Raw genomic sequence first — 56,342 nt, 5'->3', positions numbered from 1 at the left:
GTGTCGGCTTCCTCTGGTGGAACACCTCCCCGGCGCGGATCTTCATGGGTGACACCGGCGCGCTCGGCCTGGGCGGGTTGATCGGCGGCATGGCGATGTCCACCCGTACGGTGCTGCTCCTGCCGATCATCGGTGGCCTCTTCGTGATCATCACGATGTCGGTGGTGATCCAGATCATCTCGTTCCGGACCACGGGCAAACGCGTGTTCCGGATGTCCCCGCTGCAACACCACTTCGAACTGGCGGGGTGGAGCGAGGTCAATATCGTGGTCCGGTTCTGGATCATCGCCGGGATCGGGGTCGCGATCGCCCTGGGCCTGTTCTACAGCGATTTCCTCGCCTCCGTCACCTGATCGTCACCGGGCTGCCGCCCGGCCCGGGTACGGGTGGGACACCTCCGCCGATCGGGCGGTTCCCACCCGTACTCCGGGGGTCGGCTCCGTCGGGTAGCCGACCCGGATCCGACACGCCGACCGTCCGCCTGCGGTGACGCGGTACGGGATGCGTCGATGATGGGCCGATGACTGCGCTGGGTGGGACCCGGGGGCCGGCGAGATGACGGGCGAGCAGCCGCGGCAGCCGGCCGCCGCCGGACGTACGACAGGATCGCCCGGACCGGGTCCGAAGCGACCGCCCGGTCCCGGCCGGGCGGACCTCGACCTGGCCGGCGGCCTGGCCGCCCTGCGCGGGCTGCTTGACCGCCCGCTGGCCTCCTACTACCTGCTGCTGTCCAGCGCCGGCCTGCTGCTGGTGATCGGGCTGACCATGGTCTTCTCCGCCACCAGCGTCACCGAGTACGCCGAGGGCGGCAACGCCTTCGGCGCGCTGGCCAAGCAGACCGTCTTCGCGGTGATCGGGCTGGTCGCCTTCTGGGCCTGCCAACGCCTGCCGGCGCGGACCTTCCGTGCCCTGGGCCGGCCGGTCCTCGCCCTGGCGGTGGGCCTGCTGCTGGTGCTCAACGGACTGCTGCTGCTGTTTCCGTACGGGGATCCCGACGACAAGGAGGGCAAGCTCGGCCCGTTGATGGCCAGCCTGAACTGGCTGCATCTGGGCCCGGTCCAGGTGCAGCCCTCGGAACTGGCGAAGTTCGCCCTGGTGCTCTGGGGCGCCGACCTGATCGCCCGCAAGGGCGCCGCGCTGGGCTACTGGCGGGAACTGGCGCTGCCACTGTTCCCGGTCGTCGGCCTGCTCTTCCTGCTGGTCGGGTACAACGACCTCGGCACCATGCTCTGCCTGCTCGCCGTGGTGGTCGGCCTGCTCTGGGCGGCCGGGGTACGGATGCGGGTCTTCGCCGTCCTGTCGATGCTCGGGCTGGCCGGGGTCGGCCTGCTGGTCGCCGCCGCCTCCGGCGGTGGCGGTTCGGGCACCGACGGTGCCGACAACTACCGCCTGCTGCGGCTCACCTCGTTCCTGAACCCGCCGGAGAACTGCGCCGAGGACGCCTGTTACCAGGCCCGGGAGGCGCTGCTCGCGATCGACCACGGCGGCTGGTTCGGGGTCGGGCTGGGCCGGGGGACCGGCAAGTGGAACTGGCTGCCGATGGCGCACAACGACTTCATCTTCGCGGTCGTCGCCGAGGAACTGGGCGTGGTCGGGTGCGCGGTGGTGCTCGCCCTGTTCGCCGTGCTGACGTACAGCGGGTTGCGGATCGCCCGGCGGGTCGACGACCCGTTCCGGCGGCTCGCCGCCGCCGCCGCGACCACCTGGCTGGTCACCCAGGCGATCATCAACGTCGGCGGGGTCACCGGGATGCTGCCGATCACCGGCCTTCCGCTCCCGTTCATCTCCGACGGCGGAAGTGCCCTGGTGGTGACCCTCGCCGCGATCGGCATGCTCGCCTCGTTCGCCCGCGCCGAACCGGACGCCGCCCGAGCGCTGAACGCCCGCCCGCCGGCCCGATGGGTACGACTAGTCTGGGCCCCGTTGCCGCCGCTTTCCACGGGCCGGCGCACGGGATCGAGTCCCGGTGCCGCCGCCCGTGATGCCGAGTCCCGATCGGGTAAGCGGCGCGACGGGCAGGCTCGGCCGGACGGTGGTCGGGCGCCGGGTGGTCGGGCGGCACGGGAGCGTGCCGGCTCGGCGAACGAGAGGAGACGCTGATGGGTCCGCTGCGGTCGGTTGTGCTTGCCGGAGGTGGCACCGGGGGGCATATCTACCCGCTGCTGGCCTTTGCCGACTGCCTGCGTCGTCACGACCCCGGTGTACGGATCACCTGCGTCGGTACGCCGCGCGGCCTGGAGAACGAGCTGATCCCCCCGCACGGGTACGACCTGCGTCAGATCCCGGCGTACCAGCTTCCCCGGTCGATGAACCTGAACCTGCTGCGTACCCCGGACCGGATGCTCAAGGCCTCCCGGGCCGCCGGCAAGGTGCTCGACGAGGTCCGCGCGGACGTGGTGGTCGGCTTCGGCGGGTACGTCTCCGTGCCGGCGTACCTGGCCGCCTGGCGGCGGGAGCTGCCGATCGTGATCCACGAGGTGAACGTGCCGCCGGGCGTGGCCAACCGGCTCGGGATGAAGTTCACCAAGCACATCGCGGTGGGCTTCCCGCACCAGCCGCAGCAGGCCGAGTCGCTGCGCGACGCCCGGGTGGTCGGGGTACCGCTGCGCCGGGGCATCACCGGGCTGGACCGGGTGGCCCACCGGGCCGCCGCACGGGCCCACTTCGGGCTCCGGCCCGACCTGCCGACCCTCTTCGTCTCCGGTGGTTCCCAGGGTGCCCGCTCGATCAACCTGGCGGTGTCCGGTGCGGCCAAGGAACTGGCCCGCGCCGGGGTGCAGGTGCTGCACGTGATCGGTGCCCGCAACGAGGGCATCTCCGTCCCCAGTGACCTGCCGGTTCCGTACGTGACGCTGCCGTACCTGTCCGAGATGGAACTCGGGTACGCCGCCGCCGACCTGATGCTCTGCCGGGGCGGTGCGATGACGGTCGCCGAGGTCGCCGCGATCGGGCTCCCGGCGATCTACGTGCCGTACCCGCACAGCAACCAGGAGCAGAAGCGCAACGCGCTGCCGGTGGTCGAGGCGGGCGGCGGGCTGCTCGTCGACGACGCCGAACTCACCCCGGGCTGGGTCGAGCAGAACGTGCTGCCGCTGGCCCGCGACCCGCGCCGGCTGGCCGCGATGAGCACCGCGGTCGCGAGCTACGGCCGGCGCGACGGCGACGAGGCGTTGCTGGACTTCGTCTACGAGGCGGTGACCCGGTGACCGGGCAGACCGCGAAGGAGAAGGTTGGCCCTATGAACACCGCGCAGTCCAGTCCGGCCGGTACGGTCGCCGCCGAGGACCTCGGCACCGTACACCTGATCGGGATCGGTGGGATCGGGATGAGCGGGGTGGCCCGCCTGCTGCTCACCCGGGGCATTCCGGTCTCCGGCAGCGAGTTGCGGGAGTGGCCGGCGCTGGCCTCCCTGCGGGCCCTCGGCGGCACGATCCACATGAGTCACGAGGCGGCCAACCTCGACGGGGTGGACACGGTGGTCTACTCCACCGCCATCCCGCAGGACCACCTGGAGATGGTCGAGGCGCGCCGGCGCGGGCTGCGGGTGCTGCACCGGTCGGAGGCGCTGGCGGCGGCGATGACCGGGCACCGGACGATCGCGGTCGCCGGGACCCACGGCAAGACCACCACCACCTCGATGCTCACGCTGATCCTCCAGCAGGCCGGCGAGGATCCGTCGTTCGTGATCGGTGGCGAGATCTCCGAGGCCGGGTCGAACGGCCACCACGGCAGCGGGCAGTACTTCGTCGCCGAGGCCGACGAGAGCGACCGCTCGTTCCTGCTCTACCGGCCGTACGTGTCGATCATCACGAACATCGACGAGGACCACCTCAACACGTACGGCGACTACGCCGGGCTGGAGGCCGGGTTCGCCGAGTTCGCCCGGCTGACCGACCGGGACGGGTTCGTGGTCACCTGCGCCGATGACCCGGGCACCCACCGGCTGGCCGAGGCGCTGCGCGCGGAGGGTCGGACGGTCTACACGTACGGGCTGGCCGCCGACGCCGACCTGCGACTGTCCGAGGTGGCCTCCTCGGCCGCCGGTGCGCGTTACCTGGCCACCCTGGACGGCGAGTCGTTGGGCGAGATCCAGCTGCCGATCCCCGGCCGGCACCTCGCCCTGAACAGCGCCGCCGCGGTGCTGACCGCGCTGAAGCTGGGCCTGCCGGTGTCGGCGGCGGTGACCGCCCTCGGCACCTTCCCCGGCGTACGCCGGCGGTTCGAGCGCAAGGGTGTGGTCGACGGGGTGCTGGTCTACGACGAGTACGCCTACCACCCGACCTCGATGACCGCCGCGCTGCAGACCCTGCGGGAGGTGGCCGGTGACGGGCGCCTGATCGTGGTCTTCCAGCCGTACCGGGTCTACCGCACCCGCGACCTGCAGGACCAGCTCGCCGCCGCGCTCGGCATCGCCGACGAGGTGGTGATGCTGGAGGTCTTCGGTCCGGGTGAGGTACGCCAGCCGGGGGAGGGCGCGGTGGCGCTGACCGCGGCCGTACCGCTGCCGGCGGAGCGGAAGATCTTCCTCGAATCCTGGGCGGACGTGCCGGCCGAGGTGGTCCGGCGGGCGGGGCGGGGCGACGTGGTGGTGACCATGGGCGCGCCGCCGATCTCGCTGATGGGCGACGAGCTGCTCGCCGCGCTCGCCGGTGAGCCGGCCGAGGCCGTTCGGGACACGGTCGCGGCCCCCGGCCCGGCCGGATCGACTCCAGCCGGCGCGTGACGCCGGGTACGCCTCCCCGAGGCCGTCCCGCCGCACCGGGTTCGGGCGCGTCCGCCGGGCCCGGTGCGACCGGCCGGGGCGGCGCCGAGCGGCGGTGGCGACTGGTCCGGGCGGGTAGTGACGCCGTACCGCCGTCGGCCCGGCGTTTCATGCGCCGGGCCCGGCAGCGCCGGTTGCGTGCCGCCCTGCCCTGGGCCGGCGTCGGCGCGGTGCTGGTGCTCGCTGCCCTGGTCACCTGGGTCGTCTACGGCACCTCGCTGTTCGGGGTCGGCGAGTTGCGGGTGACCGGCACCGCCCTGACCACCCCCGAGCAGGTACGCGGTGCGGCCGGGGTGCCGGCCGGGCTGCCGTTGGCCCGGGTGGACCTGGCCGAGGTCCGGGACCGGGTCGGTGACCTGCCGCCGGTCGAGCGGGTGACGGTTTCCCGGCAGTGGCCGGGCACCCTGCTGGTCGAGGTGGTCGAGCGGACCGCCGTGGCGGTGGTGCCCCAGGGTCGGCAGTTCGCGGTGGTGGACGGTGCGGGTGTGGTGTTCCGGACGCTGCCGCAGCGGCCGGCCGGGTTGCCGTTGGCCCGGGTCGCCTCGCCGGGGCGCGACGACGCCGCCACCCGGTCGGCGTTGCAGGTGCTGGCCGCGCTGACCCCGCAGTTGCGCGAGCAGCTCGTCGAGGTGGCGGTGGAGGGTCCGGCGCGGATCGTGGTGAAACTCCGTGGCGACCGGACCGTGGTCTGGGGCGACTCGACCCGCAGCGACGCCAAGGCGACGGTGGCCACCGCGCTGCTGGGCCGGGACAGCGACACCATCGACGTCAGCTCGCCGGACGTGGTGACCATTCGCTGAACCCGATGGCTGCGCCCCGGTCCGGGGTGCGGGCCGCCGGTTCCGTTGGGCCACCGGGTTCGTGAGCGCGGTTGACCGATTGTGGACGGGCGTGGCGACACGCCGCGCAGGTCCTTGGTTGACGACGCACGGGCGCTTACGTTGCCCGGAGAGGATCAGTGGTTGACATAACTATAACTCTCTAGTAGAGGGTGAGGGTTTCCCTTCGCCCGCTCGTACCGGGGTGGATGTCGACCATGGTCCAGCCGGGCCGCGTGACGGGCCGGCGCCGCCAATCTCGAAGGGAAAGGACCCCGATGACACCTCCGCACAACTACCTGGCGGTCATCAAGGTCGTCGGCATCGGAGGCGGCGGCGTCAACGCCGTCAACCGGATGATCGAGGTTGGGCTCAAGGGCGTCGAGTTCATCGCGATCAACACCGACGCCCAGGCCCTGCTGATGAGTGACGCCGACGTCAAGCTCGACGTCGGCCGGGAGCTGACCCGGGGGCTCGGCGCGGGCGCCAACCCCGACGTCGGCAAGAACGCCGCCGAGGACCACCGCGACGAGATCGAAGAGGTGCTCAAGGGCGCCGACATGGTCTTCGTGACCTGCGGTGAGGGCGGCGGTACGGGCACCGGCGGCGCGCCGGTGGTGGCGAACATCGCCCGCAAGCTCGGCGCCCTGACCATCGGCGTGGTGACCCGTCCGTTCTCGTTCGAGGGCAAGCGCCGGCAGGTGCAGGCCGAGGCGGGAATAGAAGAACTCCGCAACCAGTGCGACACCCTGATCGTGATCCCGAACGACCGGCTGCTCGCCCTGGGTGACCGCGGGATCAGCATGATGGACGCCTTCCGTCAGGCCGACCAGGTGCTGCTCTCCGGTGTGCAGGGCATCACCGACCTGATCACCACCCCCGGTCTGATCAACCTCGACTTCGCCGACGTCAAGAGCGTGATGAGCGGCGCCGGCAGTGCGCTCATGGGCATCGGCAGTGCGCGTGGTGACAACCGGGCCGTGGAAGCGGCCGAGGCGGCCATCTCCAGCCCGCTGCTCGAGCAGAGCATGGACGGGGCGCGGGGCGTACTGCTCTCCATCGCCGGCGGGTCGGACCTCGGTCTGTTCGAGATCAACGACGCGGCCCAGCTCGTCACGGACGCGGCCCACCCGGACGCCAACATCATCTTCGGTGCGGTCATCGACGACGCGCTCGGCGACGAGGTCCGGGTCACCGTGATCGCGGCCGGGTTCGACGGCGGTACGCCCTCGTACAAGGCGGCCGAGCCGCCGCGCAAGGTGAGCCAGTCGCAGCCGCAGGCACAGCCCGCCGTCGCCCACGGTTCGGCGTCGACCGCCCAGAGCACCCCGCCCGCGCCGACCCAGTCGACCCGTCGGGTGCTCTTCGACGACGTGGACGTGCCGGACTTCCTCAAGAACGGTTCCTGAGCCGGCCCGATGAACGCACCAGCCAGCGCGGCGCAGCTCGACCGCCGCGCGCAACTCGCGGCCAGCCTCGCCCGGACCAGGGCCAGGATCGCCGACGCGGCGGAGGCGGCCGGCCGTACGCGGGATGCGGTCACCATGGTCGCCGTGACCAAGACGTACCCGGCCAGTGACGCAGTGTTGCTGGCCGGGCTCGGTGTCCGGGAGATGGGCGAGAACCGGGACCAGGAGGCAGCGCCGAAGGCGGCCGAGGTGGCAGCCGCCGGAGTGGACGTTCGCTGGCACTTCGTCGGCCAGCTGCAGCGCAACAAGGCCCGTTCGGTGGTCACGTACGCCGACCTCGTCCATTCGGTGGACAGCGTCCGTCTGGCGGGCGCGTTGGCCGCCGCCGCGGACCGGCACCGGGACCGTCCCCTGGGCGCGTTGGTGCAGGTCAGCCTCGACGGGGACGCCGACCGGGGCGGGGCCCTGCCGGACAGTGTCGACACCGACCGGGGCCTGGCCCCGGTGGCGGCCGAGATCGCCCGGCACGACGGACTGCGGCTGGCGGGACTGATGGCCGTGGCGCCGCTGGGCTGGGAGCCGGAGCGGGCGTTCGCGCGCCTTGCCGAGGTGGCGGCCGGTTTCCGGGTCGACCACCCGGACGCGGGGGTGCTCTCGGCCGGCATGAGCGGCGACCTGGAGACGGCGATCGCGTACGGCGCGACACATGTGCGCGTCGGTAGCGCGTTGCTCGGAATGCGTTCCACGCTGCGGTAGCCTGGCAACGGACACCAAACTACAACAGTGTTGTTTGAGGCGTACTCACCGCCATCGGGGGGTTGGGGGGACGACCGGGACACCGGTCGTCGGCGAGCGGTCTCGGACCGGTGGGCACTGCAGTGTTCACGCGCGTGACAGTGGCATGGGCACGGGGGGCGTGTCGCACGGCGGACGGAGGGGCGCGGCGATGGGTGCACTGCGCAAGGCGGGGGTCTGGCTCGGGCTGGTCGAAGAGGACGACGAGCGGGCCTACGACGACGGCTACGACAACAAGGCCGGTTACCGCGGCGACTCGCGTTACCGGCAGAGCCGGTACGCCGAGGAGTTCTCCGACGAGGACGACGAGCCGGACGAGCCGCCGGCGGTGCCGCGCTCCCGGTCCACGGACCGTGGTGGTCGGCTGTCGGAGCGTGCGGGCACCCGGTCCGGTGATCCGGACCGGTCCGACAGTGACCGGTCGGAGCGGGCCGACCGTCCGGAACGGACCGAGCGGGCCAGTGTCCGCTCCATCACCCGACCCAACTCCACCGAGCCGTCCTCCGCGCTGACGTACCACACCCGTGACAACCTGGCGCTCGCACCGCAGGTGCAGATGCGCGAGCGGGTGGCGCCGGAGGAGGACCAGCGGTACCAGATCACGACGCTGCACCCCACCACATACCGCGAGGCCCGCACCATCGGCGAACACTTCCGAGATGGTGTCCCTGTGATCATCAACCTCACCGAGATGGATGAGGCCGATGCCCGCCGATTGGTCGATTTCGCCGCCGGGTTGGCCTTCGGGCTGCGCGGTACGATCGAGCGCGTGACCAACCGGGTGTTCCTACTCTCACCGGCTAATGTCCAGGTCACCGCGGAGGACAAGGCCAAGATCGCTGAGGGTGGGTTTTTCAGCCTGAGTTAGCCCGACCGAGGGATCTCGCCTGCCGTGTCTTCGATCCTGTTCCAAGTCCTGTACCTGATCCTCTACATCTTTTTGCTGGTTCTTTTGGCCCGATTTGTCCTGGGGGCCGTGCTGCAGTACGGCCGCCGGTGGCAACCGGGTCGCGGAGCGTCGGCAGGACTCGAAACGGTGTGGAGCGTCACTGATCCGCCCCTCAAGGCGTTGAGGCGTGTGATCCCACCGTTGCGAATTGGTACCGTGAGCATCGACCTGGCCTCCCTTGTGCTCCTGGTTATCCTGTTCGTGCTGATGGAGTTCGTGTTAAGGCCGTTGATCCACGGGTGAACAGCCTGGTGACCAGCGCGCTACGCGGCCGCAACTGACCCGAGGAGTTTCGATGCCGCTGACCCCGGCTGACGTACACAACGTCGCCTTCAAGAAGCCGCCGATCGGCAAGCGGGGGTACGACGAGGAGGAGGTCGACGCCTTCTTGGACGAGGTCGAGCGAGAGCTCGCCCGTCTGATCGAAGAGAACAATGAGCTTCGCGCCCAGGTGGAGCGCGGCGGTCGTGGCGGCGCTCCAGCCGGCCCGGGTGCCGATCCCCGACTGGCCGCCGAGCTGAACGATGTCAAGGCCCAGCTCGACCGGGTGCAGCGCGACAAGGCGGCGGCCGAGCAGGCCGCCCGGGCGATGCAGGCCGAGCTGGAGCAGGTGCGTTCGCAGGGTGGCCCGGTCGCGGGCGGCGACGGCGAGCAGCAGGCACTGCGGGTGCTGATGATGGCGCAGCGTACGGCCGACGACCACGTGTCGGACGCCCGCCGCGAGGCCGACAAGCTGCTCTCCGACGCGCGTTCCAAGGCCGAGGAGGTCACCCGCGAGGCGCGGGCCAAGGCCGACGCCCTCGAGCGGGACGCGCGCCAGCGCCACCAGGAGGCCATGGGCGGCCTGGACGCCAAGCGCACCGCGTTGCAGAAGCACATCGAGGAGCTCAAGCAGTTCGAGCGTGAGTACCGCACCCGGCTCAAGGCGTACCTGGAGAGCCAACTGCGGGACCTCGACGGACGTGGACAGGGTCTCGAAGCGGAGATGACCCGGACCGACGGCAATCGGTCCGGCGGCGGATCCGCGAGCCTGGCTGCGGCCGGACTGGCCAACTCCTACGGCGGCAGCCGCTCCGGCGCGCTCGAAGCCGGGCGCTGACCAAGCTCGTACGGGTCGGCCCGCACCACACGACAACAACAGTTGGAAACGATGCGGCGAGGGGTGAGCCGTGATAGTCGGAAGTCTCCTGCTCATCCTCGTCGCGGTCGCGCTGCTCGTGCTCGGGCTGGCCAACGGTTCGAGCGTGCTGCTGATCGCCTCCATCGCGGCGAGCCTGTTGGCTGCCGTCGCACTGGTGGTGGGCGCCCGCCAGGCGGCCGCCATCCGCAACGGGGGCGGCGACCCCGAGGAGGAGTCCCTCCCGGTGGCCGGTGGCGAGGGTGTCGGTGAGCCGCACCCTCGCCGGGCCGCGGCCGGCGCTCGCGGCAACGAGTGGCGGCGGTCCGACCGGTTCGACCTCGACGACCCGGTGACCGGGCTCGACGCACCGGTCGAGGTGCTGGTCCCCCATCAGGGCGGCCAGCGTCACCAGGGTGGGCCCGACCCGATGAGCACCGACGACCCCGGCCGGCGGCAACCGGCCGAGGGCGCCGGGCCATGGGCCACGGGTCGCACCGAGGCCGGGGCGTCCGACGAGGACCCGTTCCCGGACGAGCCGGCGGAGCAGTACGTCGCCCCCGCCGACGCGGCCCGGCTCGCCCGGATGGCCGACGACGTCCTGGTGGTCGACGGCCGGCCGCGTTACCACCTCGCCGACTGCCCGCACCTGCGGGATCGGGAAACCGAACCACTACCCGTCGGCGAGGCGGTCGAACTCGGCTTCACGCCGTGCGCCGCCTGTGAGCCGAACACCAGGCTGCTCGCCGACACCCGCCGCGGCTGAGTGCCGGCACAGTGCCCACCGGTGAGGCCGTATCGGCCAGCACGGATCCCGTGACCGTCGCGGTACGGGTCAAGCCCGGTTCCTCGCGGATCCGGGTCGGCGGGGCCTTCGCGGGCCCGTACGGCTCGGCCCTGGTCATCGCGGTGAACCCGCCGGCCGTCGACGGCCGGGCCACCGAGGCCGCCCGGCTGGCGCTGGCGCGGGCCCTCCAGGTCCGCCCGGCCGCGGTGCTGCTGCGCTCCGGCGCGGCCAGCCGGGACAAGCTCTTCCTGGTCGACGGCCCGGCCGAGGTGCTGGACGCCCGGCTGCGCCGGCTGCGGGACGGGACACCGGAGTGAGGACCGTCCGCGCGGGGCGCGCATGACGCACGGCCTCGATGTCGCCCTCCTGGTCGGAGCGGCGGTGCTGCTGATCGCCGTCGGCGCGGTCCGGCTCTCGACCCGGCTCGGCGTGCCCAGCCTCCTTGTCTACCTGGCCATCGGCGTGGCGATCGGCGAGTCCGGACTCGGCATCCGGTTCGACGACGCCGAACTGACCCGCGTCCTCGGCTTCTGCGCGCTGATCGTGATCATCGCCGAGGGCGGGTTGACCGCCCGGTGGAGCATGTTGCGACCGGTGCTCGGGGTATCCGTACTGCTCTCCACCGTCGGGGTGGTGGTCAGCATCGCCGTGGTCGGGGTGGCGGTGCACCTCCTGCTCGGGCTCGACTGGCGGCTCGCCCTGCTCTACGGGGCGGTGCTCTCCTCCACCGACGCGGCCGCGATCTTCGCCACCCTCCGCCGGCTCCGGCTGCCGCCCCGGATGGTCGCCACCCTCGAGGCCGAGTCGGGCATGAACGACGCCCCGGTGGTGCTGCTGGTCATCCTGCTCGCCACCCCGGCCCTCGGCGCCCACCCGTGGTGGTGGGAGGTGCTCCTGGTCGTCTACGAACTGGTCATCGGCTCGGCGATCGGCTTCCTGGTCGGCATCGGCGGGCGGTGGACGCTGCGCCGGGCCGCGCTGCCGTCCTCCGGTCTCTACCCGATCGCCGCGGTCGGACTGACCGTGCTCGCGTACGGGGCCGGCACCGTGCTGCACGCCTCCGGCTTCATCGCCGTGTACGTCGCGGGCGTGGTGCTGGGCAACGCCCGCCTCCCGCACCGCCAGTCGATCCTGGGCTTCGCCGACGGGCTCGCCTGGCTGGCCCAGATCGGGCTGTTCGTCCTGCTCGGGCTGCTCGTCTCACCCGGCCGCCTGGGCAACGCGCTGCTGCCGGCCGTGGTCGCCGGGGTGGCCCTGGTCTTCGTGGCCCGGCCGCTGTCGGTCGCGGTCTCCGCCTCACCGTTCGGTACGAAGCTGCGCGACCAGGTCTTCCTGTCCTGGGCCGGGCTGCGCGGGGCGGTGCCGATCGTGCTGGCGACGATCCCGCTCTCCGAACGGATGCCCGGCGCCGACCGGCTCTTCGACGCGGTGTTCGTACTGGTGGTGATCTTCACGGTGGTCCAGACCTCGACGCTCGCCCCGGTGGCTCGCTGGCTCGGGGTGGTCGCCCCGGCGGAGGTGTCCGAACTGCGGGTGGAGACGGCCCCGCTGGAGCGGATGGGCGCGGACCTGCTGCAGCTGGAGATCCCGTCGGGTTCCCGACTCGCCGGGGTGCACATCGACGAACTCCGGCTCCCGGTCGGCGCCTCGGTGACCCTGGTGCTGCGCGAGGGGAGCGGGTTCGTCCCGGCTCCGGACACCCGGTTGAAGGTCGGCGACAGCCTGCTCGTGGTCGCCACCGAGCAGGTCCGGGACGCCGCCGAGAGCCGGCTGCGGGCGGTCAGCCGACGCGGGCGACTGGCCCGCTGGTTCGGCGAAAGCGGGGACGATCGTGACACATGATCTGCTAGGTTCTTTTTGCCCGGATTAGGGATTACTCCGGGCTGAAATGCGTGACATCGGTGCGGCGTGTTGTCGGACGTCTGTACGTTCCGTATTCTTGCCAACCTCCGGAGTGCGCGGCGGCCCGCCGCGCGCCCGTTTTGCAACTGGGGGACGCTATGGCCGAGCGGGCGCAAACCGCGGGCGGGGCGGCCCCGGATTCCGGCTCGTCGCCGGTGGATTCCGGCGCCGAACAGTCGGCGAACACAACGGCAGCGGAGACACCGCGGACGGCTCCGGCCGCCGACGGACCTCCGCCGGCGGTAACACCGGTCACACCGCCCAGTCCGGCGACCCTGGCGAAATGGGCGGCGGCCAGACGGGCACCGAGGTCGTCGGAGAACGGCGCGACGGCCCCGAACGGCGCGGCCGGATCCAACCTCCGGGTCGCGGAACAGACGAGTCCAGGCACCGCCGATCGCCGCGGGGAACGCGGCCGAGGGAGCGACGATGGCGAAGCCAGCTGACACCAAGACCGCAGCGGGACGCAAGTCGGCGGAGAAGGCCACCCGCAGCCCCGCGGAGACGGAGAAGATCCGGGCCGCCCTGGCAGCCCGGCGTGACGACTTGCGCGCCGAGTACGATCAGACCCTGAGCGAGATTACCGAGCTGCAGCGCGACCGGCTGACCGACTCGGCCGGGGACGACCAGGCCGACACCGGGACCAAGACGTTCGAGCGGGAGCAGGAGATCTCTCTCGCCAACAGCATCCTGGAGCGGATCACGCAGGTGGAACGGGCGCTGGAGCGGCTCGACGAGGGCGGCTACGGCTGGTGCGAGAAGTGCGGCAACCCGATCCCGGTGGAGCGGCTCGCCGCGTTCCCGTCCGCCACCCTGTGTGTCTCGTGCAAGCAGTTGGAAGAGCGACGCTGAGCGACCGGCTCGGCGCGGCGGGCGCAACCCCGCCCGCGCCGGGCCGACGGGACCGCGTCGCCGAAAGGTGAGAGGCAGTCCCGCTGAACGTCGATGGGGAGCAGATGACCGCAGTACGCCCCGCCGGACCCGACACCGCCGTACCGAAGGTGGGTGTGGGCCGACGGCGGGCGATCACTATCCTCGTGGCGACCGCGGTTCTGGTCCTCCTCGCCGACCTCGGCACCAAGCAGTGGGCCCTGTCGGCCCTGACCCCCAGCGAGCCGGTACGGCTGTTCGGCGGCGCGGTCTACCTCACCCTGATCCGCAACAGTGGCGCCGCGTTCGGTCTCGGCTCCGAGTACACCTGGGTCTTCCCGCTGGTCACCGTCGCGGTGGTGGGTTGGATCAGCTGGATGGCGACCCGGCTGCGTTCGCTGCCCTGGGCCATCTCCCTGGGCCTGGTGCTCGCCGGTGCGCTGGGCAACTTCACCGACCGGATCTTCCGGGCACCCGGCCCGTTCCTCGGGCACGTGGTCGACATGGTCAGCCTCTTCGACCCGTACGGGCAGACCTGGCCGATCTTCAACCTCGCTGACAGCGCCCTGGTCAGCGGCGTGATCCTGGCGATCCTGCTCGAACTCACCGGCCGGCAGCGGGACGGCACCCGGGTCCGGAACCGCTCGGCCGGCGCCGACGACGGGACCGACCGGGACGCCTCCACCGAGACCCGGACGGCACCGGACAACCCGGACGCCGAACCGGGCAGTCGAGATCGGGATGTGCGATGACCTCCTCCACGTACGGATCGGGACCGGCCCGCGCGGTCGGCGACCAGCGGTCGCTGCCGGTGCCCGACGGACTCGACGGGATGCGCCTGGACCAGGCCGTCGCCCGCCTGTTCGGGCTCTCCCGGACCGCCGCCGCCACCCTCGTCGAAGCCGGTGACGCGCTGGTCGACGGCACCCCCCGCCCCAAGTCCGACAAGGTCAGCGCGGGTTCCTGGCTGGAGGTGACCCTGCCGGCACCGGCGGTCGCCCCGCAGGTCATCCCGCAGTCGGTGGACGGCCTCCGGGTGATCTACGCCGACGACGACATCGTCGTGGTGGACAAGCCGGTCGGCGTCGCCGCCCACCCCAGCCCCGGCTGGACCGGACCGACGGTGATCGGCGGCCTGGCCGGCATCGGCCACACCATCGCCACCAGCGGCGCCGCCGAACGGCAGGGCGTGGTGCACCGGCTCGACGTGGGCACCACCGGCGTGATGGTGGTGGCCAAGAGCGAGCAGGCGTACAGCGCCCTCAAGCGGGCCTTCAAGGTGCGCGAGGTGGAGAAGCGCTACCACGCGGTGGTCCAGGGACACCTCGACCCGCTGCGCGGCACCGTGGACGCGCCGATCGACCGGCACCCCACCCACGACTGGCGGTGGGCGGTGATGGCCGACGGCAAGCCGAGCATCACCCACTACGACACCCTCGAGGCGTTCCCGGCGGCGAGCCTGCTCGACGTACGGCTGGAGACCGGGCGTACGCACCAGATCCGGGTGCACCTGTCCGCCCTGCGTCACCCCTGCGTGGGTGACCTGACGTACGGCGCGGACCCGACGCTTTCCGCCAGACTCGGACTGGATCGGCAGTGGCTGCATGCCCGAGAGCTCAGTTTTCTCCACCCCCGTACGGCCGAAGAGGTTCGCTTCGTCAGCGACTACCCTGACGATCTGAGGAAGGCGCTCGCCGTACTGCGCGACTGAGCGTCGAAGCGACCACCATCGACCGTCCGACAAGGGGGAGTGCCGACCGTGCGTGCCGGCGACCTGCTGCGTCAGTTGGATCGACGCCTGCTCCCACCGCTCGCCCGGAGCCTGGCCCGGCTCGGCCAGGGGCCGCTGCGGATGCGGGTGCTCACCACCGCAGCCCTGCTCTCCTCGGTCGCCGTACTGGTCACCGCGGTCTGGGCGGCGGACCGGGGGCAGGTCGGTGGTGACCCGACGGTCGGCGAGGTGACCCGGGTCGGGGTGATCGAGGGGGAGTCGATCCCCGGTTACGTCGAGTCCAGCCGGACCGAGTTGAAGGCGCTGGTCAACACGCCGCCGACCGGTCCGGGCGGGCAGACGTACGCGCTGGTCACCTTCGCGGCGTACCTGGCACCGGACCGGCTGACCCCGATCATCTCGGACGTGTCCGTCTCGGAGGTCTTCGCCCGGGTGCCGCTGCCGCAGACCCAGACGGAACTCGTCCGCATCCCGGCCATGCGCATCCCGGACGACGTGCTCGCCGGGATGCGGAAGGTCGCCGAGCGCAAGGACCGGGAGGCCGCCGACTACCGGGAGCGTGCCGCCGGGCTGCCCGCCGACGGCGACCCGGAGCTGCGTCGGCTGTACGACACCGGGGCGCAGGTCGCACTCGACGAGGCGACCGCGTACAACGAGCTCTGTTCGTGTGTCTACGCGGCCATCGTCCGGGCCGCACCGGCGGCGCTGGACCGGATCGCGGACCGACCCGGGGTACGGGCGGTCGACCCGGCGCCGGAGGTACGCCGCCTCGACCGGGCGGTGTTCACCCCGCCGCTACCCGACCAGCTCGACGTGGCCCACCCACCGGCCGACGCCGGGCTGCCCGTCCCCTCGGCTACCGGGGGGCCGAGCACCGACCCGGCCCCGAACCCCGCCACCGGGTCGCCGGTGCCGCCGACGCAGGCTCCGCCGCCGGTGCCGCCGAGTGTGAGTCCGACGACGTTCGAACCGACCACCGGTCCGCCGTCGATTTCGCCGACGACCCCGGTCGTCTCGGCGGAACCGTCGTCACCGGTGCCGTCGGCGCCCCCGAGTCTGGTCGACGATTACCTGGTGGAGCCCACGGAAGGTGAACTGGTGGCGGCTCGCTGAGCGGCGACGGTCGCACCCGCGGGGTCAACGCATTGTCTGGCGAACCGGACACTGGTGTCGGCCCTCCGGTGTGGCCTTAATAGGGTTTGCCTCATAGCCTTGTCAGGCGGGGCACCGAGGGCGCTGGGAGGGCAAGCCGTGGACGGCACCGAGACCGGCTGGAGCCGGCCGGCGGAACCAGCACCGCGTTGGCGCGCGTTGCTGGACCGAGCGCGGCTTGGCGGCGGTAGCCGCTCCGCTGAACAACCCGAACCGGAAGACCGCTGGGTGGAGGACCTTCGGGCCGCCGGCGCGTCCGCGGAACTCGCCGGCCCCCGGTCCGGTGGTGGGCAGCAGGACTGGTCCGACGTCGGCCATCCCGCCGACGTCGGTTACCGTCCGGAGCCGGTGAACCCGGCCGGTCCGGGTTACGGACCGGATCCGGGTGAGTCCCGCTACTCCGTCCTCGACAACGGCTACCGCCAGGAGCCGGCGCAGCCCGGTGAGTCCCGCTACGCGGCCCTGGAGTCCGAGTACCGCCGGACCCCGATGGAGACGGACTACGGCCGGGCGGAGCCGGGCTACGGCCGGGCCGAGCCGACCGCCTACGGTCGCCCCGAGCCGGAGTACGGCCGCCCCGACGCGGCCGGTTACGGCCGGGCCGAGCCGGGCTACACCCGCCCGGACGCCGCCGGTTACGCCCGCCCCGAGCCCGACTACGGTCGGGCGGACCCCGCCGGCTACGGCCGCCCGGAGGCTCCCACCTACGGTCGCACCGAGCCTGAGTACGGCCGGCCCGACGCGGCCGGTTACGGCCGGGCGGAACCGGGATACGGTCGCGCGGACCCGGCCGCCTACGGTCGCCCCGAGCCGGACCACGGTCGCCCGGACGCTCCCGCCTACGGTCGCCCCGAGCCCGACCACGGCCGGGCCGATCCCACCGCGTACGGCCGGGTCGATCCCGGTTATGCCCCGGCCCGGTCCGGTTCGGTCGGCGCGGCCTCGGTACCGACCGCGGTTCCGCTGCCGACCGCCGGCCCGACGGCCGGACCGCCCCCGATCATCGCGCCGCCCATCATCACCCCGGTCGTGCCGCCGGTGCCGGACCCGGTGGCACCCGCACCGGTCTCGGCGGCGGCCCGGGTCGCACCGGTACGCGGCGGTGCCGCCGTCCGGGGCGCCGCGGCACCCGCGAACGGCAACTCCTACGGCGCTCCCGGCCGGGTCGAGTGGCGGGAGGGCGCACCGGACGCCGAGGTCGACCGCGCGGTCAGCGTGCTGCGACGCGACCTCGGCACCCCCAGGGTGCTCGCCTTCGCCAACCCGAAGGGCGGGGTGCACAAGACCACCGCGACGGTGCTCGCCGCCGCCACCGTGGGCAGTGTGCGGGGCCGGGGGGTGCTCGCCTGGGACGACAACGAGCTGCGCGGCACCCTCGGGTTGCGCGCCGGCAGCGCCCGGCACGCCCGTACCATCCGGCACCTGATCACCGACCTGGCCGAGGTCGAACTGCGCACCGGTACGGACCTGACCGGGCGGCTCGACGACTACCTGCGGCACGCCTCGGACGGGTCGTACAACGTGCTGGCGGGTGAGGAGAGCCCCCGGTTCGCGTCCCGACTGGACCAGCAGACCGTACGGCGGGTGCTCGACCTGCTGCGGCGTACCCAGGACGTGATCTGCGTCGACACCGGCAACAACGTGGAGAGCGTCAACTGGCAGACGGTGATCCAGGCCGCCGACCAGTTGGTGGTCACCACCGTGCCCCGCGAGGACGCGGCGTTCGCGGCCGACTGGATGCTCGACCTGCTGCACGAGGTGGGCATGGGTGAACTGGCCGACAACGCGGTCACCCTGGTCTCCTGCCCCACACCGGGCCGGTCGCCGTTGCAGGCCGACCTGGAACGGCACTTCGCCACGCGTACCCGCGCGGTGGTCGTGGTGCCGTACGACCCGGCGCTGGAGAGCGGTTCGTCGATCGAGTACGGCAACCTCCAGCACGACACCCGGCAGGCCTGGCTGAAGGCGGCCTCGGTCATGATCGAGCCGTTCGCCCGCTGAGTCCCGGGCCGCCCGGCCGTCACCCGGTACCCGACGGCGTCGGGGCCGGCTGGGAGGCGCTCGCGGGTACGGGCGTGGGGCTCGCCGGGGCGGGTGTGCTGTCGCCGGCCGCCGGTGAGGTGGACCGGTCGGATCTCCCGCAGTCGTGCAGGCGGCCGTACGCCGAGCAGGTCCCGCCGTGCGGGTACCACCTGGTGTGGGCGATCCAGGCGAAGTAACCGGTGCTGTTGCGCCGGCTGTCCGGCATGTACTGGTCCGTCATCGCGGAACCGGCCGAGGCGAGGAGCAGCAGCAACGGGATGCAGATGATCCCGAACGGGACGCCGGTGCGAGGTGTGGCCGCGGGATCGGGGCGGGCGGCCAGCCGTTCGCGCAGGGCGGTGAACCCGAACAGCAGCCCGAAGCCGGTGAGGATCAGCAGGCAGTAGAGCAGGACCATGGTCGTACGTGGATAGAGGCGTACGGTCAGGGTCTCCCACTGCTCGCTGGCCAGCCACATCCGCAGCAGCCAGGCGCTGACCGCGCAGAGCCCGACCGTGACCACCACGGTCCGGCGCCAGCCGAACCAGAGCGCGAGCCCGAGCCCGACCACGAGTCCGATGGTGAACAGCCCCACCCCACCGAGTTCACCCAGCGGCGGCCAGGCCGGTCCGGCGTCGGCCGGTCGGTCGTTGCGCCACATGGCGACGTACGCGGGCTCGGTGTCGGTGTCGAAGTAGAAGTAGTTGTCGGCGGTGCCGCCGGTGCCGGCGAGCAGTCCCCGCAGGTGCACCCAGGAGACCACCAGCAGGGCGGCGAGTGTCGACGTGGCGAGCAGCAGGACCTTCGCCCAGGCCCGTCGCCACGGCGCCAGGAGCAGGAACGCGGCGGCCACCCCGGCGGCGCACCAGACGAACCAGCCGGAGTAGAGCAGGAAGAGCAGGCCCAGGCCGGTGCCGTAGGCCAGGCCGAGTCCGACCGTACGCCGCAGGTCGAGCCCGGCGGTCCGGCGGACCGTCTGCAGGTAGCGGACCAGGACCGGGATCAGCATGACCAGGGTGATCTGCGGGTACGGCTTGACCGGCTCGATGAACGGCAGCATGGCGACCACGCCGATGCCCAGTGCCCAGACCGGGCGGAGGACCAGCCGCCAGGCGAGGTAGGCGGCCGGGCCGAACAGGGCGGTGCCGACGAGCTGGATCTCCTTGATGGCGAAGGCGTGGGACTGGTCGCTCACCTTCGCCCAGCCCCGGATCAGCCAGAAGATGGCCGGCGGGTAGTGGTTCGGCACGGTCTCGCCCCGCGTCATCCGGCCGATCCAGTCGAGGATCCAGGCGTAGTCGCCGCCGCCGGCCCACAGTCCCCACTCGGTGCCGCGCAACGCGACGTCGATGCCCCCGGCCACCAGCCCGGTGGTCAGTCCGGCGATGACCGCGCAGCCGACGGTGACCGCCCGGCCCCGCCGTCCCGGGGTGAGCAGCCGGTGGGCCAGGACCAGGGCGGTGACCAGCACGATGGCCACCACCGCGAACCGGAACTGGAGCGCGGCCAGACCGCTGACCTGCCCCTTGCGGTCGAGCGGGTCGACGTCGACGGTGCGGCTCCAGGCCAGGAACGCCACGGCGGTGCCGACGCTGGCGACCGCCTCGATCGCGTACCAGGGGAGCCGGCGGGATCCGGCGGCGGCGATGCCGGTGCCGCCGGTGTCGCCCGGCCCGGTGGCCGAGGTCGCCGTGGTGCGGGTCTCCGGATGGTCCGTACGGACCGTTCCGGTCTGCTCCGGTGGGGCCACGACCTCCTGCCGCGGGTTGGGCACAACCGAGCTGTCGTGGGTTGTCATCCTGCCCCTTCGACGCAACGCTACGGCTTCCTGACGGACTGCTACGGCTGGTTGGAGACGGTATCGCAGTCGGTGGCGAGTGCGGTGGAGGTCAAGGTGGCGCGGCCGACGGAAGCCGGATGTGTCTCTTCTCAAGGGGCCCGTGTCACCGGTGCCGGGCACCGCGCGAGGCGACTAGGCTTCTCGGTCTGGCGACCCCCGGACCGGCCACAGCTGGTGCCCCGGGTGGTCCCTGCTGTGCTGACGCTGAGGTGAAGGGGGTCCCGGTGTCTGACTCGTTCGTGCACCTGCACACGCACACCGAGTATTCGATGCTCGACGGGGCGGCCCGGCTCAAGGAACTCTTCGCCGAGACGAACCGGCTCGGCATGCCCGCGCTCGCCATGACCGACCACGGCAACCTGTACGGGGCGTACGACTTCCACAAGCAGGCGACCGCGGCCGGGGTGAAACCGATCGTGGGCCTGGAGGCGTACCTGACGCCCGGCACCGACCGGCGGGACCGGACCAGGGTGCGGTGGGCCGACGGTGGCGAGAACGACGTCTCCGGTGGTGGCGCCTACACCCACATGACCCTGCTGGCCCAGCACGCGGACGGGCTGCGCAACCTGTTCGCGCTCGCCTCCCGGTCGAGCCTGGAGGGTTACTTCTACAAGCCGCGCGCCGACCGGGAACTGCTCAACCAGTACGGCAAGGGCATCATCGCGACCACCGGGTGCCCGTCGGGTGAGATCCAGACCTGGTTGCGGATCGGGAACTTCGAGAAGGCGTGCGAGTCGGCGGCGGAGTTCCGTGACATCTTCGGCGCGGACAACTTCTACCTGGAGTTGATGGACCACGGGTTGAACATCGAGACCCGGATCCGCAAGGACCTGATCCGGCTCGGCAAGACCCTCAACCTGAAGCCGATCGCCACCAACGACCTGCACTACACCCACGCCGCCGACGCCGACGCGCACGAGGTGCTGCTCTGCGTGCAGTCCGGGTCGACGATGGCCGACCCGAAGCGGTTCAAGTTCGACGCCCGTGACTTCTACCTGAAGTCGCCGGCCGAGATGCGCGCGATGTGGGACGCCGAGGTGCCGGGCGCCTGCGACAACACCCTGGAGATCGCCGAGAAGATCGGTGACTACAAGGAGGTGTTCGCCTCCCGGAACCTGATGCCGCAGTTCCCGGTGCCGGACGGCGAGACCGAGGAGACCTTCCTGCGCAAGGAGGTCATGCGCGGGCTCCAGCGGCGGTTCCCGGGCGGGGTGCCCGAGGACCGGCTGCGCCAGGCCGAGTACGAACTCGACGTGATCCTGAAGATGGGCTTCCCCGGCTACTTCCTGGTCACCGCCGACCTGATCGCGTACGCCAAGCGGGAGCGGATCCGGGTCGGTCCGGGCCGTGGTTCGGCCGCCGGCGCGCTGATCGCGTACGCGCTCGGGATCACCGAGTTGGACCCGATGGTGCACGGTCTGCTCTTCGAGCGGTTCCTCAACCCGGACCGCATCTCGATGCCCGACATCGACATGGACTTCGACGAGCGTCGGCGCGGTGACATGATCCGGTACGCCACCGAGAAGTACGGCGAGGCCCGGGTCGCGCAGATCATCACGTACGGCACGATCAAGGCGAAGGCGGCGATCAAGGACGCGGCCCGGGTGCTCGGTTACCCGTTCGCGGTCGGCGACCGGATCACCAAGGCGATGCCTCCGGCGGTGATGGGCAAGGACATCCCGCTCGGCGGCATCTTCGACAAGGCCCACCCGCGTTACCAGGAGGCGGCCGAGTTCCGGGCGCTGTACGACTCCGACGGCGAAGTGGCGAAGATCGTCGACACCGCCAAGGGGCTGGAGGGGCTCAAGCGCCAGTGGGGTGTGCACGCGGCCGGGGTGATCCTGTCCCGTGACCCGCTGGTCGACGTCCTGCCGATCCACAAACGGGAGCAGGACGGCTCGATCATCACCCAGTGGGACATGGGTGCGTGCGAGACCATCGGCCTGCTGAAGATGGACTTCCTCGGCCTGCGCAACCTGACGATCATGGACGACTGCCTGGAGTCGATCAAAGACAACCGGGGCATCGACCTGGTCCTGGAAGACCTGCCGCTGGACGACAAGGCGACGTACGCCCTGCTCGGGCGCGGTGACACCCTGGGGGTGTTCCAGTTCGACGGTGGCCCGATGCGGGCCCTGCTGCGGTCCATGGCCCCGGACAACTTCGAGGACATCTCCGCCGTCGGCGCGCTCTACCGGCCCGGCCCGATGGGCGCCAACGCCCACAACGAGTACGCCGACCGGAAGAACAAGCGCAAGCCGGTGGTGCCGATCCACCCCGAGCTGGCCGAGTCCCTGTCCGAGATCCTGGGCGACACCTACGGGCTGATCGTCTACCAGGAGCAGGTCATGGCGATCGCGCAGAAGGTGGCCGGTTACTCGCTCGGCGCCGCGGACCTGCTCCGCCGGGCGATGGGCAAGAAGAAGAAGGAGATCCTCGACAAGGAGTTCAAGCCGTTCGCCGCCGGCATGAAGGACAACGGCTACTCCGACGAGGCGATCAAGACCCTCTGGGACATCCTGGTCCCGTTCTCCGACTACGCCTTCAACAAGGCGCACAGCGCCGCGTACGGGGTGGTGTCGTACTGGACGGCGTACCTGAAGGCGAACTATCCGGCCGAGTACATGGGCGCGCTGCTCACCTCCGTCGGTGACGACAAGGACAAGTCCGCCGTCTACCTGGCGGAGTGCCGGCGGATGGGGATCAAGGTCCTGCCGCCGGACGTGAACGAGTCCAACGCCCGGTTCGCCGCGGTCGGCGAGGACATCCGGTTCGGCCTCGCCGCCGTACGCAACGTCGGCACCAACGTGGTCGAGTCGATCCGCCGCTCCCGCAAGGAGAAGGGCCGGTTCACCGACTTCTACGACTACCTGCGCAAGGTCGACGCGGTCGCCTGCAACAAGAAGACCATCGAGTCGCTGATCAAGGCGGGGGCGTTCGACTCGCTCGGGCACACCCGCCGGGGCCTGCTCGCGGTGCACACCGACGCGATCGACTCCTTCCTCGACCTGAAACGCAACGAGGCGGTCGGCCAGTACGACCTCTTCGGCGACGCCTTCGGCGCCGGTGACAGCGGCCCCGGCATGATCGTCACCCCGCAGATCCCGACCAACGAGTGGGACAAGACCGACCTGCTCACCTTCGAACGGGAGATGCTCGGCCTGTACGTCTCCGACCATCCGCTCTTCGGGGTCGAGCACGTACTCGCCGCCGCGGCGGACATGTCGATCGCCTCCCTGGCCGAGGAGGGCAACGTCTCCGACGGGCAGATCATCAACCTCGCCGGCATCCTCTCCGGGGTGCAACGCCGGATCACCAAGCAGGGCCGGGCCTGGGCCTCGGCCACCCTGGAGGACCTCGGCGGCGCGGTCGAGGTGCTGTTCTTCCCGAACACGTACGAGGTGGTCGGGCAGTACATCGCCGAGGACGCGATCGTGGTGGTCAAGGGACGGGTGGACCGCCGCGACGACCAGCCCCGGCTGATGGCGATGGACATGTCGATGCCGGAGATCACCGCCGCCGACGAGATCAAGCCGGTGGTCCTGGCGTTGCCCCCGTCGCGGTGCACCCCGCCGCTGGTCGAGCGGCTGCGCGAGGTGCTGACCAGCCATCCCGGTTCGGCCGAGGTGCACGTCAGGCTGGTCAACGGCTCCCGGGGCACGCTGCTGCGGCTCGGCCGGATGCGGGTGGCCCCGAGTACCGCGCTGATGGCCGACCTCAAGGCACTGCTCGGCCCGAGCGCGGTCGCGGGCTGACCCCGGTGGGCGCTGCGGCGGTTCGGGTGCGGTTGTCGACCCACGGGCAGCCGCTGGGCGCGCGGATCGGGCAGTCCACGGATCCGCCGCCCGACGTGGGTGGTGGGCCTGAGAGGATCACGGAGTGAGCCCGGCAAAGCCCGATGACCAGCATCCCGCGGACGACCCCAGCGTCGCCCGGGACGAGAACCGGCGACCCGTGACGGCCGCCCAGGACGGCCCCGACCCGGCCGATCCCCGTACCGCCGCCGGGCCGGCCACGGACGCTGGTGACCCGGCCACGGACGCTGGTGGGGCACCGGGCGGCGTACCGGACCGGGCGCCACAGCCCGTCGGGTCCGCGCCCGAGCCGCCGGGCCCGCCGGTCAACGGCTACCCCCTGGTGTACGACCAGCCGGCTCCGGCCCGCCCGCGGGCGCCGCTGCGGACCCTGACCGTGGCGGTGGCGACCGTCCTGGTGCTGACCCTGCTCGGCGCCCCGCTCGGCCTCGCCTGGCGGGCGGTCGCGCCCTCGGTGCCGGTGATCCAGGCCGACGGCGGGGCGGTGCTCGCCCAGCCCCAGCCGGAGGAGTTCGTCGCCGCCGACGGGTGGTTCAGCCTCTTCGGCCTGGTCTTCGGGCTGCTCGCGGCGCTCGTGGTGTGGTGGGTCCTGCGCCGTTACCGGGGACCGGTGGGCATGGTGCTGGCCGCCCTCGGTTCGATCGGTGCGGCCGTGGTCGCCTGGCAGGTGGGCCGGCACATCGGGCTCGGCGAGTACCAGCGGATGCTGGAGACGGCAGCGGCCGGTACGAGCTTCGGCAAGCCCCCGGACCTGCGGGCCGGTCGCTTCGAATGGCTGTTCGGCTTCGTCCCGGTGCTCCGGGGCGACCTGCTGTTGCCGGCGTTCGGCAGCGTGGTGATGTACACCATGCTGGCCGGTTGGTCCCGTTACGCGGGGCTCGGGGCCGAACCCGAACCGGTCGGCCTCAGTTGGGACTCGGCGGCACTGCCAGTTCCGCCAGCGGCACCGGAACCGCCCGCACCTGGCGCAGCAGAGCCGCCTCGCGACTGAGCAGCCGCAGCTCCGCGCGGAGCCGTTCGGCGGTGTCCGGGGTGGCGAGCAGCCGCTGCCGGTCCGCCACGGTGAGCGCGGCGGTCGCCGCCACCAGGTGCGAGAGCACCGTCGGGTCGTCCGGCAACTGCTCGGTGATCTCCTCCGGGTCGGCCCGGATCAGCCCCAGGTACTGCCGGAACACCGCGAGCACCCGGGGCGCCAGCAGGTCGGCCGCCTCCTCCTGCCCCGCCGGCTCCGGCAGCCACTCCACCTCGGCGGTCAGGTACGGCGCGGCCCCCTCGTCGACCTCGCTGATCCGGAACCGCCGCCGCCCCACCGTCACCAGGTCGAACCGGCCGTCGGACAGCTCGGTGACCTGCCGCACCTCCGCCGTACAGCCGATCTCGTGCAGGGTCACGGCCTCGGCGGGCGCGGCCGGGCCGACCTGGCCGGGCGCCGGCTGGGTCTCCCAACCGCTGCGGATGGCGACCACGCCGAACTCGCGGGGGGTGCCGTCGGGCAACCCGATCAGGTGCCGGACCAGTTCCCGGTAGCGTTCCTCGAAGATGTGCAGCGGGAGGACCAGACCCGGGAAGAGCACCGTCCCGAGCGGGAAGACCGGCAGCCGTGCGTGCACCGGTCGAGCCTAGCCGCTTTTGCCGCGTACGGGTCGCCGCCGAGTTCGAAGAAGTCGTCCCGCAGGCGGTGGTGGCCGGGGTCACCGTCCCGCCCGCTGGGCGTGCCCGGAGAGCCGGGCGCGGCGCCGCCTAGACTCGTGGGCGTGCTGAATCGGATCGACCTGCGCGGTAGCGCGCGTGACCCCCGGGGGCTGCTGCCCCGTGCCCAGCTCGACGTCTCGGTCGCGGCGGAGCAGATCCGCCCCATCGTCGAGGCGGTGCATACGGACGGGTTCACCGCGATCCGGGAGGCCACCCATCGATTCGACGGCGTGCAGCTCGACCAGCTCCGGGTGCCGGCCGAGGCGATCGCCGCCGCCGAGCGGGCGCTCGACCCTGCCGTACGGGCCGCGCTGAACGAGAGCATCAAGCGGGCCCGCCGGGTCCACGACGAGCAACGGCGTACGGACACCAGCACCGAGGTGGTGCCGGGCGGCACGGTCACCGAGCGTTGGGTCCCGGTCGACCGGGTCGGTCTCTACGTCCCCGGTGGCCTGGCCATGTACCCCTCGACCGTGGTCATGAACGTGGTGCCCGCGCAGGCGGCCGGGGTCCGGTCGCTGGTGGTGGCGAGCCCGCCGCAGCGGGACAACGGCGGGCTGCCCGACGACCGGGTGCTGGCCGCGTGTGCCCTGCTCGGCGTCGACGAGGTCTACGCCGTCGGTGGTGCGCAGGCGGTCGCGATGCTCGCGTACGGGGCGGACACCGACGCCAGCGGTGCCACCCGGTGCGCACCGGTCGACATGATCACCGGTCCGGGCAACATCTGGGTCACCGCCGCCAAGCGGCTGCTGCGCGGGGTGGTCGGGATCGACGCCGAGGCCGGTCCGACCGAGATCGCCGTACTGGCCGACGAGACCGCCGACGCACGCCACGTCGCGGCCGACCTGATCAGCCAGGCCGAGCACGATCCGCTGGCGGCGAGCGTGCTGGTCACGCCCTCGGTGGCACTCGCCGACGCGGTCGAGGAGGAGCTGACCCGTCAGCTCGCCGCGACCAAGCACGTCGAGCGGATCACCGTGGCTCTCTCCGGTGAGCAGAGCGGGGTGGTCCTGGTCGACGACCTCGAGGCGGGGCTGCGGGTGGTCGACGCGTACGCGGCCGAGCACCTGGAGATCCAGACCGTCGACGCCCGGCAGTGGGCGATGCGGGTACGCAACGCCGGGGCGATCTTCGTCGGTCCGTACGCGCCGGTGTCGCTCGGTGACTACTGCGCCGGGTCCAACCACGTGCTGCCGACCGGCGGCTGTGCCCGGCACTCCTCCGGGCTGTCGGTCCAGTCCTTCCTGCGCGGCATCCACATCATCGAGTACGACGAGACCGCTCTGCGCGACGTCGCCCCGTACGTGGTGACCCTGGCCGAGGTGGAGGACCTGCCCGCGCACGGGCAGGCGGTGTCGGCCCGGTTCCCGGACGAGCGGCTGGGGCGGCCGTCGTGACCTCCCTGGACGACCTGCCACTGCGGCCGGACCTGCGCGGCCGGTCCCCGTACGGGGCACCGCAGTTGGAGGTCCCGGTACGCCTCAACACCAACGAGAACTCGTACCCGGTGCCGGAGACCGTGGTGGACGCGATCGGCAAGGCGCTGCACGCGGAGCTGGCCGACCTGAACCGCTACCCGGACCGGGACGCGCTGGCGCTGCGCGCCGACCTGGCCGACTACCTTGGGCACGGGCTCGGTACGGCCAACCTGTGGGCGGCGAACGGGTCCAACGAGATCCAGCAGCAGCTTCTCCAGGCGTTCGGCGGGCCGGGGCGGACCGCGCTGGGCTTCACCCCGGCGTACTCGATGCATCCGCTGCTGGCGCTCGGCACCGGCACCACCTGGCTGGACGGGCGGCGCGACGGGGAGTTCGGGCTGACCGCCGCCGACGCGGTCGCCCAGGTCGAGGCGCACCGCCCGGACCTGGTCCTGCTCTGCTCCCCGAACAACCCGACCGGAACCGCGCTCGACCCGGCCGTGGTCACCGCCGTGCTGGCCGTCGCGCCCGGCATGGTGGTCGTGGACGAGGCGTACGCGGAGTTCGCCCGCCCCGGTACGCCGACCGCGCTGACCCTGCTGCCCGGCCACCCCCGGCTGGTGGTGACCCGGACCATGAGCAAGGCGTTCGGCTTCGCCGGTGGGCGGCTCGGTTACCTGGCCGCCGACCCGGCGGTGGTCGACGCGGTGCAACTGGTCCGGTTGCCGTACCACCTCTCGGCGCTCACCCAGGCCGCCGCCCGGGCCGCGTTGGCGCACCGGGACGCCCTGCTGGCGACCGTGGACGCGATCAAGGTGCAGCGGGACCGGATCGTCGACACCCTGCGTGACCGGGGTCTGCGGGTGGCCGAGAGTGATGCCAACTTCGTCCTGTTCGAGGTCGGCGGGGACCAGGGCGTGGTGTGGCGGGCCCTGATCGACCGGGGGGTGCTGGTCCGCGACGTCGGCCTGCCCGGCTGGCTGCGGGTCACCGCCGGTACCCCGGCCGAGACGGATGCCTTTCTGACCGAGTTGTCGATCGTGCTGGAGTCGCTGTGAGCAGAACCGCCCGGGTCGAGCGGACCACCAACGAGACCAAGGTCCTGGTCGAGATCGATCTCGACGGCACCGGCCAGGCCGAGATCAGCACCGGGGTCGGTTTCTACGACCACATGCTGCACCAGATCGCCCGGCACGGCGGTTTCGACCTGACCGTACAGACCGTCGGTGACCTGGAGATCGACGCGCACCACACGGTCGAGGACACCGCCCTGGCGCTCGGCACCGCGTTCGACCAGGCGCTCGGCGACAAGGCCGGCATCCGGCGGTACGGTTCGGCCACCATCCCGATGGACGAGGTGCTGGTCCGGGCCGCGGTCGACCTCTCCGGTCGGCCGTACGTGGTGCACGACGAGCCGGCGCTGGCGCCGTACATCGGGCCGGTCTACCCGACCAGCCTGACCCGGCACATCTGGGAGTCGTTCGGCCAGTCGGCCAGGATGACCCTGCACGTGTCGGTGCTCCGGGCGGCCCGCGACGGCGGCCACCCGGACGCGCACCACGTGGTCGAGGCCCAGTTCAAGGCGGTCTCCCGGGCGCTGCGCGAGGCGGTCACGGTCGAGGCGCGCAACGCCGGGCTGATCCCCAGCACGAAGGGCGCGCTGTAGTGGCACCGGCGCTGTTCGTCCTGGCCGGGGTCCTGGTCGGCGGGGTCTGGTCGCTGCGTCGGCAGGGTGCCTCGGTCGGCGTGATCGGGTTCGTCGGTCTGCTCGCGCTGCTGGCCACCGCCGGTGGTGTGCTCTGGCTGCTGCCCGGGGACTCCTGATGCCCGCCGTGGTGGTGCTCGACTACGGCTCGGGCAACCTCCGGTCCGCGCAGCGCGCCCTGGTCCGGGCCGGTGCGGACGTGACGGTCACCGCCGACCTGGCCGCCGCCGCAGCCGCCGACGGCCTGGTGGTGCCGGGGGTGGGGGCGTACGCGGCCTGCATGGCGGGGATCGAGGCGCTCGGTGCCGGCCCGGTGATCGCCGAGCGGGTCGCCGCCGGCCGTCCCGTGCTCGGCATCTGCGTCGGGATGCAGATCCTCTTCGAGTACGGCGAGGAGCACGGGGTGGTCAGCAAGGGACTGGGCCTGCTGCCCGGCGGGGTGACCCGGCTGGCCGCCCAGCGGGTGCCGCACATGGGTTGGAACACGGTCGACCCGGCCGCCGGTTCGGTTCTCTTCGCCGGCCTGCCCGACGACGCCCGGTTCTACTTCGTGCACTCGTACGCCGCGGCCGACCGGGACGTACTGACCGGGGCGGGGGCGCGGGTGACCACCGCGACCCACGGCGGGCGGTTTGTCGCCGGGGTGGAGCGGGGTGTGCTCTCCGCCGCCCAGTTCCACCCGGAGAAGTCCGCCGACACCGGTGCGCTCCTGCTCCGCAACTGGCTGGGGACGCTGTGAGCGGGACGGGCCGGTGAGCAAGGAGCGGGCCCGACGACGGGCCGTACGCGAGGCCGAGGCCGAGAAGGCACGGGCGGTACGCGCCCGGCGGGTGGCCCGCCGTCAGTGGCGGCGTACGCTGCTGCGGCGCCTCACCCCGCGGCTGCCGGACCGGCGTACCGGGCGGATGTTCGCCCGGCGCAGCCGCAGCCAGCGGGCCGGGGTGGCGGTGCTCTCGATCGCGGTGCTCGGTGCGATCTGGTTCCTGGTCGACGACCTGGGCCTGCGCCTGGGTTTGATCATGTTGCTGCTGCTCGTACTGCCGGCGGTCGTGGTGCTCGCGTTCGGGCGCCGGATCTAGACCCTTCGTTGTGACCGGGAACCACCGGCGGGTCGCCGGAGTCCGGATCACCTAGACACAGGAGACACTGTGAGCCTCACCCTGTTTCCGGCCGTCGACGTAGCCGACGGCCGGGCGGTACGCCTGGTCCAGGGCGCCGCGGGCAGCGAGACGACGTACGGCGATCCGATGGACGCCGCCCTGGCCTGGCAGCGGGACGGGGCGACCTGGCTGCACCTGGTCGACCTCGACGCCGCCTTCGGCCGTGGCTCGAACGCGCACCTGCTGGCCGACGTGGTCCGGCGGCTGGACGTGCAGGTGGAACTCTCCGGTGGCATCCGGGACGACGAGTCACTGCGGGCGGCGCTCGGCACCGGTGCGGCCCGGGTCAACATCGGCACCGCCGCCCTGGAGGATCCGGTCTGGTGCGACCGGGTCCTGGCCGAGTACGGCGACCGGGTGGCGATCGGCCTGGACGTGCGCGGTCGTACGCTGTCCGCCCGTGGCTGGACCCGCGACGGCGGTGACCTGTTCGAGGTCCTGGAGCGGCTGGACAAGGCCGGCGCCAGCCGGTACGTGCTGACCGACATCACCAAGGACGGGACCATGCGCGGGCCGAACCTCGACCTGCTGCGTGAGGTCTGCTCCCGTACGGACGCGCCGGTGATCGCCTCCGGTGGTGTGTCCACTCTGGATGACCTGCGGGCGCTGGCCGCGCTGGAGCCGATCGGGGTGGAGGGTGTGATCGCCGGCAAGGCGCTCTACTCCGGTGCGTTCACCGTGGCCGAGGCGCTCGCCGTACTGGCCGAGTAGGGCCGGGGTCGCCATCCACGCGGATGGCGGACCGTACCCAGATCAGTTGTGCACAATTGAATTGAGGGCTATCGTTCACCTCATGGATGTGGACGAACTGGCGCTGGACCAGCAGGTCTGTTTCGCGCTGTACGCCACCTCCCGTGCCGTCACCGACCTCTACCGGCCGATCCTGGACGAGTTCGGGCTCACCTACCCGCAGTACCTGGTCCTGCTCGTGCTCTGGAAACGGCCCGACGACCCACCCACGGTCAAGCAACTCGGCGCCGAACTGCACCTGGACTCGGGCACCCTCTCCCCGCTGCTCAAGCGGCTGGAGCGGGCCGGCCTGGTGACCCGGCGGCGGGCGGCCCGGGACGAACGCCTGGTCGAGATCGAGCTGACCGGCGCCGGACGGGCGCTGCGCCAGCGGGTCGAACAGGTGCCCCGGCGGATCGTCCGGGCCACCGGGCTGACCGGGCCGGACCTGGTCGCGCTGCGCGGCACCCTGAACCAGATCACCCAACTGATCCACCAGCAGAAGGAGCAGTGATCACCATGCAGGTGCTCTACACGGCAGAGGCGCAGTCCACCGGCGAGGGCCGGGGCGGCAAGGTGCGTACCAGCGACGGAACGCTGGAGATCGACCTCGCGGTGCCGAAGGAGATGGGTGGCGAGGGCGGCGGCAGCAACCCGGAACAGCTCTTCGCCGCCGGTTACGCGGCCTGCTTCCACTCCGCCCTCAAACTGCTCGGGCGCAAGGCGAAGGCCGACGTCACCGGCTCCGTGGTGACCGCCGAGGTGGGCATTGGACGCGGCGAGGGCGCCGGCTTCGGCCTGGCCGTGGCCCTCGTGGTCGACCTGCCCGAGATCGACCGGGCCGCCGCCGAGCAGCTCGTCGAGCAGGCCCACCAGGTCTGCCCCTACTCCAACGCGGTGCGCGGGAACATCGAGGTGGACCTGCGGCTCGGGCAGACCCGATGAGCCGCACCGGCCGGGAGATCCACCTCGCCAGCCGCCCGCACGGCTGGCCCACCCTGCAGAACTTCAACCTGGTCAAGGTGCAGGTGCCGGACCCCGGACCGGGGCAGGTCCTGGTCCGCAACCAGCTCATGTCGGTCGACCCGTACATGCGCGGACGGATGAACGACGTCAAGTCGTACGCGGCGCCGTACCAGCTCGACGCACCGCTGTACGGGGCTGCGATCGGCGAGGTGATCGCCAGCGAGACCGACGCGTTCCAGCCCGGTGACCTGGTGCAGCACAACCTCGGCTGGCGGGAGTACGCCGTACTCGACACCCAGGGGGCGCACCGGATCGACCCGGAGGTCGCACCGGTGTCGGCGTACCTCGGCCCGCTCGGCGGGATCGGGCTGACCGCGTACGCCGGGCTGGTCGACGTCGCCGCGCTCCAGCCGGGCGAGGACGTCTTCGTCTCGGCCGCCGCCGGCGCGGTGGGCAGCGTCGCCGGCCAGATCGCGAAGCTCAAGGGCGCCGGACGGGTGGTCGGCAGCGCCGGCTCGGCGGAGAAGGTGCAGCGCCTGCTCGCGCTCGGCTTCGACGCCGCGTTCAACTACCGCGACCAGCCCGTACGGGAGTCGCTGAAGGAGGCCGCGCCGGACGGGATCGACGTCTACTTCGACAACGTCGGCGGCGACCACCTGGAGGCGGCGATCTCCTCGCTCCGGCTGCACGGCCGGGTGGCGATCTGCGGCATGATCTCCCAGTACAACGCGACCGAACCGGTGGCGGGACCGCGCAACCTGGCACTGACCGTGTCGAAGCGGCTCACCCTGCGCGGGTTCCTGATCCACGACCACATCGGGCTGCGCGAGCAGTTCCTCGGCGAGATGTCCGGATGGCTGCGCTCCGGGCAGATCCAGTACGACGAGACCGTGGTCGAGGGCCTGGACAACGCCCCGTCGGCGTTCCTCGGCCTGCTCCGCGGCGAGAACCTGGGCAAGATGCTGGTACGTCTCTGACGGTGTCCGTACCCCGGCCGGACCTGACCGCCGCGCGGTCGGTCCGGCCAGGGCGGACGGTTAAGCTCGACCCATGACCGTGGCGGTGCGCGTGATCCCCTGTCTCGACGTGGACGCCGGGCGGGTGGTCAAGGGGGTCAACTTCCTCGACCTGCGCGATGCCGGTGACCCGGTCGAGCTGGCCGCCGCGTACGACCGGGCCGGTGCGGACGAGCTGACCTTCCTCGACGTGACGGCCTCGGTCGACGACCGGGGCACCATGCTCGACGTGGTACGCCGTACCGCCGAGTCGGTTTTCATCCCGTTGACGGTCGGCGGCGGCGTACGCAAGGTCGCCGACGTGGACACCCTGCTGCGTGCCGGTGCCGACAAGGTCGGGGTCAACACCGCCGCGATCGCCCGACCGGAGCTGATCGCCGAGATCGCCGAACGGTTCGGCAGCCAGGTCCTGGTGCTCTCGCTGGACGTACGCCGGGCACCGGCCGGCACCACGACGCCGAGCGGGTTCGAGGTCACCACCCACGGCGGACGCCGGGGGACCGGGTTGGACGCGGTCGAGTGGGCGCGGCGGGCCGCCGAGCTGGGCGCCGGGGAGATCCTGCTCAACTCGATGGACGCCGACGGCACCAAGGCCGGGTTCGACCTGGCCCTGATCGGGGCGGTCCGGCAGGTGGTCGAGGTACCGGTGGTCGCCAGCGGTGGCGCGGGCGCGGTGGCCGACTTCCCCCCGGCGGTCGACGCGGGCGCCGACGCGGTCCTCGCCGCCAGCGTCTTCCACTTCGGTGAACTGACCATCGGCGACGTCAAGCACGCCCTCCAAACCGCCGGCCACCCAACCCGCCGCTGATCCCCGCGTCCGCCGGGCCGTCCGGGTGCTCCGACGATCTTGCAGTTGTGGCGCCCGAATCGGGGTGCTTATCCGGATTTGCGTACCACCACAAGTGCAAGATCGTCGCGCTATCCGGGGTCGTTCTCGGGGGAGCGGCGGGGGTGGGGGATGGTGGTGCGGGCGGAAAACTCGAGCACCGCGGCGGCGTGTTCCTCCTCGTCGAGGGCCCAGTCCGTGGCCTCGCCCGGAGCGGCTCGCCGGCTCAGCACCGCGTGCACCGTCTCGACCGCGCTGGCCAGGCCGCCGCGTGGGCGCGTACGCCAGAGGTGTTCGCCGGCCGGGGTGACCCGGAACCAGCCGTCCGCCACGTTGATCAGCTCGGCACCGGCGAGTCGGCGTACGGCCGCCTCCACCTCGTGCCGGCCGGGGATGGCGTGGTTGAGGTGGTCAGCGGTGGAGAGGACGTCGGCGAGGCGTACGCCCTCGGGGCGGCGGGTGGTCGCGGACCGTCGGTGTCGCCCGGCGCCTCCGGCGATCACGAGCGACACGAAGATCCAGGCGTCCGCCCAACGCCACCCCTCATCCCCCATGGGGAAATGATGCCGTGTGATCGCCGTGGAGGGAACCATTGCGGGGACTGTGTTTCCCGCCTCACCCGCTCCCGAGCCCCGGACCTGCGACAACGAACCCTGTCTATGCCTGTCCGGCACCTGCTGCGGCTGGCTGACCGGGGGCCGGACCGGCGGCGGTGGGCGGGATGTGGAACATCGGGATGAACAGGTGGGCGAGCGGCCCGATGGCGAGGGCGTACACGACCGTGCCGACGCCGACCGTGCCGCCGAGCAGGACGCCGACCGCGAGCACCCCGACCTCGATCACCGTACGGACCAGCCGGATGGAGCGCCCCGGGCGGCGGGCGACAAAGCCGGTCATCAGCCCGTCGCGGGGACCGGGACCGAGTCGGGCACCCAGGTAGAGGCCGGTGGCCACCCCGTTGAGCAGGATCCCGGCGACCAGGAACCCGATCCGGGCGGCGAGCGCCGACGGGGTGGGCAGGACGTACTGCCCGGCGTCGACCACCAGCCCGATCACCACCACGTTGCTGACCGTGCCGATGCCGGGGCGTTGCCGCAGCGGGATCCAGAGCAGCAGTACCAGGGCGCCGACCAGGATGACCACCGTGCCGAAGGAGAGCCCGGTGCGTTCGGCCAGGCCCTGGTGGAAGACGTCCCACGGGTCCAGGCCGAGCGTCGACTCAAGCATCAGCGCCATGCTGAAGCCGTAGAGGATCAGGCCGGCGAAGAGCTGCACGAGGCGCCGGGTCAGCCGGTCGCGGAGGTTGCCAATCTGGGTCACGGATGCCACTCTAAGTACCAATTCGAGGACCGGAAGATAGCCAATTGAGGGTGGGTGGCCATGACGGTGCTGGTACGCGGCACGCAATTGGCTCGTCTGCTGGGTCACTGGCACTCGTTGCCGGGCCGCCGACGCAGTCCCGACTACCTCGCCCTCGCCAGTTCCGTACGCGGGCTGCTCGCCGACGGTCGGCTGCCGTTGGGCGTACGACTCCCGGCCGAACGTGAGCTGGCCGAGGCGCTGCTGGTCAGCCGTACCACGGTCACCGCCGCGTACCGGGAGTTGCGCGAGAGCGGCCACCTCAACAGCCGGCGCGGCGCCGGAAGCTGGACCATGCTCCCCGGTGGACACCGGGTCGCCAGCTCCGGTCTGTGGACCCCGCAGGACGACCTCGACATGATCGACCTCGGCTGCGCCGCGCTCGCCGCACCGGCCCAACTGGTGCCGGCCGCCCGCGCCGCCGCCGAGGACCTGCCCCGCTACCTCGGCGGCGCCGGTTACCACCCGACCGGCATCGTCGAACTGCGCGAGGCGATCGCCTGCGGTTACACCGATCGCGGACTGCCGACCAGCGCCGAGCAGATCATGGTCACCAGTGGCACCCAGCACGCGCTGGATCTGGTGCTGCGGCTGGCCCTGCCGACCGGCGGCAGCGTACTGGTCGAGTCGCCCACCTATCCGAACGCGCTGGCCGCGCTGGCCGCACGGCGGGCCCGGATCGCCACCCACGGCCTGGCGCCGGGCGGCTCCGGGTGGGACGGGGAACTGCTGCTCAGTGCGTTGCGCCAGAGCCGGCCACGACTGGCCTACCTGATCCCGGAGTTCCAGAACCCGACCGGGCACCTGATGTCGGCCGACCTGCGCGAGCGGGTGGTCGCGGCGGCCCACGCCGGTGGCACCGACCTGGTCGTCGACGAGTCCTTCGTGGACCTGCCGCTGACCGACGCCCCGATGCCACCGCCCGCGGCCGTCTTCGACCGGCACTCCCGGGTGATCTCGATCGGCGGCATGAGCAAGCCATACTGGGGCGGCCTGCGCATCGGCTGGGTACGCGCCTCGGCGCCCCAGGTGCAGCGGCTGGCGGCGGCCAGGGTCGGTGTCGACATGGCCAGCCCGGTGCTGGACCAACTGGTCGCCGTACGCCTGCTCGCCGACGCCCCGACGATCGTGGCCGCCCGCCGGGCCCAGTTGGCCGAGCAGCGCGACGCCCTGCTCGCCGTGTTGCGTGAGTCGCTGCCGGACTGGCAGGTCACCGTGCCGCAGGGCGGGGTGACCCTCTGGGCGGAGCTGGACGGGCCGATCTCCAGTGCCCTGTCCCGGGCCGCCGAGGAGGTCGGCGTACGGCTGGCCCCCGGTCCCCGGTTCGGGCTGGACGGCACCCTCGAACGTTTCCTGCGGCTGCCGTTCACCCTGCAGGCCGCGGACCTGGTGGAGGCGGTGCACCGGATCGCGGCGGTCCGCTACGACCTGGACCGCTCCGCCGCCCGTCCGCAGTGGAGAGAACCCGCCGTCATCGCGTGAGACTGCGCGTCGGGAAGGGCCCCCGTTGTCGGATTCCGAGGCAAGGGGCCCTTCCTGACCCTCGACCGGGGGAGCGGCCGAGCGCGGTGGGGATCAGATCTCGGCGAGCGAGCCCTGGTACAACTTGTCGATCTCGTCGGCGAAGTTCGCCTCCACGCCGCGACGCTTGATCTTCAGTGAGGGGGTCAGCTCCCCGTCCTCGATGGTCAGGTCGCGGGGCAGGATGCTGACCTTCTTGATCGTCTCCCAGCGGTTGAGCTTGCCGTTCAGCTCCTGCACGTAGCCGTCGACCATGGCGCGTACCTCGGCGGAGCCGACGATCTCGGCGTACGGCTTGCCGGCCAGCGGGCCGCCGACCGCCCAGCCGGCGATGGCGTCCGGGTCCAGGGTGACCAGCATGACGCAGTAGTTGCGGGCCTGGCCGATCACCAGCGCCTGCGAGGTGTACGGACACAGCGCCTTGAACAGGCCCTCGATGTGCGACGGCGCGATGTACTTGCCGCCGGACGTCTTGACCAGGTCCTTCTTCCGGTCGGTGATCTTCAGGTAGCCCTGCTCGTCGAGTGTCCCGATGTCACCGGTGCGGAAGAAGCCGTCCTCGGTGAACGCGGCGGCGGTCTCCTCGGGCAGGTTGTGGTAACCGCGCATCACCGGGGCGCCGCGCAGCAGCACCTCACCGTCGGAGTCGATCTTGCATTCCAGGTCGCCGAGGCGCTGTCCGACCGTACCGATCCTGAGTTTGCCGGGGCGGTTGACGAAGTTGCCGGCGCTGGTCTCGGTCAGCCCGTACCCCTCCGAGATCGGCAGGTTCGCGGCGGCGAAGAACGCGCCGATCTCCGGGCTCAGCGGTGCGGCCCCGGAGACCATCACCCGGATCCGCCCGCCGAGCCGGGCCTGCAGCTTGCTGAAGACCAGCTTCTCGGCCAGCCGGTAGCGGAACGCGAGCCCGCCGGGCACCGGGGAGCCGGCCTGTTCGAGCCGGACCTTCTCCCGGCCGGTACGGACCGCCCAGGCGAAGATCTTCGCCTTGGCCCCACCGCCGGACTGCGCCGTGGTGACGGTCTTGTTGTAGACCTTCTCGAACACCCGGGGCGCCCCGCACATCAGCGTCGGCCGGACCACGGAGAGCAGGTCGACCAGCTTGTCCACCCGCCCGTCGACGTAGGTCGGCAGGCCGACGTGGATCACGCCGCAGATCAGTGTCTTGCCGAACGAGTGCGACAGCGGCAGCCAGAGGTACTGCAGGTCGTCCGGCCGGAGCAGCTCGAACTCGGCCTGGCGTACGCCCTCCCAGACCCAACCGGCGTGCAGCAGCTCGACGCCCTTGGGTCGGCCGGTGGTGCCCGAGGTGTAGATCAGGGTGGCCAGGTCGTCCCCGCCGATCTCCGCCACGATCCGCTCGATCAGGTCGGGGTCCCGGTCGAGTGCCTGCGTACCCCGGATCTCCAGGTCGGCGAGGGTGATCTGGGGGATGGCGGCGGCCGGGTCGGCGGTGCCGTCGATCAGGACGACGTGGGTCAGCGCGGGCAGGTCCGCCCCGGCGATCTTGCCGGCCTGGGTGGCGTTCTCCGCGATCAGCACCCGGGAGCCGGAGTCGGCCACGATGAAACTGGCGTCCTGCGGCTCGGTCGTCGGGTAGACCGTGGTGGTCGCGCCACCCGCGCACATGATGCCGAGGTCGGCGACGACCCAGTCGAGCCGGGTGTTGGCCAGGATCGCCACCCGGTCCTCCCGCCCGACGCCGAGTTCGCGCAGGCCGGCGGCGACCGCCTTGGCCCGCTGGCCGACCTGTGACCAGGTCAACCAGACCGGGCCGGAGTCGTCCGGGGCGGGGTAACCGAACGCCTGCCGGTCGGGGGTGGCGGTGACGCGCTGCAGGAACATGTCCGGGACGGACCGGTACGGGAGGTCGAAAGCCATGAGGGGGGTCAGCCTTCCGAATATGGGTGCGTGACGGGCATCACGTTAAATGTTGGTTACTAGACAGTATTGCGTGGGGTCCGGCTCGGCTACCCCCGGAGCGACCGGGGCGCTCAGTAGCCGAAAGGCCGGTACCCCGATGGGCCGGTCGGTGCGTGATATGAGGATTTCGATATAGAGCGCAGATGATGTTATTACATAGGCTGACCTCGATCGATCCATCTCGGGACGGTCAGGGAGGAGTCGGAAGATGACACGTGCGGACTTGCGCTACGCGCGCCGGCTGGCGCTCGGAATCTTCGTCGCGGCGGCGACCGCCGCGGTAGCCACCACCACCCCGGCGGCCGCCGCACCGGCAACCGGCGAGGTACGGCTCGCGGGTAGCCCGAACGCGGTCGCGGGCAGCTACATCGTGGTCCTCAAGGACGGCGCCGTCGGCGCGGCGGCCGGCACGGCACGGGCCGCCACGGCGGTACCGACCAAGGCCGGCGAACTGGCCGACAAGTACGGCGGCAGCGTCGCCCAGGTGTACGGCGCGGCCCTGAACGGCTTCGAGGCCCGGCTGAGCGCCAAGGCGGCCCAGCGCCTCGCCGCCCACCCCGACGTCGCGTACGTCGAGCAGGACCAGGTGGTGTCGATCAACGCCACCCAGACCAACCCGCCGTCCTGGGGGCTGGACCGCATCGACCAGCGCAACCTGCCGTTGAACCGGTCGTACACGTACCCGAACACCGCCAGCAACGTGCGGGCGTACATCATCGACACCGGCATCCGCTTCTCGCACAACGACTTCGGCGGCCGGGCCACCAGCGGTTACGACGCGGTCGACGGCGGTTCGGCCGACGACTGCAACGGGCACGGCACGCACGTCGCCGGCACCGTCGGCGGCTCCGCGTACGGGGTGGCCAAGGCGGTCCGACTGGTCGGCGTACGGGTGCTCAACTGCTCCGGCAGCGGCACCAACGCCGGTGTCATCGCCGGCGTCAACTGGGTCACCCAGAACGCGGTGAAGCCCGCGGTGGCCAACATGAGCCTCGGTGGCGGCGCCAGCACCGCGCTGGACAACGCGGTCGCCAGCTCGATCAGCTCCGGCGTGACGTACGCCCTGGCGGCCGGCAACTCCAGCGCCAACGCCTGCAACTCGTCCCCGGCCCGTACCGCCTCGGCGATCACCGTCGGCGCCACCACCAGCACCGACGCCCGCGCGTCGTACTCGAACTACGGCACCTGCCTGGACATCTTCGCGCCGGGTTCGTCGATCACCTCGGCCTGGTACACCAGCAACACCGCGACCAACAGCATCAGCGGTACGTCGATGGCCTCGCCGCACGTGGCCGGCGCGGCGGCACTGGTGCTCTCGACCAACCCGACCTACACCCCGACCCAGGTACGCAACTACCTCTACAACAACGCGACCCAGAACGTGGTCACCAACCCCGGCAGCGGTTCGCCGAACCGCCTGCTCTTCGTGGTCAACTGACCCCTCCGCTCGACCACCCGAACGAAACGGTGCCCGGCCCGGCGTCCCCGAGGGGAGCCGAGCCGGGCACCGGCTCGTCAGGTCACCGCGGGCGGTGACGACAGGACCGGCCCTCAGTCGTCGCTGTCGTCGTCGTCCTTGTCGTCCCCGTCGTTGTCGTCGTCGTCCGAGTCGGCGGGCTCGTCCTCGGCCTTCACGATCTCCCCGTTGACCGCGTCGACGTCCACCTCGTACTCGGTCCGGTCCTTGGTGATCTCCACGCTCCAGACCTCCCGACCGTGCTCCTGCTCCCGCTCCACCTCGGTGACCTGTCCACCGCCGGAGCGGCCGAGCGCGATCTCGGTGGCCCGGTCGCGCCCGATCTCACCGGTCCCGGCCGGCGTGCCGCTCGCCGTACCGGTCGGTACGCCGGTGGCGCTCGGCGCCGGGCTGCCGGACAGCCCGGTCGACGGCTGGGCGGTCGGGGTCGCGCCGGGGTCGCCGCTCGGCGTCCCGGTCGGCATGGCGAGCGCGGTCGAGTTCGTCCGGTTGTTGTCCGCCCCGGCGGCGGCGGCACCGATCCCGGTGCCCACGACGGCGGCGATCGCCCCACCGGTGATCAGGATCAAAGTCTTGCGGTTCACGGCGAACCTCCTCGAACGGGCTGTGTCGCCCAACTGACTGTGTCGCACAAAAGGTTCGCCCGGCGGTGGATAGCGGCGCGCTGTGTGAGTGCTAAGGCGAGGTTAAGGCCGGGACCCGAGCCCGCGGGTCACCGGCGCGGGCCGGGGCGGACCCAGTTCGACCGCCACCCGTGCCCCGCCCGTCGGACCGGCGGAGAGCCGGAGCCGACCACCGCTGACCTCCGCGGCCCGGCGGGCGATGTCCAGGCCGAGGCCGGTCGAACCGGCGGAACTCGTGCCCCGCCGGACCAGTGCCGCCGGATGCACCAGCGCCGCCGGCAGTCCCGGCCCCTCGTCGGCCACCGTGAGCAGGGCGCCACCGCCGGGTCGAGGAGCGAGACCGACGGCGAAGCCGGTCCCGTCCGGGGTGTGCGCGAAGACGTTGCCGAGCAACGCGTCCACCACCGCGGCCAGTTCGTCCGGGGGCAGCCCGACCGGCAGCGGCCCGTCGACCAGGTCGAGGTCGACCCGGCGGCCGGTGTCCTCGGCCAGCACCGACCAGAACTCCACCCGGTCCCGGACCACCCGGGCGGCGTCGCAGCCGGCCTCGCCGGCACTCTCGCCCCGCCACCGGGCCTGCCTGATCAGCCCGGTGACCGCCCGTTCCAGCGCGTCCACCTGGGCGGTGATCCGGCTGGCGTCCTCCGGCTCGGCCAGCGACTCGGACTCCAGCCGGAGCGCGGTCAACGGCGTACGCAACCGGTGCGACAGGTCCGCCACCTGCTCGCGTTCCTCCCGGAGCAGTTCCTGGATCCGCCCGGCCAGGTGGTTGAGTGCGGTGGCCACGTCCCGCAGTTCCGGTGGTCCGGCCGGTCGGGCGCGGGCGTCCAGTTCGGCGCGGGCCAGTCGGTGGGAGACCGTGGCGAGTTCGGTGATCGGGACGACCAGGGAGCGGGCCAGCCGGTCGGCGACGAAGAGGCCGAGCAGGAGCAGCGCGACCCCGAGCCCGGCGAGGACCAACCAGGCCCGGTGGACCCCGCGGACCAGTTCGTCCTCCGGCACGAAGGTACGGATCACCGCGACCCCGTCCGGCCGTCCCGCGACGGCGACCAGGATCTCCCGGCCGCTGTCCAGGTCCACGGTCAGGCTCTCGCCCCGCGACGCCAGTCGTACCCCGTCGGTCCGGGGTGCCGACGCGCCCAGCACCGTGCCGTCGGGCAGGAAGACGGTGATCGGGCGGCCGGTCGCGGCGGCCGTCTGGGCGGCGCCCCGGCGCAGTTCGTCCGGGGCGGCGCTGCCGGCCAGCGGGACCAGGCCCTGCACGTCGACGCTGGCGGCCACCACGGCCCGGTCCCGGGCGACCGTACGCAGCAGCAGTGCCAGCGGCACCAGGAAGGCGAGCAGCACCAGGCACATGGTGGCGGTGACCAGCAGCGCCAGCCGCCGTCTCACCGGTCCTCCGGCGGCGCGTCGAGCCGGATGCCGACCCCGCGTACGGTGTGCAGGTAACGCGGTGCGTCGGCGGTCTCCCCGAGCTTGCGTCGCAGCCAGGACAGGTGCACGTCGACGGTCTTGTCCGCGCCGCCGTACGGCACCTGCCAGACCTGGGTGAGCAGTTCCCGCTTGCTCACCACCTGACCGGCCCGGCCGGCGAGATAGTGCAGCAGGTCGAACTCGCGCGGGGTGAGTTCCACCGGCGTACCGGCGAGGCTGATCTGGCGGGCCGACGGGTCCACGCGCAGGCCGCCGACAACAAGCACGGCGGCGGCTGCTCCCGGCTGGCCGGCGCCGCGCCGGAGTACCGCGCGGACCCGGGCATCGAGCTGGGCCGCGGTGAACGGCTTGACCACGTAGTCGTCCGCGCCCGCGTCGAGGCCGCGGACGATCTCGGCCTCGTCGTCGCGCGCGGTCGCGATGATCACCGGCACGGCGGTCACCGCGCGCAGCATCCGCAGCAGTTCCAGTCCGTCCAGATCGGGCAGGCCGAGGTCGAGCACCACCAGGTCCGGACGGTCCTCCAGCACGGTCTGCAGCCCGGTCATCGCGGTGCCGGCGGCGGCGACCGCGTGACCGCGTTCGCGCAGGGCACGCAGCAGCGGGGTACGGATCGCCGGATCGTCCTCGATGAGCAGTAGACGGGCCACAGCACGCACGTTATCCGGCCGGTATCCCGAATCGCGGGTACGCGGGCCGGCTTTACCGTTCCTTAGGGTTGTCCGGTCCCACTGTTAACGGTCGGCGGGGCATAGTCGGAGGATGGCTCGACGTACCCTGCTCGCTCTGGCCGGCTGGCTGGTCGCCGCGGCTGCCGCCACGGGCACCGGGCTGGCCGCGGTGGAGCTGATCGGTGCCGAGCTCACCGGTCCGGCCGGTGAGGTGCGCAGCGCCGACGAGGTGGCGCGTGCGCTGGCCGCGCCGGCCAATACGCCGCTCCCGCCCGGTGACACCGCCGAGGTACCGGCCGCCACGCCGAGCGCCGGTCCGTCCGGATCTGCCGGCCCGACCCCGCCGGCGTCGGACAGGGTGCTCTCCACGCCCGGCGGCACGGTGGTGGCGCAGTGCCGGGGGGACGACGTGTGGCTGGTCTCCTGGGCGCCGGCACAGGGCTACGCGGCGAGTGAGGTGGAGCGCGGTCCCGACGACGACGCCGAGGTGACCTTCGAGAGTTCCGCCCGGAAGATCGAGGTACGGGTCCGGTGCGAGGCCGGCCAGCCGGTCGAGTCCTGGAGCCTGGACGACGACTGACGGCCGGCCCTCACCGGGTCAGGCGTACCTGGTGGCGTTCAGGGACCAGTCGTAGGTGGCCCGGATCCAGTCCCGTCGTCCCGCCACGAACCGGGTGACCGCCGGCTCGGCGCCGTCGAGCACCACCTCCTCCAACCGGAGGTACGCGTCGAGTCCGTGGTTGAACCGCCCGGCCGCGTCGAGCAGCGCGGTGTGCTCGTCCTGCCCGGTCTCCCGGGCGATCACCAGGGTCAGGTTGTGCCCGTCCTGTTCCAGCAGCCGCTCCTTGCCGTACGAGAAGACGTCGTTGCACCAGCAGACCAGGTCGGCCGCCCAGCGGTCCAGTTCGGACAGTCGGGGATCGGCGAGCGCCGCCGCCCCCGGCCGGGCGTCCCGGGCGTGGTCGGTCAGTACGAAACTCGGATGTACGGCACCGGTGTGCCGTCGCATCTGGATGTACTCGCTGATCGCCGGCACCCGGTGGTGCTCCCGGTTCGCGGCCTCCCAGAGCAGGGCGAGCAGGTAGTCGCGGAACCGTGCGGCGAACCGCACCAGCAGGTCGGGCCGGTTGTTGTGGCGCAGCCGCCGGCACAGGTCGTGCAGTCCGGCGCCGGTGGGGCCGGCGGCGGCGAGGACCGCCGGGGGCGGCGGTTCACCGAGCAGGTCGAGTACGTCGAGCAGCCGGCTCACCACCGGCGACAGCCGACCCGGATCGGCACCGAGCCCGTCGTCGTCGCACGCGTCGTCGAAGGCGAACAGCCAGGTCACCAGGTCGGTGAGCAGGTCGAGCCGATCCGGGTCGGCGTCCGGGCAGGCTCGTCCGGCGAGGTCACCGGCGTTCGCCCGGTCGAGTCGCCGGGCGGCGTCGGTCGTCACGATCAGGCCGAGTTCGGCCGCCCACCGGGCGGACCGCGCAGCCGACTCGGCGGCGTGCGGGTTGAGGTGCGCCGGAAACGGCGGCGGGGTGAGTGCCGCCACGGCGAAGGACCGCATGTTGCCCCCTGTCGCACGGCCTCCAGCGACAGGCGGCGGCGGGGTGGCGAGACGCGCACGGCACGCTGGCCACCGTCCTTCTCGGACGGACCGGCCGGACGATCGCGGCCGGGCCACCAGCGGGGGATGTGCCGGTGAACGCCTCCTGCCCACCCAACCGCTCGTGACCCGCCGCATCGGGTCCGCGCCGTTGAAGGTTGACCGAGAGGTGGACCGGACACCACGGGCCGCCGGGCGGCGCGGTGTCCGGGAGAGGTGCGCGATGAAGCCTACGGGCACCGGGGGCCCAACGGGTTACCGGATCCGGTGCAAGTTGCGCGCGGTCGGCGAATCGTCGGCTTGCTGCGGCGGGCGGTACCCACCGGGGCGCCCGACGTACGGAGGCGCGAGGTTCAGTTACCGAGCTTGGTCGTACGCAACCGCTCGGTCAGCGCGTTCGAACCGGTGAGCTGCACCCGGGCCACCCGCTGCCGGCCCATCAGGAACAGGGCCAGCTCGCTGGGCGCACCGACCAGGCGTACCGGTTCCCCACCGGCACCGGTGGAGCCCTCGCCGTGGCCGGGCGCGTGCACGACCACCGCGGCCGGGAACCGGCGCAGTGCCATCCGGGCCATCATCGGCAACTGCTTCCAGACCGCCGCCTGGTGCCCCGGCGACAGGTCACGGGGCTGCCAGTCCGGCTGGGCCCGGCGTACGTCCTCGTGGTGGACGAGGAACTCCAGACCGTTGGCCAGCTCGTTGACGAGCGGGTTGGTGATCAGCCCCCAGCGGGGTGGGCGGCGCAGCCGGGCGATCAGGCCGTCGTACGGCTCGGCGGCCATCTTCTGCAACAGCCGCTCGGTGCGACCGGCCAGCGGGCGGAACATGATCCCGGCGGCGGCGTCCGGCCGGCGCTCCCGGAGCACCAGGTGGGCGGCCATGTGCCGGGTCTCCCAGCCCTCGTTGATGGTCGGTGCGTCGGGGCCGAGGGTGAGCAGGAGGTCGGCGAGCGACTGGCGTTCCGAATCGGCGTACCGCGGCATGTTGTCGATCGTAGGCGTGATCGGCGCGGGCGGCTCGGGGGAGGGACGGCCGGGGCGGGTAAGGATTGCTGTGACGGCAGACACAATCGGACCCAGATCGTCACCGACCACCCAGATCGGTAAGGATGGGGTGGACAAGCATGGCTTACGGCGGGGGAGCGAGTGGCGAACAGGACAAGTCGGGATGTGCTCGGGCGGGGGCTGCGGGTGCTCGGCTGGGCGATCCGGGAGGAACCCCGGATCTTCGTCGTGGCCGTGAGTGGCAGCGTGCTCTTCGGGCTGGTCACCATCGCCAGCGCGTACGTGGTCGGGGCGATCGTCGGGAACGTGGTGGTCCCGTCGATCACCGACGGGCGGGCCGACGCCGGGCTGGTCGCGATCGCCGCCGCCGCCCTGGTCGGGGTCAGCCTGTTCAAGGTGCTGGGCGTCTTCGGCCGCCGGATCGCCGCCGGCTACATGCAGTACCGGCTCCAGGCGACGTACCGGCGCCGGGTCACCCGCCGCTACCTGGACCTGCCGCTGTCCTGGCACCACCGGCACGCCACCGGAACCCTGCTCTCCAACGCCAACTCCGACGTCGAGGCCACCTGGTACCCGATCGCCCCGCTGCCCTTCGCCGTCGGCACCCTGGTCATGCTGGTCGCCGCGATCGGGTCGCTGTTCGCCACCGACTGGGTGCTGGCCATGGTCGGCATGGCGATCTTCCCGGCGCTGTTCGCGCTCAACGTCATCTACTCCCGCCGGATGGCCCCCCGCCAGGCCCGAGCCCAGCAGCTCCGGGCCGAGGTCAGCGCGATCGCCCACGAGAGCTTCGACGGTGCCCTGGTGGTCAAGACCATGGGCCGGGAGGCGCAGGAGACCGCCCGGTTCGCCGTACAGGCCGGTGAGCTGCGCGACGCGCTGATCTCGGTCGGCCGGCTGCGCGGCGTCTTCGACCCGATGCTCGACACCCTGCCCAGCCTCGGCACCCTGGCCGTCCTGCTGGTCGGGGCGTTCCGGCTGCGCGAGGGCGCGGTCACGGTGACCGAACTGGTCAGCGTCGCCTTCCTGTTCACCGTGCTGGCCTTCCCCGTACGCGCGATCGGGTGGGTGCTCGCCGAGCTGCCGCGCAGCGTCGCCGGCTGGGACCGGGTCCAGCGGGTCCTCACCGCCACCGGCGACATGCCGTACGGGCAGACCGTGCTGGACCGGCACGACCACGCACCGGCCACCCTCGTCTTCGACCGGGTCGGGTTCGGCTACGAACCCCCGGACTGGGCCGACTCCGGGCTCGGCGGTCCCACCGGTGCCGCCGATCCGGGCGGCCCGACCGATCCGGCCCGCGCCACCGGCCCCGCCGACCCCTCCCCGTCCGGAGACCTGGTTCCGCCGGAGCGGGTGCGCTCGGCCCGGATCCCGGTGCTGCACGAGGTCTCGTTCACCGTCCCGCCCGGCCGCACCGTCGCCCTGGTCGGGCCGACCGGTTCCGGCAAGTCGACCATCGTCTCGCTCGCCGTACGGCTGGTCGACCCGCAGTCCGGGACGGTGAGCCTGGACGACGTCGACGTACGGTCGCTGACCGCCGGTTCGCTCACCGACACCGTGGCCCTGGTGGCGCAGGTGCCGTTCGTCTTCGACGACACGGTCCGGGCCAACATCACCCTCGACCGGCCAGGGATCGACGACGAGGCGGTCTGGGCGGCGCTGCGGCTGGCCGAGGCGGACGGGTTCATCTCCGCCCTGCCGGACGGGCTGGACACGATGGTCGGCGAGCGCGGCACGTCGCTGTCCGGCGGGCAGCGCCAGCGGCTCACCCTGGCCCGCGCGCTGGCCGGACGGCCGCGACTGCTGGTGCTCGACGACGCGACCAGCGCGGTCGACCCACGGGTCGAGGCGGCGATCCTCGCCGCGCTGAGCCGGGGCGGCCCGCCGACCGGGGCCGACGGGTCCACCGGCCCGGCCGCGTCGATCCTGGTGGTGGCGTACCGCCGGGCCACCATCGCCCTGGCCGACGAGGTCATCTACGTCGAGCAGGGTCGGGTGATCGCCCGTGGCACGCACCCCGAACTGCTGGCGACCGTGCCGGGCTACGCCGACCTGGTCACCGCCTACGAGAAGGCGGAGGCCGAACGAGAGCGGGAGAAGGCGTACGTGGACGAGCCGGTCGAGCCCGATCCGCCGACCGGTGCCGGTGCGCGCGGCGTGACGGTCGACGGCGACGTCAGCGAGGTGGTCGCGTGAGCACCGACGCGGCAACCGCCATCGGTGGCGGCACCGAACCGACCGAGGGCACCTGGCGTACGTTGCGGCGCGGCCTGGCACTCTCCCCCGAACTGCGTACCGGTCTCGCCGGCACCCTCGCGTTCGCGCTGGTGTCGATGATCGGGCGGGCTGCCGTACCGGTGGCGATCCAACAGGGCATCGACCGCGGCCTGCGGGCGCCCGGCGGCCCGGACCTCGGCGTGGTCGGCGTGGTGGTCGCGGTGACCGCCGTGGTCCTGGTGCTGACCACTATCTGCGGTTACCTGATGATGCGCCGGCTGTTCACCGTGAGCGAGACGGCACTTGCCGGGGTACGCACCCGCGCCTTCCGGCACGTGCACGACCTCTCGATGCTGCACCAGCAGTCGGAGCGGCGCGGCTCGCTCGTCTCCCGGGTCACCAGCGACGTCGACCAGATCACCCAGTTCCTCCAGTGGGGTGGCGTGATCCTGCTGATCAGCGCCGGCCAGGTGGTGGTGACCGCGATCGTGATGGCGGTCTACTCCTGGCAGCTCACGCTGGTGGTGTTCGCCGCGTTCGTCCCCGCCGTCCTGGTCATCCGGGCCTTCCAGAAGCGGCTGGCCAAGGTGTACGGCGTGGTCCGGCAGCGGATGGGCGCCCTGCTCGGCGCGATCGCGGAGAGCGTCGTCGGCGCCTCGGTGATCCGCGCGTACGGCGTCTCCGGGCGGACCGCGGCCCGGATCGACGAGGCCATCGACGGGCAGCGCACCGCCCAGCAGAAGGCCATCCGGACCAGCGTGGTCAGCTTCTCCACCGGGGAGATCTCGGCCGGCCTGGCGCTGGCCGCGGTGGTCGTGCTCGGGGTCCGGCTCGGCGTCGACGGGACGCTCAGCATCGGCCAGCTCACCGCGTTCCTGTTCCTGGTCACGCTCTTCATCCAGCCGGTGCAGATCGCCACCGAGGTGCTCAACGAGGCGCAGAACGCGGTTGCCGGGTGGCGCCGGGTGCTCGACGTACTCGACCTGGCCCCGGACGTGGCCGACCCCGGTGAGCAGGGTGTGGACCTGCCCGAGGGGCCGATCGAGGTACGGTTCGCCGAGATCGGCTTCGCCTATCCGGGCGGCCCGCCGGTCCTGACCGACATCACCGTGGACATCCCGGCGAAGAGCCGGGTCGCGGTGGTGGGCGAGACCGGCAGCGGCAAGACCACCTTCGCCAAGCTGCTCACCCGGCTGATGGACCCCACCACCGGTACGGTGCTGCTCTCCGGCGCCCCGCTGGACCGGGTGCGGTTCTCGTCGCTGCGTTCGCGGGTGGTGATGGTCCCCCAGGACGGCTTCCTGTTCGACTCGACCGTGGCGGAGAACGTCCGCTTCGGCCGTCCGGGCTGCTCGGACGAGGAACTGGCGGCCACCTTCGCCGAACTCGGCCTGTCCGACTGGGTCGACGGGCTGCCGGACGGGCTGCACACCCGGGTCGGCGAGCGCGGCGAGGCGCTGAGCGTGGGGGAGCGGCAGCTCGTCGCCCTGGCGCGGGCGTACGTGGCCGACCCGGACCTGCTGGTGCTGGACGAGGCGACCAGCGCCGTCGACCCGGCGACCGAGGTACGCCTGCAACGCACCCTGGACGCCGTCACCCGGGGCCGTACCACGGTGGCGATCGCACACCGCCTCTCCACCGCCCAGGCGGCCGACGAGGTGATCGTGGTCGACCGGGGCCGGATCGTCCAACGCGGCCCCCACGACGACCTGATCCTCGACCCCACCTCCACCTACGCCCTCCTCTACGCCTCCTGGCTGGAACAAACCCGCTGACCCGCCCCCAAAAACAGCGCTGATCTAGGGCATATGGTGGTGAGTTGATCTCTAGATACCACCATATGCCCTAGATCGACGTGGGGAGGGGGGTCAGCGGGAGTAGAACTCGACTACGAGTTGCTCGTCGCAGATGATGGGGATCTCGCGGCGGAGTGGGGGGCGGATCACGGTCACGGTGAGGTCGGTGAGGCTGACCGACAGGTACGGGGCGGTTCGCTCGCTGGCGTGCGCACCGGCGGCGGCGAGCTGGAACGGCGGCTTCTGCAGGCTGCGCTCGCGTACCCGGATGGTCTGGCCGGGGCGCAACCGGTAGGACGGGCGGTCGACCTTGACCCCGTCCACCGAGAAGTGCCCGTGCGCCACGAGCTGCCGGGCCTGGTAGATGGTGCGGGTCAGCCCGGCCCGGAGCACCACCGCGTCGAGGCGCCGCTCCAGCAGCGTGACCAGGTTCTCGCCGGTCTTGCCCTCGAGTCGTACGGCGTCGTCGAAGGCCCGCCGGAGCTGGGTCTCGCTGACGTTGTACTGGTGCCGCAGGCGCTGCTTCTCCAACAGTCGTACCTGGTAGTCCGAGGTCTTGCGGCGTGAGCGCCCGTGCACGCCCGGCGGGTACGGGCGGCGCTCGAAGTACTTCACGCACTTGGGGGTGAGCGGGATGCCGAGGGCGCGGGAAATTCGGACCTTGGGTCTTGCCTGGTTCACGTGGACGTCTCCCGGGTTCGTAGGTTAGCCTGCCCTAACTTAGCCCACCCTAATTCACCCGCAGGAGGTACGGTCATGCAGCCCAGTCCCGCCGAGGTCGCCCGCACACTGGCGGCCGGTCGACTCGCCGGCACCGCCTACGTCGCCAACCACCCGGGGCCGCACCGCACCCGGCACGTCACCGACGCGCTCGGTCGGGTGCTGTTACTGGTCTCGGTCGTCGACGACCTCGCTCTCGCCCTGCGGCCGGAGCCCGGCACCGACGACACGGCGCTGGTGCTCGACGTACGCGACCTGCCGCCGGCCGCCGGCTCGCCGGCCCTGGGCCGGGTCTGGATCTCGGGCTGGGCCGCACTGCTCGAAGGTGCCGAGGCCCGCCAGGCGGCACTGGACTACGCCGACGTCGACCCCACCGGTGACCTGCTCGACGTCGGCGGCCGGTTCGCCCTGTACCGGTTCGAGCCGGCCGAGGTCCGGTTGGAGCGGGACGCCGACACCATCCACATCGACCCGGCCGAGTACGGCGCCGCCGAACCGGACCCGCTGCACCACCTGGAGCGGGAACTCCTGGAGGACCTGGCCGACCACCACCAGTCGGAGATCGCCGAGTTCGTACTCCGGCAGCTCGGCGAACCCGCCGCCCGGCACCGGTCCGGGCCGCCGCCGCGCGTGGTCCGGCTCGACCGGTACGGCTTCGTGGTGATGCTCGGCGAACCGGGTTCCCGCTACCGCGCCCGGCTGGCCTTCCCCCGCCCGGTACGCGACCACGCCGACCTGGTCCAGCTGCTGCACCCGGTCCTCTGGCCGACCCGGCACGCCCCGATCGCCGGCCTGAGCCCGGCCGAGCCGAACTCGGCCGAAGCGAGCCCGGCCGGACCGAACTAGACCACGCCGGTCGCGGGCTCCACGCCCGTCGGCGGTTGGGCCCCGGTCGCCGGCTCCACGTCGGTCGAGGGCTGGGCCCCGGTCGCCGGCTCCACGTCGGTCGCCGGTTCGAAGACGCCGGTCAGGTCGCCGGTCAGGTAGCGCTGCACGGTCGGGGCGATGGCGGCCACGGCGATCTCGGCCGGGGTGTGGGCCAGCGGCTCGATCCTGAGCAGGTACCGGGCCATGGCCAGGCCGACCAGTTGGGAGGCGACCAGGGAGGTGCGCAACGGGGCCTCGGCCGGGGACAGGTCCAGCCCGGCCACGACCCGCCGGAGGATCTGGGTGACCACGAAGTCGCGCATCAGCCGGGCCGCCCACTCGTTGCTGATCACCGACCGGAGCAGGGCGACGCCGGCCGCACCGGCGGGCGAGTCCCAGATCCGCAGGAAGGTCCGTACCAGCCGTTCACCGATCCCGTCCGACCCGCCGGCCACGATCTGCGGCAGCAGCTCGGACGGGTCGAAGGGCACGTTCATCACGGCCAGGAAGAGCTTGTCCTTGGTGCCGAAGTAGTGGTGGACCAGCGCCGGGTCCACCCCGGCGCCGGCCGCTATCGTCCGGATCGACGCACCGTCGATGCCGCGTTCGGCGAACGCGTCCCGGGCCGAGGTGAGGATCGCCTCGCGGGTGTCGGGATTGCCCGGCCGCCGTCCGGTCCGTCGTGCCATCGCCGTCCTTCGTTGTTCCCGTTCCGCGCGGTCAGCCGGTCCGGCGCCGCAGGGTGGCGGCGGCGAGGACCAGGGCCACCAGTACGGCACCGAGCACGACCGCCAGGTCCCGCCACATCGTGCCGGTCGGTTCGGTGTGGGCGCCGACCTGTTGCAGCGCCTCGACCGCGTACGACAGTGGCAGGACGTCGCTGACCGCCTGGAGCCAGCCGGACATCTGCCCACGACCGACGAACAGACCGCAGAGCAGGATCTGTGGCAGCACCACGACCGGCATGAACTGTACGGCCTGGAACTCGGTCTGCGCGAAGGCGCTGCAGAGCAGCCCGAGGGCGACCCCCAGCACCGCGTTCACCACCGCGATCAGGATGACCAGGCCGGCGGCACCGGCGGTGTCCAGATCGAACAGCCAGTACGCCGCCCCGGCCGCCACCCCGGCCTGGATCGCCGCCGCGAGGCCGAACGCGACGCCGTACCCGAACAGCAGGTCGAGTTTGCCCAGTGGGGTGGTGAGCAGCCGTTCCAGCGTGCCGGAGGTGCGCTCGCGCAGCATCGCGATGCTGGTCACCAGGAACATGATCACGAACGGGAAGACGCCGAGCATGATCAGTGCGATCCGGTCGAAGGTGCTCGGCTGGCCGGGCACGGTGGGCTGGTCGGCGAACATGAAGTAGAGCAGGGCCAGCAGCACGCTCGGCACCACGACCAGCAGCGCTACCGTACGCCGGTCGTGCCGGAGCTGGCGCAGGATTCGGCCGGTGGTCGCGGCCAGCAGTCTCGGGTTCATCGGGTCACCGTTCCATCGGTGGCGACCGGGGTCGGCTGCGCCTCGCCGCGCTCCGCCTCGGTGCGTCGGATCAGCCGGAGGAACGCCTCCTCCAGGTCGTCGGTGCCGGCGCTGGCGCGTACGGCATCGGGGGTGTCGTCGGCGATCAGCCGGCCCTCGCGGATCAGCAGGAGCCGGTCGCAGCGCGCGGCCTCGTCCATGACGTGGCTGGAGACGACCAGGGTGGTGCCGGCGGCGGCCATGGCGTGGAACCGGTCCCACAGCTCGGCCCGCAGCACCGGGTCCTGACCGACCGTCGGCTCGTCGAGGATGACCAGGTCGGGTTGGCCGACGATGGCGCAGGCCAGCGACGCCCGGCTGCGCTGGCCGCCCGACAGGGTCCCGACGAGCTGGGTCGCCGCCGGGGCCAGGCCGACGTCGGCGACCGCCCGGTCGGCGTCGGCGGCGGAGCGCCCCTGGAGGGCGGCGAAGTACCGGGCGTTCTCCCGGACCGTCAGGTCGGTGTAGACGCTCGGGGCCTGGGTCAGGTAGCCGACCCGGCGGCGCAGCGCGGCGGTGCCGGCGGGCTGACCGAGCACGGTGACCGTGCCGGAGGTGACGAGCTGTACGCCGACCACGGCCCGCAGCAGGGTGGTCTTGCCGCTCCCGCTCGGGCCGAGCAGTCCGGTGACGCTGCCCTTGGGTAAAGCGCAGGTCAGGCCGTGCAACACCCGTCGCCTGCCACGGTCGACGACGAGGTCGGTGACCTCGATCGCGGGGTTCATCGCGCCTCCTCGAATAAATTCAACGCTTGATGAACTCAACGCTAGTTGAAATCTTGTCGCCCGGCAATCGCCCCCAAGTCCGGTTCCCGACCGCCGGCCGTCCCGCGCACACCCCTTGACTTCGAGCGCACTCGAACTGGGAACCTGTATCGATGGACACCCGCCTGGACGAGACGACACTCACCGTCAGCGAGGCCGCCGACCGGGTCGGTCTCACCGCGTACACGCTGCGCTGGTACGAGCAGGAGGGGCTGGTCGCACCGGTCGGGCGGGACTCCGCCGGACGGCGGCGCTACACCGGGGGCGACGTCGACTGGCTGATGCTGCTCACCCGGTTGCGCCGCACCGGCATGCCCGTACGCGACATGCGCCGCTACGCCGAGCTGGCCCGGCAGGGCGACCGGACGCTGGGCGCGCGACGCGAGCTGTTCGAGGCCCACCGGGACCGGGTCCTGGCCCGGATGGCCGAGCTGGAACAGGACCTGGCCGTACTCAACTTCAAGATCGAGGTGTACGGGCAACTCGAACGGGCCGGTTAGCGGCGCCGAGCACTCCGGGCGGTACGGGTGGACGACCCCCGCCCCCGGTGCGGAACAATCGGTTCGTGCCCGTACCCGAGCTGCCGGTAGCCGCCCCACCGGCCACCCCACCCGTCACCCCGACCGCCCCGCGCCCCGGCCCGGACGGCCCCGCCAGCGGTCTCGACCCGGCGATCGCCGCCCGCCTGCGCCGGGGCGCCGACGGGCTGGTCGCGGCCGTGGTCCGCCAGCACGACTCGGGCGAGGTGCTGATGGTCGCCTGGATGGACGACGAGGCGCTGCACCGTACGCTCACCACCGGCCGGGCCACCTACTGGTCGCGCAGCCGCCGCGAATACTGGGTCAAGGGCGCCACCTCCGGCCACCACCAGTACGTACGCTCGGTCGCGCTGGACTGCGACGGCGACGCCCTGCTGGTCAGCGTCGACCAGGTCGGTCCCGCCTGCCACACCGGCAACCGGACCTGCTTCGCCGACGACCTCCCGGTCACCGGCCTGATCGGGACACCGGGGGAGCGGGCATGAGTCAGACCACCGGTGCGGTCAGCCCGGACGAGGCGACCTTCGGCGACCTGGCCGGCAGCCGGCGGGTGGTGCCGGTTACCCGGCGCCTGCTCGCCGACGGGGAGACCCCGGTCGGGGTCTACCGCAAGCTGGCCGGCGGCCCGGGGACCTTCCTGCTGGAGTCCGCCGAGCAGGGCGCCGGACCGGGCGGTGCGGCCTGGTCGCGGTACTCGTTCATCGGCGTACGGAGCAGCGCGACCCTGGTCGAACGGGACGGCGAGGCGCACTGGCTCGGTACGCCACCGGCCGGGGTGCCGACCTCCGGCGACCCGGTCGCGGCCCTGCGGGAGACCGTCGCCGCCCTCACCGGACCGGACACCGACCCGGTAACCGGGCTGCCCCCGCTGACCGGCGGCATGGTCGGCTACCTCGGTTACGACTTCGTCCGCCGGCTGGAACGGCTGCCGTCGCTCGCCCGCGACGATCTCGGCCTGCCCGAGCTGGGCCTGATGCTCGCCACCGACCTGGTGGTCCTGGACCACTTCGACGGCTCGGCGATCCTGGTCGCCAACGCGGTGCTGCCCGCACCCGACGAGCCGGACCGGGCCGGGCGGGTGCTGGCCGCGTACCACCAGGCGGTGGGGCGGCTGGACGCGATGACCACCGCCCTGTCCCGCCCGATCCCGCCGATGATCTCCACCGTGGCGAGTCCGCCCCCCGGCGACGTGCTCTGCAACACCCCGGACGGGGGTTATCCCAAGGCGGTGGAGGTCGCCAAGGAGGCGATCCGGGCCGGTGAGTGCTTCCAGATCGTGCTCAGCCAGCGGTTCGAACGCGACACCAGGGCCGATCCGCTCGACGTCTACCGGGTGCTGCGCAGCACCAACCCGAGTCCGTACATGTACCTGCTGCGTTTCGACGGGTTCGACATCGTCGGCTCGTCGCCCGAGGCGCACCTGAAGGTGACCGCCGCCGAGGGTGGGGCCCGCCGGGCGATGCTGCACCCGATCGCCGGCACCCGCCCGCGCGGCGGTACGCCGGAGGAGGACAACCGGCTCGGTGCCGAACTGCTCGCCGACCCCAAGGAGCGCTCCGAGCACGTGATGCTGGTCGACCTCGGCCGCAACGACCTCGGTCGGGTCTGCCGGCCCGGCACGGTGGAGGTGCCGGAGTTCGCCACCATCGAGCGGTACAGCCACGTCATGCACATCGTCTCGACCGTGGTCGGCACGCTCCGCGCGGACCAGACCGCGTTCGACGCGCTGGCCGCCACGTTCCCGGCCGGCACCCTCTCGGGTGCCCCGAAGGTACGCGCGATGGAGATCATCGAGGACCTGGAGCCGACCCGGCGCGGACTCTACGGCGGCACCGTCGGCTACTTCGGCTTCGGCGGTGACATGGACATGGCCATCGCCATCCGGACCGCCCTGATCCGGGACGGGCGGGCCTACGTGCAGGCCGGTGCGGGGATCGTCGCCGACTCCGACCCGCTGGCCGAGGACCTGGAGACCCGGAACAAGGCCGCCGCCGTACTGGCCGCCATCGCCGCCGCCGAGACCCTGCGGCCGGCCCGATGAGCGAGCAGCCTCCGTCGACCGGGCCGGCGAGCACGGGCCGCCGGCAGTTGACGTACGCGGTCCTGCTCTGCCTGGCCGGGGCGGGCCTGGCGCTCTACGCCGCCACCCGGACCTGGTCGGTCGAGATCACCCCCCGGCCGGAGCCGCTGTCGGCGCTGCGGGACGCGCGGACCGGTGGTGGGCTGCTGCCCTGGCTGCCCGCGCTCGCCCTGGTCGGGCTGGCCTCGGCCGGCGCGCTGCTGGCCACCCGGGGGTTCGGCCGCCGGCTGGTCGGCGGGCTGCTGGTGCTCGTCGGGCTCGGGGTGGCGGCCGGCGGCGGGTACGGACTGACCGCCCCGGACCGGGGCGAGACGAGCCTGCACTGGCCCGTGCTCTGCGGGCTCGGCGGCCTGCTGGTCGCGGCGGCCGGGGTGCTCACCGCCGGGCGGGGGCACACCTGGCCGGCAATGGGGGCACGCTACGAGCGGGTACGCCCCGGCGCCCCGGCCACCGGCCACGGCGCCTCCGGTGCCGCCGCCACGGGCACGGGTGGCCGGGTCGAGGCCGGCCGGACCGTCGCCGCCTGGGACGCGCTGGACCGGGGCGAGGACCCGACGGTCAACTGACCGGCGACCCGGCCCGTTCGTCGGCCGGGGCGCTGCGGGGCGCGGTGAGGGCCGCCACCATGGCGCTGACCTCGGCCCGCTGGTGCGCCCGGTCCCGGTCGGCGCAGATCGCCGCCCAGGCGTTGCCCCGGGCGGTCCGCACCCGCCCGTCGCCGACCACGGCCCGCTCCACCGAGTGCACCACGCCGAT

Annotated in this window: 54 protein-coding genes and 3 pseudogenes (2 of these 57 cut by a window edge); 42 read left to right on the top strand and 15 right to left on the bottom strand. The window is 72.3% G+C overall.

The window, feature by feature from the left end; translation table 11 throughout:
• The 18 genes from mraY to ACWEFB_RS27230 form a co-directional block, all read left to right on the top strand.
• Positions 1–353, top strand: partial view of a phospho-N-acetylmuramoyl-pentapeptide-transferase gene (gene mraY, locus ACWEFB_RS27315; RefSeq protein WP_452289861.1) — the final stretch only. The gene continues 754 nt to the left of window position 1, outside the view; only the last 353 of its 1,107 coding nucleotides appear in the window; the start codon falls outside the window, past its left edge; it ends in the stop codon at positions 351–353.
• A gap of 202 nt (positions 354–555) precedes the next feature.
• Positions 556–2,100, top strand: a complete 1,545-nt coding sequence (locus ACWEFB_RS27310; RefSeq protein WP_452289859.1) for an FtsW/RodA/SpoVE family cell cycle protein — start codon at positions 556–558, stop codon at positions 2,098–2,100.
• Positions 2,100–3,206 carry an undecaprenyldiphospho-muramoylpentapeptide beta-N-acetylglucosaminyltransferase gene (murG, locus tag ACWEFB_RS27305; protein ID WP_326556770.1) on the top strand — a complete coding sequence of 369 codons (1,107 nt, stop codon included), beginning with the start codon at positions 2,100–2,102 and terminating at the stop codon, positions 3,204–3,206. The genes ACWEFB_RS27310 and murG overlap by 1 nt, the downstream gene beginning before the upstream one ends.
• A 32-nt stretch (positions 3,207–3,238) precedes the next feature.
• Positions 3,239–4,723: a UDP-N-acetylmuramate--L-alanine ligase gene (murC, locus tag ACWEFB_RS27300; RefSeq protein ID WP_452289856.1), complete on the top strand. Its 1,485-nt coding sequence runs from the start codon at positions 3,239–3,241 to the stop codon at positions 4,721–4,723.
• A 101-nt stretch (positions 4,724–4,824) separates the two neighbouring features.
• Positions 4,825–5,562 (top strand): cell division protein FtsQ/DivIB, encoded by a 738-nt coding sequence (locus ACWEFB_RS27295; RefSeq protein WP_452289882.1) that lies wholly within the window; start codon positions 4,825–4,827, stop codon positions 5,560–5,562.
• 296 nt (positions 5,563–5,858) lie between these two features.
• The gene (gene ftsZ / locus ACWEFB_RS27290; RefSeq protein ID WP_452289854.1) at positions 5,859–6,989 is read left to right on the top strand and encodes a cell division protein FtsZ; all 1,131 of its coding nucleotides are present in this window, start codon (positions 5,859–5,861) and stop codon (positions 6,987–6,989) included.
• A 9-nt stretch (positions 6,990–6,998) separates the two neighbouring features.
• Complete coding sequence (locus tag ACWEFB_RS27285) at positions 6,999–7,745, top strand: YggS family pyridoxal phosphate-dependent enzyme (RefSeq protein WP_452289852.1); 747 nt, start codon at positions 6,999–7,001, stop codon at positions 7,743–7,745.
• A 190-nt stretch (positions 7,746–7,935) separates the two neighbouring features.
• A complete protein-coding gene (locus ACWEFB_RS27280) occupies positions 7,936–8,652 on the top strand; it encodes a cell division protein SepF (protein ID WP_452289850.1) in 717 nt (238 codons plus the stop codon).
• Between the two features lie 24 nt (positions 8,653–8,676).
• Positions 8,677–8,976: a YggT family protein gene (locus ACWEFB_RS27275; RefSeq protein ID WP_326556774.1), complete on the top strand. Its 300-nt coding sequence runs from the start codon at positions 8,677–8,679 to the stop codon at positions 8,974–8,976.
• A 52-nt stretch (positions 8,977–9,028) separates the two neighbouring features.
• On the top strand, positions 9,029–9,832 hold the full coding sequence (locus ACWEFB_RS27270) for a DivIVA domain-containing protein (protein ID WP_121155746.1): 804 nt from the start codon (positions 9,029–9,031) through the stop codon (positions 9,830–9,832).
• A gap of 70 nt (positions 9,833–9,902) precedes the next feature.
• Positions 9,903–10,616, top strand: coding sequence for a hypothetical protein (locus ACWEFB_RS27265; RefSeq protein WP_452289847.1), 714 nt, complete (start codon positions 9,903–9,905; stop codon positions 10,614–10,616).
• An 11-nt stretch (positions 10,617–10,627) separates the two neighbouring features.
• On the top strand, positions 10,628–10,954 hold the full coding sequence (locus tag ACWEFB_RS27260; protein WP_452289845.1) for a DUF167 domain-containing protein: 327 nt from the start codon (positions 10,628–10,630) through the stop codon (positions 10,952–10,954).
• A 22-nt stretch (positions 10,955–10,976) separates the two neighbouring features.
• A complete protein-coding gene (locus ACWEFB_RS27255; protein WP_326556778.1) occupies positions 10,977–12,479 on the top strand; it encodes a potassium/proton antiporter in 1,503 nt (500 codons plus the stop codon).
• Positions 12,480–12,968: 489 nt separating this feature from the next.
• The gene (locus ACWEFB_RS27250) at positions 12,969–13,391 is read left to right on the top strand and encodes a TraR/DksA family transcriptional regulator (protein ID WP_326556779.1); all 423 of its coding nucleotides are present in this window, start codon (positions 12,969–12,971) and stop codon (positions 13,389–13,391) included.
• Between the two features lie 104 nt (positions 13,392–13,495).
• Positions 13,496–14,161, top strand: a complete 666-nt coding sequence (lspA, locus tag ACWEFB_RS27245) for a signal peptidase II (RefSeq protein WP_326556780.1) — start codon at positions 13,496–13,498, stop codon at positions 14,159–14,161.
• The gene (locus tag ACWEFB_RS27240) at positions 14,158–15,120 is read left to right on the top strand and encodes an RluA family pseudouridine synthase (RefSeq protein WP_452289841.1); all 963 of its coding nucleotides are present in this window, start codon (positions 14,158–14,160) and stop codon (positions 15,118–15,120) included. The genes lspA and ACWEFB_RS27240 overlap by 4 nt, the downstream gene beginning before the upstream one ends.
• 48 nt (positions 15,121–15,168) lie before the next feature.
• Positions 15,169–16,254, top strand: a complete 1,086-nt coding sequence (locus ACWEFB_RS27235) for a hypothetical protein (protein WP_452289839.1) — start codon at positions 15,169–15,171, stop codon at positions 16,252–16,254.
• Positions 16,255–16,782: 528 nt separating this feature from the next.
• Positions 16,783–18,294 carry an ATPase gene (locus ACWEFB_RS27230; RefSeq protein ID WP_452289880.1) on the top strand — a complete coding sequence of 504 codons (1,512 nt, stop codon included), beginning with the start codon at positions 16,783–16,785 and terminating at the stop codon, positions 18,292–18,294.
• Between the two features lie 19 nt (positions 18,295–18,313).
• Here ACWEFB_RS27230 and ACWEFB_RS27225 read toward each other — a convergent pair whose 3' ends face one another.
• A complete protein-coding gene (locus ACWEFB_RS27225) occupies positions 18,314–20,113 on the bottom strand; it encodes a hypothetical protein (protein ID WP_452289837.1) in 1,800 nt (599 codons plus the stop codon).
• Positions 20,114–20,379: 266 nt separating this feature from the next.
• Between ACWEFB_RS27225 and dnaE the strand changes: the two genes are divergently transcribed.
• Positions 20,380–23,910 carry a DNA polymerase III subunit alpha gene (gene dnaE, locus ACWEFB_RS27220; RefSeq protein ID WP_452289835.1) on the top strand — a complete coding sequence of 1,177 codons (3,531 nt, stop codon included), beginning with the start codon at positions 20,380–20,382 and terminating at the stop codon, positions 23,908–23,910.
• A gap of 199 nt (positions 23,911–24,109) precedes the next feature.
• Positions 24,110–24,961: a DUF2567 domain-containing protein gene (locus tag ACWEFB_RS27215; protein WP_452289878.1), complete on the top strand. Its 852-nt coding sequence runs from the start codon at positions 24,110–24,112 to the stop codon at positions 24,959–24,961.
• Here ACWEFB_RS27215 and ACWEFB_RS27210 read toward each other — a convergent pair.
• The gene (locus tag ACWEFB_RS27210; RefSeq protein WP_452289833.1) at positions 24,876–25,580 is read right to left on the bottom strand and encodes an LON peptidase substrate-binding domain-containing protein; all 705 of its coding nucleotides are present in this window, start codon (positions 25,578–25,580) and stop codon (positions 24,876–24,878) included. The genes ACWEFB_RS27215 and ACWEFB_RS27210 overlap by 86 nt on opposite strands.
• A gap of 144 nt (positions 25,581–25,724) precedes the next feature.
• Here ACWEFB_RS27210 and hisD point away from each other — a divergent pair, with 144 nt between their 5' ends.
• From hisD to hisF, 11 genes are all read left to right on the top strand, one after another.
• Positions 25,725–27,059 (top strand): histidinol dehydrogenase, encoded by a 1,335-nt coding sequence (gene hisD / locus ACWEFB_RS27205; RefSeq protein WP_452289831.1) that lies wholly within the window; start codon positions 25,725–25,727, stop codon positions 27,057–27,059.
• Positions 27,056–28,138 (top strand): histidinol-phosphate transaminase, encoded by a 1,083-nt coding sequence (locus ACWEFB_RS27200; protein WP_452289829.1) that lies wholly within the window; start codon positions 27,056–27,058, stop codon positions 28,136–28,138. Before hisD ends, ACWEFB_RS27200 begins: the two co-directional genes overlap by 4 nt.
• Positions 28,135–28,746, top strand: a complete 612-nt coding sequence (gene hisB / locus ACWEFB_RS27195) for an imidazoleglycerol-phosphate dehydratase HisB (RefSeq protein ID WP_452289827.1) — start codon at positions 28,135–28,137, stop codon at positions 28,744–28,746. Before ACWEFB_RS27200 ends, hisB begins: the two co-directional genes overlap by 4 nt.
• Positions 28,746–28,904, top strand: a complete 159-nt coding sequence (locus tag ACWEFB_RS27190; protein ID WP_363597544.1) for a hypothetical protein — start codon at positions 28,746–28,748, stop codon at positions 28,902–28,904. Before hisB ends, ACWEFB_RS27190 begins: the two co-directional genes overlap by 1 nt.
• The gene (hisH, locus tag ACWEFB_RS27185) at positions 28,904–29,524 is read left to right on the top strand and encodes an imidazole glycerol phosphate synthase subunit HisH (RefSeq protein WP_452289825.1); all 621 of its coding nucleotides are present in this window, start codon (positions 28,904–28,906) and stop codon (positions 29,522–29,524) included. The genes ACWEFB_RS27190 and hisH overlap by 1 nt, the downstream gene beginning before the upstream one ends.
• A 13-nt stretch (positions 29,525–29,537) precedes the next feature.
• A complete protein-coding gene (locus ACWEFB_RS27180) occupies positions 29,538–29,864 on the top strand; it encodes a hypothetical protein (protein ID WP_326556792.1) in 327 nt (108 codons plus the stop codon).
• Positions 29,865–29,933: 69 nt separating this feature from the next.
• The gene (gene priA / locus ACWEFB_RS27175) at positions 29,934–30,656 is read left to right on the top strand and encodes a bifunctional 1-(5-phosphoribosyl)-5-((5-phosphoribosylamino)methylideneamino)imidazole-4-carboxamide isomerase/phosphoribosylanthranilate isomerase PriA (protein ID WP_326556793.1); all 723 of its coding nucleotides are present in this window, start codon (positions 29,934–29,936) and stop codon (positions 30,654–30,656) included.
• Between the two features lie 82 nt (positions 30,657–30,738).
• Positions 30,739–31,188 carry a MarR family winged helix-turn-helix transcriptional regulator gene (locus ACWEFB_RS27170; protein WP_326556794.1) on the top strand — a complete coding sequence of 150 codons (450 nt, stop codon included), beginning with the start codon at positions 30,739–30,741 and terminating at the stop codon, positions 31,186–31,188.
• A gap of 5 nt (positions 31,189–31,193) precedes the next feature.
• Positions 31,194–31,619: an organic hydroperoxide resistance protein gene (locus tag ACWEFB_RS27165; RefSeq protein ID WP_452289876.1), complete on the top strand. Its 426-nt coding sequence runs from the start codon at positions 31,194–31,196 to the stop codon at positions 31,617–31,619.
• A complete protein-coding gene (locus tag ACWEFB_RS27160) occupies positions 31,616–32,617 on the top strand; it encodes an NADP-dependent oxidoreductase (RefSeq protein WP_452289821.1) in 1,002 nt (333 codons plus the stop codon). The genes ACWEFB_RS27165 and ACWEFB_RS27160 overlap by 4 nt, the downstream gene beginning before the upstream one ends.
• Positions 32,618–32,690: 73 nt before the next feature.
• Positions 32,691–33,464 carry an imidazole glycerol phosphate synthase subunit HisF gene (gene hisF, locus ACWEFB_RS27155; protein WP_452289819.1) on the top strand — a complete coding sequence of 258 codons (774 nt, stop codon included), beginning with the start codon at positions 32,691–32,693 and terminating at the stop codon, positions 33,462–33,464.
• 110 nt (positions 33,465–33,574) lie between these two features.
• Here hisF and ACWEFB_RS27150 read toward each other — a convergent pair whose 3' ends face one another.
• Both ACWEFB_RS27150 and yczE read right to left on the bottom strand, forming a co-directional pair.
• Entirely contained in the window at positions 33,575–34,036 is a 462-nt protein-coding gene (locus ACWEFB_RS27150) for a hypothetical protein (RefSeq protein WP_452289817.1), read from the bottom strand.
• Positions 34,037–34,139: 103 nt separating this feature from the next.
• Positions 34,140–34,802, bottom strand: coding sequence for a membrane protein YczE (gene yczE / locus ACWEFB_RS27145; RefSeq protein ID WP_452289815.1), 663 nt, complete (start codon positions 34,800–34,802; stop codon positions 34,140–34,142).
• A 60-nt stretch (positions 34,803–34,862) separates the two neighbouring features.
• On the opposite strand from yczE, the gene yczR reads away from it, so the two are divergent.
• Positions 34,863–36,323: a MocR-like transcription factor YczR gene (yczR, locus tag ACWEFB_RS27140; RefSeq protein WP_452289813.1), complete on the top strand. Its 1,461-nt coding sequence runs from the start codon at positions 34,863–34,865 to the stop codon at positions 36,321–36,323.
• Positions 36,324–36,416: 93 nt separating this feature from the next.
• Here the strand turns inward: yczR and ACWEFB_RS27135 are convergent, their stop codons facing one another.
• Positions 36,417–38,243 (bottom strand): AMP-dependent synthetase/ligase, encoded by a 1,827-nt coding sequence (locus ACWEFB_RS27135; RefSeq protein WP_452289811.1) that lies wholly within the window; start codon positions 38,241–38,243, stop codon positions 36,417–36,419.
• 250 nt (positions 38,244–38,493) lie between these two features.
• Here ACWEFB_RS27135 and ACWEFB_RS27130 point away from each other — a divergent pair, with 250 nt between their 5' ends.
• The gene (locus ACWEFB_RS27130) at positions 38,494–39,723 is read left to right on the top strand and encodes a S8 family peptidase (protein ID WP_452289809.1); all 1,230 of its coding nucleotides are present in this window, start codon (positions 38,494–38,496) and stop codon (positions 39,721–39,723) included.
• A 113-nt stretch (positions 39,724–39,836) separates the two neighbouring features.
• Here the strand turns inward: ACWEFB_RS27130 and ACWEFB_RS27125 are convergent, their stop codons facing one another.
• From ACWEFB_RS27125 to ACWEFB_RS27115, 3 genes are all read right to left on the bottom strand, one after another.
• Positions 39,837–40,346 carry a PepSY domain-containing protein gene (locus ACWEFB_RS27125; protein ID WP_452289807.1) on the bottom strand — a complete coding sequence of 170 codons (510 nt, stop codon included), beginning with the start codon at positions 40,344–40,346 and terminating at the stop codon, positions 39,837–39,839.
• Between the two features lie 102 nt (positions 40,347–40,448).
• Positions 40,449–41,777, bottom strand: a complete 1,329-nt coding sequence (locus ACWEFB_RS27120) for a sensor histidine kinase (protein ID WP_452289805.1) — start codon at positions 41,775–41,777, stop codon at positions 40,449–40,451.
• Positions 41,774–42,469 carry a response regulator transcription factor gene (locus ACWEFB_RS27115; protein ID WP_452289803.1) on the bottom strand — a complete coding sequence of 232 codons (696 nt, stop codon included), beginning with the start codon at positions 42,467–42,469 and terminating at the stop codon, positions 41,774–41,776. Before ACWEFB_RS27115 ends, ACWEFB_RS27120 begins: the two co-directional genes overlap by 4 nt.
• A gap of 112 nt (positions 42,470–42,581) precedes the next feature.
• Between ACWEFB_RS27115 and ACWEFB_RS27110 the strand changes: the two genes are divergently transcribed.
• Complete coding sequence (locus ACWEFB_RS27110) at positions 42,582–43,070, top strand: septum formation initiator (protein WP_452289801.1); 489 nt, start codon at positions 42,582–42,584, stop codon at positions 43,068–43,070.
• Positions 43,071–43,088: 18 nt separating this feature from the next.
• On the opposite strand, the gene ACWEFB_RS27105 is transcribed toward ACWEFB_RS27110, so the two are convergent.
• Both ACWEFB_RS27105 and ACWEFB_RS27100 read right to left on the bottom strand, forming a co-directional pair.
• Complete coding sequence (locus ACWEFB_RS27105; RefSeq protein ID WP_326556806.1) at positions 43,089–44,042, bottom strand: terpene synthase family protein; 954 nt, start codon at positions 44,040–44,042, stop codon at positions 43,089–43,091.
• A gap of 392 nt (positions 44,043–44,434) precedes the next feature.
• A complete protein-coding gene (locus ACWEFB_RS27100; RefSeq protein ID WP_326556807.1) occupies positions 44,435–45,064 on the bottom strand; it encodes a TIGR03085 family metal-binding protein in 630 nt (209 codons plus the stop codon).
• 162 nt (positions 45,065–45,226) lie between these two features.
• Here ACWEFB_RS27100 and ACWEFB_RS27095 point away from each other — a divergent pair.
• The 3 genes and pseudogenes from ACWEFB_RS27095 to ACWEFB_RS27085 all read left to right on the top strand — a co-directional run.
• Positions 45,227–46,342: pseudogene (locus tag ACWEFB_RS27095) on the top strand (ABC transporter transmembrane domain-containing protein); the annotation flags it as partial.
• A gap of 114 nt (positions 46,343–46,456) precedes the next feature.
• Positions 46,457–47,284: pseudogene (locus ACWEFB_RS27090) on the top strand (ABC transporter ATP-binding protein); the annotation flags it as partial.
• A gap of 20 nt (positions 47,285–47,304) precedes the next feature.
• On the top strand, positions 47,305–49,080 hold the full coding sequence (locus tag ACWEFB_RS27085) for an ABC transporter ATP-binding protein (RefSeq protein WP_452289874.1): 1,776 nt from the start codon (positions 47,305–47,307) through the stop codon (positions 49,078–49,080).
• A 93-nt stretch (positions 49,081–49,173) separates the two neighbouring features.
• Here the strand turns inward: ACWEFB_RS27085 and rpsD are convergent, their stop codons facing one another.
• Positions 49,174–49,782 carry a 30S ribosomal protein S4 gene (gene rpsD, locus ACWEFB_RS27080; RefSeq protein ID WP_452289798.1) on the bottom strand — a complete coding sequence of 203 codons (609 nt, stop codon included), beginning with the start codon at positions 49,780–49,782 and terminating at the stop codon, positions 49,174–49,176.
• 75 nt (positions 49,783–49,857) lie between these two features.
• Between rpsD and ACWEFB_RS27075 the strand changes: the two genes are divergently transcribed.
• Positions 49,858–50,667, top strand: a complete 810-nt coding sequence (locus ACWEFB_RS27075) for a DUF2470 domain-containing protein (protein WP_452289796.1) — start codon at positions 49,858–49,860, stop codon at positions 50,665–50,667.
• A 116-nt stretch (positions 50,668–50,783) separates the two neighbouring features.
• Here the strand turns inward: ACWEFB_RS27075 and ACWEFB_RS27070 are convergent.
• The 3 genes and pseudogenes from ACWEFB_RS27070 to ACWEFB_RS27060 form a co-directional block, all read right to left on the bottom strand.
• A pseudogene (locus ACWEFB_RS27070) lies at positions 50,784–51,377 on the bottom strand (TetR/AcrR family transcriptional regulator); the annotation flags it as partial.
• Positions 51,378–51,408: 31 nt separating this feature from the next.
• The gene (locus ACWEFB_RS27065) at positions 51,409–52,164 is read right to left on the bottom strand and encodes an ABC transporter permease (RefSeq protein WP_452289794.1); all 756 of its coding nucleotides are present in this window, start codon (positions 52,162–52,164) and stop codon (positions 51,409–51,411) included.
• Positions 52,161–52,928 carry an ABC transporter ATP-binding protein gene (locus ACWEFB_RS27060; protein WP_452289792.1) on the bottom strand — a complete coding sequence of 256 codons (768 nt, stop codon included), beginning with the start codon at positions 52,926–52,928 and terminating at the stop codon, positions 52,161–52,163. The genes ACWEFB_RS27065 and ACWEFB_RS27060 overlap by 4 nt, the downstream gene beginning before the upstream one ends.
• Before the next feature lie 152 nt (positions 52,929–53,080).
• Between ACWEFB_RS27060 and ACWEFB_RS27055 the strand changes: the two genes are divergently transcribed.
• From ACWEFB_RS27055 to ACWEFB_RS27040, 4 genes are all read left to right on the top strand, one after another.
• Positions 53,081–53,467 (top strand): MerR family transcriptional regulator, encoded by a 387-nt coding sequence (locus ACWEFB_RS27055; RefSeq protein ID WP_452289790.1) that lies wholly within the window; start codon positions 53,081–53,083, stop codon positions 53,465–53,467.
• Positions 53,468–53,532: 65 nt separating this feature from the next.
• The gene (gene hisI, locus ACWEFB_RS27050; protein ID WP_452289788.1) at positions 53,533–53,991 is read left to right on the top strand and encodes a phosphoribosyl-AMP cyclohydrolase; all 459 of its coding nucleotides are present in this window, start codon (positions 53,533–53,535) and stop codon (positions 53,989–53,991) included.
• Positions 53,988–55,547, top strand: coding sequence for an anthranilate synthase component I (locus ACWEFB_RS27045; RefSeq protein ID WP_452289786.1), 1,560 nt, complete (start codon positions 53,988–53,990; stop codon positions 55,545–55,547). The genes hisI and ACWEFB_RS27045 overlap by 4 nt, the downstream gene beginning before the upstream one ends.
• A complete protein-coding gene (locus tag ACWEFB_RS27040; protein ID WP_452289784.1) occupies positions 55,544–56,152 on the top strand; it encodes a Trp biosynthesis-associated membrane protein in 609 nt (202 codons plus the stop codon). Before ACWEFB_RS27045 ends, ACWEFB_RS27040 begins: the two co-directional genes overlap by 4 nt.
• On the opposite strand, the gene ACWEFB_RS27035 is transcribed toward ACWEFB_RS27040, so the two are convergent.
• A protein-coding gene (locus ACWEFB_RS27035) for a hypothetical protein (RefSeq protein ID WP_326556817.1) crosses the window boundary here: on the bottom strand, positions 56,145–56,342 show its 3' portion. The gene runs 69 nt beyond the window's last position; the window shows 198 of its 267 coding nt (coding positions 70–267); its start codon lies off the right edge, out of view; the stop codon is at positions 56,145–56,147. The genes ACWEFB_RS27040 and ACWEFB_RS27035 overlap by 8 nt on opposite strands.

Source organism: Micromonospora sp. NPDC004704 (genome assembly GCF_053601675.1).
The sequence above is the reverse complement of the archived record's forward strand: the minus strand, read 5'-3'. Positions and strand labels throughout refer to the sequence as shown.

Excerpts from the sequence above, each read along its gene's own strand:
- ACWEFB_RS27310 (WP_452289859.1), top strand. The coding sequence starts at position 556 with ATGACGGGCGAGCAGCCGCGGCAGCCGGCCGCCGCCGGACGTACGACA.
- murG (WP_326556770.1), top strand. The coding sequence starts at position 2,100 with ATGGGTCCGCTGCGGTCGGTTGTGCTTGCCGGAGGTGGCACCGGGGGG.
- murC (WP_452289856.1), top strand. The coding sequence starts at position 3,239 with ATGAACACCGCGCAGTCCAGTCCGGCCGGTACGGTCGCCGCCGAGGAC.
- ftsZ (WP_452289854.1), top strand. The coding sequence starts at position 5,859 with ATGACACCTCCGCACAACTACCTGGCGGTCATCAAGGTCGTCGGCATC.
- ACWEFB_RS27285 (WP_452289852.1), top strand. The coding sequence starts at position 6,999 with ATGAACGCACCAGCCAGCGCGGCGCAGCTCGACCGCCGCGCGCAACTC.
- ACWEFB_RS27280 (WP_452289850.1), top strand. The coding sequence starts at position 7,936 with ATGGGTGCACTGCGCAAGGCGGGGGTCTGGCTCGGGCTGGTCGAAGAG.
- ACWEFB_RS27270 (WP_121155746.1), top strand. The coding sequence starts at position 9,029 with ATGCCGCTGACCCCGGCTGACGTACACAACGTCGCCTTCAAGAAGCCG.
- ACWEFB_RS27255 (WP_326556778.1), top strand. The coding sequence starts at position 10,977 with ATGACGCACGGCCTCGATGTCGCCCTCCTGGTCGGAGCGGCGGTGCTG.
- ACWEFB_RS27250 (WP_326556779.1), top strand. The coding sequence starts at position 12,969 with ATGGCGAAGCCAGCTGACACCAAGACCGCAGCGGGACGCAAGTCGGCG.
- lspA (WP_326556780.1), top strand. The coding sequence starts at position 13,496 with ATGACCGCAGTACGCCCCGCCGGACCCGACACCGCCGTACCGAAGGTG.
- ACWEFB_RS27240 (WP_452289841.1), top strand. The coding sequence starts at position 14,158 with ATGACCTCCTCCACGTACGGATCGGGACCGGCCCGCGCGGTCGGCGAC.
- ACWEFB_RS27230 (WP_452289880.1), top strand. The coding sequence starts at position 16,783 with ATGGAGACGGACTACGGCCGGGCGGAGCCGGGCTACGGCCGGGCCGAG.
- ACWEFB_RS27225 (WP_452289837.1), bottom strand. The coding sequence starts at position 20,113 with ATGACAACCCACGACAGCTCGGTTGTGCCCAACCCGCGGCAGGAGGTC.
- hisH (WP_452289825.1), top strand. The coding sequence starts at position 28,904 with ATGCCCGCCGTGGTGGTGCTCGACTACGGCTCGGGCAACCTCCGGTCC.
- ACWEFB_RS27170 (WP_326556794.1), top strand. The coding sequence starts at position 30,739 with ATGGATGTGGACGAACTGGCGCTGGACCAGCAGGTCTGTTTCGCGCTG.
- ACWEFB_RS27165 (WP_452289876.1), top strand. The coding sequence starts at position 31,194 with ATGCAGGTGCTCTACACGGCAGAGGCGCAGTCCACCGGCGAGGGCCGG.
- ACWEFB_RS27160 (WP_452289821.1), top strand. The coding sequence starts at position 31,616 with ATGAGCCGCACCGGCCGGGAGATCCACCTCGCCAGCCGCCCGCACGGC.
- hisF (WP_452289819.1), top strand. The coding sequence starts at position 32,691 with ATGACCGTGGCGGTGCGCGTGATCCCCTGTCTCGACGTGGACGCCGGG.
- ACWEFB_RS27150 (WP_452289817.1), bottom strand. The coding sequence starts at position 34,036 with ATGGGGGATGAGGGGTGGCGTTGGGCGGACGCCTGGATCTTCGTGTCG.
- yczR (WP_452289813.1), top strand. The coding sequence starts at position 34,863 with ATGACGGTGCTGGTACGCGGCACGCAATTGGCTCGTCTGCTGGGTCAC.
- ACWEFB_RS27135 (WP_452289811.1), bottom strand. The coding sequence starts at position 38,243 with ATGGCTTTCGACCTCCCGTACCGGTCCGTCCCGGACATGTTCCTGCAG.
- ACWEFB_RS27130 (WP_452289809.1), top strand. The coding sequence starts at position 38,494 with ATGACACGTGCGGACTTGCGCTACGCGCGCCGGCTGGCGCTCGGAATC.
- ACWEFB_RS27110 (WP_452289801.1), top strand. The coding sequence starts at position 42,582 with ATGGCTCGACGTACCCTGCTCGCTCTGGCCGGCTGGCTGGTCGCCGCG.
- ACWEFB_RS27105 (WP_326556806.1), bottom strand. The coding sequence starts at position 44,042 with ATGCGGTCCTTCGCCGTGGCGGCACTCACCCCGCCGCCGTTTCCGGCG.
- ACWEFB_RS27100 (WP_326556807.1), bottom strand. The coding sequence starts at position 45,064 with ATGCCGCGGTACGCCGATTCGGAACGCCAGTCGCTCGCCGACCTCCTG.
- ACWEFB_RS27075 (WP_452289796.1), top strand. The coding sequence starts at position 49,858 with ATGCAGCCCAGTCCCGCCGAGGTCGCCCGCACACTGGCGGCCGGTCGA.
- ACWEFB_RS27065 (WP_452289794.1), bottom strand. The coding sequence starts at position 52,164 with ATGAACCCGAGACTGCTGGCCGCGACCACCGGCCGAATCCTGCGCCAG.
- ACWEFB_RS27060 (WP_452289792.1), bottom strand. The coding sequence starts at position 52,928 with ATGAACCCCGCGATCGAGGTCACCGACCTCGTCGTCGACCGTGGCAGG.
- ACWEFB_RS27055 (WP_452289790.1), top strand. The coding sequence starts at position 53,081 with ATGGACACCCGCCTGGACGAGACGACACTCACCGTCAGCGAGGCCGCC.
- ACWEFB_RS27045 (WP_452289786.1), top strand. The coding sequence starts at position 53,988 with ATGAGTCAGACCACCGGTGCGGTCAGCCCGGACGAGGCGACCTTCGGC.
- ACWEFB_RS27040 (WP_452289784.1), top strand. The coding sequence starts at position 55,544 with ATGAGCGAGCAGCCTCCGTCGACCGGGCCGGCGAGCACGGGCCGCCGG.